The 57,671-nt window shown below is 43.4% G+C and carries 54 protein-coding genes (2 of these 54 running past the window's edge); 13 read left to right on the top strand and 41 right to left on the bottom strand.

Annotation, left to right across the window (positions count from 1 at the left end; all coding sequences use genetic code 11):
• The 9 genes from ABXS85_RS05085 to ABXS85_RS05125 form a co-directional block, all read right to left on the bottom strand.
• Positions 1–861, bottom strand: the 5' portion of a protein-coding gene (locus ABXS85_RS05085) for an FAD-dependent oxidoreductase (RefSeq protein WP_353668954.1). 351 nt of this gene lie to the left of the window's left edge; 861 of the gene's 1,212 nt are visible here — the first part of the coding sequence; its start codon is at positions 859–861; the stop codon falls past the left edge of the window.
• A gap of 17 nt (positions 862–878) precedes the next feature.
• Positions 879–1,724, bottom strand: coding sequence for an ABC transporter ATP-binding protein (locus ABXS85_RS05090; RefSeq protein ID WP_353668955.1), 846 nt, complete (start codon positions 1,722–1,724; stop codon positions 879–881).
• A gap of 10 nt (positions 1,725–1,734) precedes the next feature.
• Entirely contained in the window at positions 1,735–2,700 is a 966-nt protein-coding gene (locus ABXS85_RS05095) for an ABC transporter permease (protein WP_353668956.1), read from the bottom strand.
• 74 nt (positions 2,701–2,774) lie between these two features.
• Positions 2,775–4,184 carry a CmpA/NrtA family ABC transporter substrate-binding protein gene (locus ABXS85_RS05100; RefSeq protein WP_353668957.1) on the bottom strand — a complete coding sequence of 470 codons (1,410 nt, stop codon included), beginning with the start codon at positions 4,182–4,184 and terminating at the stop codon, positions 2,775–2,777.
• Between the two features lie 319 nt (positions 4,185–4,503).
• Positions 4,504–5,706, bottom strand: coding sequence for a CmpA/NrtA family ABC transporter substrate-binding protein (locus ABXS85_RS05105; protein ID WP_353668958.1), 1,203 nt, complete (start codon positions 5,704–5,706; stop codon positions 4,504–4,506).
• Complete coding sequence (locus tag ABXS85_RS05110; RefSeq protein ID WP_353668959.1) at positions 5,703–6,308, bottom strand: ANTAR domain-containing protein; 606 nt, start codon at positions 6,306–6,308, stop codon at positions 5,703–5,705. The genes ABXS85_RS05105 and ABXS85_RS05110 overlap by 4 nt, the downstream gene beginning before the upstream one ends.
• A gap of 218 nt (positions 6,309–6,526) precedes the next feature.
• On the bottom strand, positions 6,527–7,162 hold the full coding sequence (locus ABXS85_RS05115; RefSeq protein WP_353668960.1) for a response regulator transcription factor: 636 nt from the start codon (positions 7,160–7,162) through the stop codon (positions 6,527–6,529).
• Between the two features lie 103 nt (positions 7,163–7,265).
• Positions 7,266–8,594, bottom strand: a complete 1,329-nt coding sequence (locus ABXS85_RS05120; protein WP_353668961.1) for an HlyD family type I secretion periplasmic adaptor subunit — start codon at positions 8,592–8,594, stop codon at positions 7,266–7,268.
• Positions 8,595–8,596: 2 nt separating this feature from the next.
• Positions 8,597–10,900: a type I secretion system permease/ATPase gene (locus tag ABXS85_RS05125; protein ID WP_353668962.1), complete on the bottom strand. Its 2,304-nt coding sequence runs from the start codon at positions 10,898–10,900 to the stop codon at positions 8,597–8,599.
• 142 nt (positions 10,901–11,042) lie between these two features.
• On the opposite strand from ABXS85_RS05125, the gene ABXS85_RS05130 reads away from it, so the two are divergent.
• Entirely contained in the window at positions 11,043–11,417 is a 375-nt protein-coding gene (locus ABXS85_RS05130; RefSeq protein ID WP_353668963.1) for a hypothetical protein, read from the top strand.
• A gap of 57 nt (positions 11,418–11,474) precedes the next feature.
• Here the strand turns inward: ABXS85_RS05130 and ABXS85_RS05135 are convergent, their stop codons facing one another.
• From ABXS85_RS05135 to ABXS85_RS05155, 5 genes are all read right to left on the bottom strand, one after another.
• On the bottom strand, positions 11,475–13,424 hold the full coding sequence (locus ABXS85_RS05135; RefSeq protein ID WP_353668964.1) for an EAL domain-containing protein: 1,950 nt from the start codon (positions 13,422–13,424) through the stop codon (positions 11,475–11,477).
• A 10-nt stretch (positions 13,425–13,434) separates the two neighbouring features.
• Positions 13,435–14,064 (bottom strand): transglutaminase-like cysteine peptidase, encoded by a 630-nt coding sequence (locus ABXS85_RS05140; protein ID WP_353669753.1) that lies wholly within the window; start codon positions 14,062–14,064, stop codon positions 13,435–13,437.
• 67 nt (positions 14,065–14,131) lie between these two features.
• Positions 14,132–14,425, bottom strand: a complete 294-nt coding sequence (locus tag ABXS85_RS05145; RefSeq protein WP_353668965.1) for a DUF1244 domain-containing protein — start codon at positions 14,423–14,425, stop codon at positions 14,132–14,134.
• A gap of 24 nt (positions 14,426–14,449) precedes the next feature.
• Positions 14,450–15,031 carry a tRNA-uridine aminocarboxypropyltransferase gene (locus tag ABXS85_RS05150; protein ID WP_353668966.1) on the bottom strand — a complete coding sequence of 194 codons (582 nt, stop codon included), beginning with the start codon at positions 15,029–15,031 and terminating at the stop codon, positions 14,450–14,452.
• Between the two features lie 205 nt (positions 15,032–15,236).
• On the bottom strand, positions 15,237–15,962 hold the full coding sequence (locus ABXS85_RS05155; protein ID WP_353668967.1) for a pyridoxine 5'-phosphate synthase: 726 nt from the start codon (positions 15,960–15,962) through the stop codon (positions 15,237–15,239).
• A gap of 174 nt (positions 15,963–16,136) precedes the next feature.
• On the opposite strand from ABXS85_RS05155, the gene ABXS85_RS05160 reads away from it, so the two are divergent.
• The 3 genes from ABXS85_RS05160 (at position 16,137) to ABXS85_RS05170 (ending at position 17,854) form a co-directional block, all read left to right on the top strand.
• On the top strand, positions 16,137–16,811 hold the full coding sequence (locus ABXS85_RS05160) for a DNA-3-methyladenine glycosylase I (protein ID WP_353668968.1): 675 nt from the start codon (positions 16,137–16,139) through the stop codon (positions 16,809–16,811).
• Between the two features lie 23 nt (positions 16,812–16,834).
• The gene (locus ABXS85_RS05165) at positions 16,835–17,479 is read left to right on the top strand and encodes a DsbA family oxidoreductase (RefSeq protein WP_353668969.1); all 645 of its coding nucleotides are present in this window, start codon (positions 16,835–16,837) and stop codon (positions 17,477–17,479) included.
• 180 nt (positions 17,480–17,659) lie between these two features.
• Positions 17,660–17,854 (top strand): (2Fe-2S)-binding protein, encoded by a 195-nt coding sequence (locus ABXS85_RS05170; RefSeq protein WP_353668970.1) that lies wholly within the window; start codon positions 17,660–17,662, stop codon positions 17,852–17,854.
• Positions 17,855–17,869: 15 nt separating this feature from the next.
• Here ABXS85_RS05170 and bfr (ABXS85_RS05175) read toward each other — a convergent pair whose 3' ends face one another.
• The 3 genes from bfr (ABXS85_RS05175) to parC form a co-directional block, all read right to left on the bottom strand.
• A complete protein-coding gene (bfr, locus tag ABXS85_RS05175; protein ID WP_353668971.1) occupies positions 17,870–18,334 on the bottom strand; it encodes a bacterioferritin in 465 nt (154 codons plus the stop codon).
• Between the two features lie 9 nt (positions 18,335–18,343).
• Positions 18,344–18,817 (bottom strand): bacterioferritin, encoded by a 474-nt coding sequence (gene bfr, locus ABXS85_RS05180; RefSeq protein WP_353668972.1) that lies wholly within the window; start codon positions 18,815–18,817, stop codon positions 18,344–18,346.
• A gap of 115 nt (positions 18,818–18,932) precedes the next feature.
• A complete protein-coding gene (gene parC, locus ABXS85_RS05185) occupies positions 18,933–21,239 on the bottom strand; it encodes a DNA topoisomerase IV subunit A (RefSeq protein ID WP_353668973.1) in 2,307 nt (768 codons plus the stop codon).
• Between the two features lie 286 nt (positions 21,240–21,525).
• Between parC and ABXS85_RS05190 the strand changes: the two genes are divergently transcribed.
• Positions 21,526–22,248 (top strand): hypothetical protein, encoded by a 723-nt coding sequence (locus ABXS85_RS05190; protein WP_353668974.1) that lies wholly within the window; start codon positions 21,526–21,528, stop codon positions 22,246–22,248.
• On the opposite strand, the gene ABXS85_RS05195 is transcribed toward ABXS85_RS05190, so the two are convergent.
• The 13 genes from ABXS85_RS05195 to ABXS85_RS05255 form a co-directional block, all read right to left on the bottom strand.
• Positions 22,245–23,132 (bottom strand): GNAT family N-acetyltransferase, encoded by an 888-nt coding sequence (locus ABXS85_RS05195; RefSeq protein ID WP_353668975.1) that lies wholly within the window; start codon positions 23,130–23,132, stop codon positions 22,245–22,247. The two genes, ABXS85_RS05190 and ABXS85_RS05195, sit on opposite strands and share 4 nt — an antisense overlap.
• Positions 23,133–23,487: 355 nt before the next feature.
• Positions 23,488–24,447, bottom strand: a complete 960-nt coding sequence (gene lipA, locus ABXS85_RS05200) for a lipoyl synthase (protein WP_353668976.1) — start codon at positions 24,445–24,447, stop codon at positions 23,488–23,490.
• A 1-nt stretch (position 24,448) separates the two neighbouring features.
• A complete protein-coding gene (gene lipB, locus ABXS85_RS05205; RefSeq protein ID WP_353668977.1) occupies positions 24,449–25,093 on the bottom strand; it encodes a lipoyl(octanoyl) transferase LipB in 645 nt (214 codons plus the stop codon).
• Positions 25,094–25,399: a DUF493 domain-containing protein gene (locus ABXS85_RS05210; protein ID WP_353668978.1), complete on the bottom strand. Its 306-nt coding sequence runs from the start codon at positions 25,397–25,399 to the stop codon at positions 25,094–25,096.
• A gap of 24 nt (positions 25,400–25,423) precedes the next feature.
• Complete coding sequence (locus tag ABXS85_RS05215; protein WP_353668979.1) at positions 25,424–26,572, bottom strand: D-alanyl-D-alanine carboxypeptidase family protein; 1,149 nt, start codon at positions 26,570–26,572, stop codon at positions 25,424–25,426.
• 81 nt (positions 26,573–26,653) lie between these two features.
• Positions 26,654–27,580, bottom strand: coding sequence for a septal ring lytic transglycosylase RlpA family protein (locus tag ABXS85_RS05220; RefSeq protein ID WP_353668980.1), 927 nt, complete (start codon positions 27,578–27,580; stop codon positions 26,654–26,656).
• The gene (gene mltB / locus ABXS85_RS05225; protein WP_353668981.1) at positions 27,567–28,622 is read right to left on the bottom strand and encodes a lytic murein transglycosylase B; all 1,056 of its coding nucleotides are present in this window, start codon (positions 28,620–28,622) and stop codon (positions 27,567–27,569) included. The genes ABXS85_RS05220 and mltB overlap by 14 nt, the downstream gene beginning before the upstream one ends.
• Entirely contained in the window at positions 28,622–29,743 is a 1,122-nt protein-coding gene (gene rodA / locus ABXS85_RS05230; RefSeq protein ID WP_353668982.1) for a rod shape-determining protein RodA, read from the bottom strand. The genes mltB and rodA overlap by 1 nt, the downstream gene beginning before the upstream one ends.
• Positions 29,736–31,616, bottom strand: coding sequence for a penicillin-binding protein 2 (gene mrdA / locus ABXS85_RS05235; RefSeq protein ID WP_353668983.1), 1,881 nt, complete (start codon positions 31,614–31,616; stop codon positions 29,736–29,738). Before mrdA ends, rodA begins: the two co-directional genes overlap by 8 nt.
• Before the next feature lie 9 nt (positions 31,617–31,625).
• The gene (gene rlmH / locus ABXS85_RS05240; RefSeq protein ID WP_353668984.1) at positions 31,626–32,093 is read right to left on the bottom strand and encodes a 23S rRNA (pseudouridine(1915)-N(3))-methyltransferase RlmH; all 468 of its coding nucleotides are present in this window, start codon (positions 32,091–32,093) and stop codon (positions 31,626–31,628) included.
• An 11-nt stretch (positions 32,094–32,104) separates the two neighbouring features.
• Complete coding sequence (gene rsfS, locus ABXS85_RS05245; RefSeq protein ID WP_353668985.1) at positions 32,105–32,458, bottom strand: ribosome silencing factor; 354 nt, start codon at positions 32,456–32,458, stop codon at positions 32,105–32,107.
• A gap of 14 nt (positions 32,459–32,472) precedes the next feature.
• Positions 32,473–33,138 (bottom strand): nicotinate-nucleotide adenylyltransferase, encoded by a 666-nt coding sequence (nadD, locus tag ABXS85_RS05250; RefSeq protein WP_353668986.1) that lies wholly within the window; start codon positions 33,136–33,138, stop codon positions 32,473–32,475.
• Positions 33,128–34,387: a glutamate-5-semialdehyde dehydrogenase gene (locus tag ABXS85_RS05255; RefSeq protein ID WP_353668987.1), complete on the bottom strand. Its 1,260-nt coding sequence runs from the start codon at positions 34,385–34,387 to the stop codon at positions 33,128–33,130. Before ABXS85_RS05255 ends, nadD begins: the two co-directional genes overlap by 11 nt.
• 131 nt (positions 34,388–34,518) lie before the next feature.
• Here ABXS85_RS05255 and tsaA point away from each other — a divergent pair, with 131 nt between their 5' ends.
• Positions 34,519–35,238, top strand: coding sequence for a tRNA (N6-threonylcarbamoyladenosine(37)-N6)-methyltransferase TrmO (gene tsaA, locus ABXS85_RS05260; protein WP_353668988.1), 720 nt, complete (start codon positions 34,519–34,521; stop codon positions 35,236–35,238).
• An 8-nt stretch (positions 35,239–35,246) separates the two neighbouring features.
• Positions 35,247–35,519, top strand: a complete 273-nt coding sequence (locus ABXS85_RS05265) for a hypothetical protein (RefSeq protein ID WP_353668989.1) — start codon at positions 35,247–35,249, stop codon at positions 35,517–35,519.
• A gap of 178 nt (positions 35,520–35,697) precedes the next feature.
• Here ABXS85_RS05265 and rpsA read toward each other — a convergent pair whose 3' ends face one another.
• The 6 genes from rpsA to gyrA all read right to left on the bottom strand — a co-directional run bounded on the left by rpsA (position 35,698) and on the right by gyrA (position 45,451).
• Complete coding sequence (gene rpsA / locus ABXS85_RS05270; RefSeq protein ID WP_353668990.1) at positions 35,698–37,383, bottom strand: 30S ribosomal protein S1; 1,686 nt, start codon at positions 37,381–37,383, stop codon at positions 35,698–35,700.
• Between the two features lie 180 nt (positions 37,384–37,563).
• Positions 37,564–38,247, bottom strand: a complete 684-nt coding sequence (gene cmk, locus ABXS85_RS05275; RefSeq protein WP_353668991.1) for a (d)CMP kinase — start codon at positions 38,245–38,247, stop codon at positions 37,564–37,566.
• Between the two features lie 18 nt (positions 38,248–38,265).
• The gene (locus ABXS85_RS05280; protein ID WP_353668992.1) at positions 38,266–40,488 is read right to left on the bottom strand and encodes a prephenate dehydrogenase/arogenate dehydrogenase family protein; all 2,223 of its coding nucleotides are present in this window, start codon (positions 40,486–40,488) and stop codon (positions 38,266–38,268) included.
• 15 nt (positions 40,489–40,503) lie between these two features.
• A complete protein-coding gene (gene pheA, locus ABXS85_RS05285; RefSeq protein ID WP_353668993.1) occupies positions 40,504–41,625 on the bottom strand; it encodes a prephenate dehydratase in 1,122 nt (373 codons plus the stop codon).
• Between the two features lie 6 nt (positions 41,626–41,631).
• Positions 41,632–42,711 carry a 3-phosphoserine/phosphohydroxythreonine transaminase gene (gene serC / locus ABXS85_RS05290; protein ID WP_353668994.1) on the bottom strand — a complete coding sequence of 360 codons (1,080 nt, stop codon included), beginning with the start codon at positions 42,709–42,711 and terminating at the stop codon, positions 41,632–41,634.
• 82 nt (positions 42,712–42,793) lie between these two features.
• On the bottom strand, positions 42,794–45,451 hold the full coding sequence (gyrA, locus tag ABXS85_RS05295) for a DNA gyrase subunit A (RefSeq protein ID WP_353668995.1): 2,658 nt from the start codon (positions 45,449–45,451) through the stop codon (positions 42,794–42,796).
• A gap of 343 nt (positions 45,452–45,794) precedes the next feature.
• Here gyrA and ubiG point away from each other — a divergent pair, with 343 nt between their 5' ends.
• From ubiG to ABXS85_RS05310, 3 genes are all read left to right on the top strand, one after another.
• Complete coding sequence (ubiG, locus tag ABXS85_RS05300; protein WP_353668996.1) at positions 45,795–46,517, top strand: bifunctional 2-polyprenyl-6-hydroxyphenol methylase/3-demethylubiquinol 3-O-methyltransferase UbiG; 723 nt, start codon at positions 45,795–45,797, stop codon at positions 46,515–46,517.
• A gap of 21 nt (positions 46,518–46,538) precedes the next feature.
• Positions 46,539–47,282 (top strand): YciK family oxidoreductase, encoded by a 744-nt coding sequence (locus ABXS85_RS05305; protein ID WP_353668997.1) that lies wholly within the window; start codon positions 46,539–46,541, stop codon positions 47,280–47,282.
• 116 nt (positions 47,283–47,398) lie between these two features.
• Positions 47,399–50,353, top strand: coding sequence for an insulinase family protein (locus ABXS85_RS05310; protein WP_353668998.1), 2,955 nt, complete (start codon positions 47,399–47,401; stop codon positions 50,351–50,353).
• On the opposite strand, the gene ABXS85_RS05315 is transcribed toward ABXS85_RS05310, so the two are convergent.
• Together ABXS85_RS05315 and fabV are read right to left on the bottom strand one after the other, a co-directional pair.
• Positions 50,330–50,860, bottom strand: coding sequence for a hypothetical protein (locus tag ABXS85_RS05315; RefSeq protein ID WP_353668999.1), 531 nt, complete (start codon positions 50,858–50,860; stop codon positions 50,330–50,332). The genes ABXS85_RS05310 and ABXS85_RS05315 overlap by 24 nt on opposite strands.
• Positions 50,861–50,975: 115 nt before the next feature.
• Positions 50,976–52,178, bottom strand: coding sequence for an enoyl-ACP reductase FabV (fabV, locus tag ABXS85_RS05320; protein WP_353669000.1), 1,203 nt, complete (start codon positions 52,176–52,178; stop codon positions 50,976–50,978).
• Positions 52,179–52,346: 168 nt separating this feature from the next.
• Here fabV and ABXS85_RS05325 point away from each other — a divergent pair, with 168 nt between their 5' ends.
• On the top strand, positions 52,347–53,588 hold the full coding sequence (locus ABXS85_RS05325) for a glycosyltransferase (protein ID WP_353669001.1): 1,242 nt from the start codon (positions 52,347–52,349) through the stop codon (positions 53,586–53,588).
• 62 nt (positions 53,589–53,650) lie between these two features.
• Here the strand turns inward: ABXS85_RS05325 and ABXS85_RS05330 are convergent, their stop codons facing one another.
• From ABXS85_RS05330 to ABXS85_RS05340, 3 genes are all read right to left on the bottom strand, one after another.
• Positions 53,651–53,878 carry a DUF1289 domain-containing protein gene (locus ABXS85_RS05330; protein WP_353669002.1) on the bottom strand — a complete coding sequence of 76 codons (228 nt, stop codon included), beginning with the start codon at positions 53,876–53,878 and terminating at the stop codon, positions 53,651–53,653.
• 105 nt (positions 53,879–53,983) lie between these two features.
• Entirely contained in the window at positions 53,984–54,700 is a 717-nt protein-coding gene (locus ABXS85_RS05335) for a YebC/PmpR family DNA-binding transcriptional regulator (RefSeq protein ID WP_353669003.1), read from the bottom strand.
• A gap of 100 nt (positions 54,701–54,800) precedes the next feature.
• A complete protein-coding gene (locus ABXS85_RS05340; protein ID WP_353669004.1) occupies positions 54,801–55,694 on the bottom strand; it encodes an acyltransferase in 894 nt (297 codons plus the stop codon).
• 237 nt (positions 55,695–55,931) lie between these two features.
• Between ABXS85_RS05340 and ABXS85_RS05345 the strand changes: the two genes are divergently transcribed.
• Complete coding sequence (locus ABXS85_RS05345; RefSeq protein WP_353669005.1) at positions 55,932–57,338, top strand: ATP-binding protein; 1,407 nt, start codon at positions 55,932–55,934, stop codon at positions 57,336–57,338.
• A gap of 18 nt (positions 57,339–57,356) precedes the next feature.
• Positions 57,357–57,671: the 5' end (the start) of a response regulator gene (locus ABXS85_RS05350; protein WP_353669006.1), read on the top strand. It continues 363 nt past the right edge of the window; only the first 315 of its 678 coding nucleotides appear in the window; its start codon is at positions 57,357–57,359; its stop codon lies off the right edge, out of view.

A 57,671-nucleotide genomic window follows, 5' to 3' on the forward strand; every position in this document is an offset into this window, starting at 1 on the left:
CACTAAACCAAAGGTTTGTTGCTCAAATTCGCAACATTCTCCTAGTGCATATATATCGGCATCAGAAGTGGTCATTTGGGCATCCACCAAAATGGCTTTTTGTACGGCCAAGCCAGCTTGCTCAGCCAACTGGGTTTCAGGGACTATTCCGGCCGCCATAATCACCAAATCCACTGGTCTTTGCTGTCCATCACCATGCTGCAACTGACATACTAAGCCTGACTCATCATGAATAAATTGTGTGGGGCTGTCTGCTAGGCAGAACTCAATGCCCATACTCTCAAGGCGAGTTTGCAATAAACTGGCTGCCGCTCTGTCTAATTGTCTATTTAACAAGTGCCCACTGCGATGAAATACCGTAACTTGATGACCTCGTTTTACCAAGCCCACGGCGGCTTCTAATCCCAATAAACCACCACCAACTACGGCGACTTTTTGCATCACTGGCAATGCCATCATACGGTTAACATCTTGCCAGGTACGAAAGCCCATCACATTATCCGCCTTCGCGCCTTCAATAGGCAAAATATTCGCTCTTGAACCTGTCGCGAACACCAGTTTGTCATATTCCACCACTCGGCCAGAGGACAACACCACCTGCTTGCGCTCATTGGCGATTGCCACCACAGGGTCATCAGCAAGAATCTTGACGCCGGTTTGCTGCATCTTAACCAGATCCACCAGTGGCATGTCTTGGTCGCCAATTTCCTGTGCCAACAATGAAGACAACATAATGCGGTTATAACCCACTTTCGCTTCCTCACCAATCAAGGTGATAGTAAACTCAGCGTTTGAGTTATGAGCCAATTCCTCAGCTAATTTGCTGCCCGCCATTCCTGCACCGATTATGACTACTCGCATTTTGGCCAATTACCCTGTTACGCGTTAGCTACTTTTGCCGCAGATGGGCTAGTGGCTTTAGCTGCACCAATGATGGGTTCAACTTTACGTTGTTTTTCGTACAAGAAGGTCAGCACTTGAGCACGATAATCCACATACTTGGCGTCATTCGCCAAAGCCAAGCGATCCCTTGGTCGTGGTAAATCAACCTCTAAAATTTCGCCAATAGTAGCCGCTGGGCCATTGGTCATCATGATGATGCGATCAGACAATAACACCGCCTCATCCACATCGTGAGTAATCATGATGACAGTGTTATTTAAGTCTTTTTGGATCTCCATAAGAGAGTCTTGCAAATGGGCGCGAGTCAAGGCATCTAAGGCACCAAAAGGTTCATCCATTAAGAGCACACTTGGCTCCATGGCCAAAGCTCTTGCGATACCGACACGTTGCTTCATACCACCAGAAATTTCATCTGGACGCTTATCTGCTGCGTGTGTCATGTGCACCAAATCTAGGTTATGCATGATCCAGTCGTGCATTTCTTTTTTCGACTTGGTCTTTTTAAAAACTTGCTTCACCGCCAACTCAACATTTTGGTAAGAGGTTAACCAAGGCAGCAAAGAGTGGTTTTGAAACACCACGGCACGTTCTGGTCCAGGGCCTTTAACTTCCTTACCATCAAGTAATACGCCACCTTCTGTCGCGTCATACAAACCTGCCACTATATTCAAAACAGTGGATTTACCACAGCCAGAATGGCCAATCAGAGACACAAACTCGCCTTTAGCGATTTTTAAATTCACCCCATCCAAGGCTTTAAATGAACCTTTTGGTGTTGGGAATTCGATGGATACTTGACTGATGTCTAGATGCGTCGCCATGATCATTCTCCTATCGTAAAATCTGTGTCTTATCCCAAGACACAAAACGCTGAACCATCAACATGGCTCGGTCTAATAAAAAGCCGATGAAACCTATCATCAACACGGCCACCATAATGCGGCCAAGGGAGTTAGAACTGCCGTTTTGGAATTCATCCCAAACGAACTTACCTAAGCCAGGATTCTGCGCCAACATTTCTGCAGCAATCAGTACCATCCAAGCAATACCCAGAGACAAGCGTAAGCCTGTAAACATCAAGGGAATAGCAGAGGGAATGACGATTTTCATAACATGAGTAAACCAACCTAGTCGCAACACTTTTGATACGTTCAGCAAGTCTTTTTCCACCGCAGCCACCCCTACAGCCGTATTAATCAAGGTCGGCCACATACAACATAGGGTGACGGTGAACATGGAGGTTAAAAAGGACTTAGAGAACATGGGGTCTGCCGATACATAAGTCGCACTCACCACCATGGTCACCAAGGGCAGCCAGGCCAGAGGTGAGACAGGTTTAAACACTTGAATGATTGGGTTCAATGCACTGTAAACCGCATTGTTCAGGCCAATCAAGATACCCAATGGAATAGCAATAATACAGGCCAAACCAAAACCGGCTAACACGGTATACAAGCTGGTAAATATTTGATCAAAAAAAGTCGGTTTGCCTGTGTAACTACGAATTTTACCTACATAATTAGGGTCTTTCGCCTGACGTTTAGCAATTCGATCTTCTTGGCGTTGGTAAAATTTCTCTTCTTTTTCCCGTTCTGCTTGATGCTCAGCAATCAAATTTCCCCATTGCTGATACACCACAGTCGGGCCAGGAAACACCCCTAAAGAGGTATTCACACGGCTTGCTCCCACTTGCCACAACAAAATAAACACAAAAATGCCACACACTGGCAAAATAATGCTTTTCAGGGAAACCTGTTCCAGCTTTTCTTTAAGTGATGTGATGGAAAATTCCAACATAGCCATGTTCCTGCCCTTAATTGTAAAACACTCGCCAAAGGCAGTGAGCCAAAAGGCCCACTGCTTATCAGCTATTAGATTTGGTCATCACCTTTCAGACCAATTTTAAAGCTCTTCAGATAATCGTTTGGACGTTTACCGTCATACGTTACCCCATCGATAAATTCACTTTGTGGGGCTTTAAAGCCATCTTCCGTAGCAAAATCCGGGAAATCGGATGCTTGCATCAAGCCATCTTCAATCAAAGACTCCGCAGCTTGGGCATAGATATCAGGACGATAAACCTCTTTTGCTGTTTTCATGAACCACTCATCAGACTTAGGTTCTGCAATTTGTCCCCAACGACGCATTTGTGTTAGGTACCAAATGGCATCACTGTAGTATGGGTAAGTGGCGTTATAACGGAAGAATACGTTGAAATCTGGCACTTCACGCTTATCGCCTTTTTCGTACTCAAAAGTACCTGTCATACTATTGGCAATAACGTCATAATCGGCACCCACGTACTGACTTTGTGACAAAATTTCTACCGCTTCTGGACGGTTAGCATTGTTATTTTCATCCAGCCATTTGGCCGCACGAATCATGGCTTTCACCACTCGAATATGAGTAATTGGATACTCGTCAGCCCACTCTTTACTCACACCAAACACTTTCTCTGGGTTATTTTTCCAGATCTCGTAGTCGGTAATGACTGGTACACCAATGCCTTTGAATACCGCTTGCTGGTTCCAAGGTTCACCAACACAGTAACCATAGATAGTACCGGCTTCCATGGTGGCTGGCATTTGTGGCGGTGGTGTTACTGACAGCAAAGCGTCTGCATCAATTTGCCCACTGGTATCACCTTTCGCAGGTGCATAGTAACCTGGGTGAATACCACCAGCGGCTAACCAGTAACGTAATTCATAATTATGCGTCGACACAGGAAATACCATACCCATGTTGAATGGCTTACCTTCAGAGTTGTAACGATCAACAACCGGCTTCAACGCACTGGCACTGATTGGATGAACAGGCTTACCATCGGCTCCAGTTGGAATATTCGCTTTCATTTCATCCCAAACGTCATTGGAAACCGTAATACCGTTACCATTTAAGTCCATGCTGAAAGCGGTAATAATGTGAGCCTTAGTACCATATCCAATAGTGGCACCCAGTGGTTGACCCGCCAGCATGTGCGCACCATCCAACTGTCCATCGATTACACGATCCAAGAGAACTTTCCAATTCGCTTGCGCTTCTAAAGTAACGTAAAGACCTTCGTCTTCGAAGAAACCTTTCTCATAAGCAATCGCCAAAGGCGCCATATCCGTTAGCTTAATGAAGCCAAACTTCAATTCTTCTTTTTCAGGATAGTCCAATTCTGCATGGGCGGCTCCTGCCAATAAGAAAGAGCCCAATAGCAAAGCCGCCGTAGATTTTCTTACCGACTCAGCCACTTTTGGCAATTGCATAACCGTTTCCAAAGACCTCAAATTCATCGTCACTCTCCGCTTCAAAACACAAAAAAAAGGCGCATACCCACTACATTACTGTAATGGATAGGCGCCTTTGCCATTCTTTAACAACTCTACTTCGAGCTATCAATCATGTTCGTAACTGTGCAGCATCGTTGCTACTGTTACCTGATGTATGTTGCAAATCTATCTAATTTGACTTTGTTATCCTTGAAGCATTTATTATGCCAATAAAACCAAAGCATTGATTTTATTGGATTTTTAATAAAGAAATAATTTCCTATTGCCAGCCTAGATAATTTTATGCTCTCTTTTTAAGCATGGCGCACCATGAAAAGCACCTTTATAATGCTTTAAAACCTTTTAAAATCCCTTGTGAATGCAACACAACTCGACCTTCGGCCACATCTTCTAACCAAGTGGCTTCCTGCTGGCTTGATAAATGCCAAGCATTATCCATGGTACTGCTGATGTTCAACGCTTTTTCATAGATATCTTGACGATATACTTGAGCCGCTAATTGATTAATGTTCTGTGCTAAAGGTAGCTGTTGCCAGCGATGCATCTGCCCCATGACCCATAAAGCGTAACTTGGCAAAGGTCGATTAATTTCTTGCCCAGAGAAACGCTGATATGCCTCCATTGGCCAATCAAACTGACCTTTGGGTTTAATGGCACTGAAACCATACACCAACTGCTCTACCCGGCAATTAAGGTAGTCAGGATGGCTTAGTATGCTTAATAGTTCGGTCTGATTACTGACTTCATCTACCCACTCACACGCCAACTCTAATGCTCTTATAATAGCAATATGAGTCGCACCATTTTGCTCTGCCCAAGCCGTGTTCACACCAAATACTTTTTCTGGCGTGCTGCCCCAAATTTCATACCCAGTCACCAACATGTGGCCAACACCCTGCTCAACCGCTAGGCTATTCCAAGGCTCCCCCACACAATAACCATCGATTTCACCCGCTTTTAAACTGGCCAACATCTGTACGGGCGGTATCACTACTAATTGCACGTCGTGATCAGGATCAATATTCGCACGCGCTAGCCAATCTCTTAGCTGATAGTTATGGGAGGAATAAGGGTAAACAATAGCAAAACGTAATGGTGATGCTTGCTCTTTACGCTCATCAATATAACGTTTAAGTGCCACACCGTTGCGAATGTCTTGGGTGCTATTAGCAAAGCCCGTTAAGGCTTCATAAAGCGCGTTACCTATGGTAATACCATTGCCATTATGACTGACGGTAAATCCCGTTTGCATAGCCGTTTTGATACTGCCGACACCCAAGGTTGAAGCTATCGGCATGGAAGCAAGCATGTGAGCGCCTTGCAGAATATTAAAAGTCACTTTATCGCGAATACTCGCCCAAGAAGCTTCTTTAGACAATTCTACTGCCACTCCTTGCTGAGCAAAAAAGCCTTTCTCTTTAGCAATGACAAAAGGGGCACAATCAATCAGAGGGATAAAACCAATACGCACACTTTGCATATCCCTATTGATATCCTGTGTAACATTAGGATCAGGATACGTCATTTCGTCCCTCCCATAATCTCCATTACCGAAATAATATTTCGAGCCACTTCCGTCATTCGCTGGCTTCGATCCATCGCCAATTTTCTAAGCGCCTGATAGGCAGCAGGCTCATCACATTGTTGATGTTTCATGATCAAACCCTTCGCTTTTTCGATTAACTTGCGATCTTCAAGTTGAGTTTTTACCGTTTCCAATTCTGATCGCAAGGCTTGGAATTCTCTAAAACGCGCAATGGCAACCTGTAAAATGGCTTTCACACTACCACTATTAACACCGTCCACTACGTATGCACTGACCCCAGCACGTATGGCCGCCTCCACATGACGAGAATCATCTTCCTCGGCAAACATAACAATGGGTCTGGGATTATCTTGGGTGAGTCGTGACATGTTTTCCAACATATCGCGATCTGGAGATTCAATATCAATAATCACCATGTCAGGCTGACATTCCGTAACAGCTTGACTAAGGTGTTTGGCATTTTCTAAACGTCGAATAACACGATAACCACTGTCCAACATGGCTTGCTCAACAATAGCAGCTCGGGCAGGTTCATTATCGACCAACATCACGGTCAATTCTTGTTGTGGGGGCGCAGGCATAGTGCACTCTCTTCTTATACAAGCTCATTTAAACGCTATAAAGCAAGATATGCGCCATTAACGAACATAGATTTAAAAAACAAAGGGGTCTGTGAAATAACTTAAAAATCAAATGATTGAATATATTTAAATGTATAAAAGCAGGTTGAAATCAAAATCATACTTTGCCAAACAAGCAGAAAAGCGCTGCAAGAGTGCAAACTTGATAAAATGAAAAATTAATGCACCATTAGGTAACTTTTCGCCTTCAATGCTAAGGTCAAACGATCACCTGTATCCGTTTTCTTATAGATTGAAGTAAGATGAGCTTTAACCGTTCTTTCTGTAATGGCCATTTCATGGGCCACTTGCTTATTAGACAATCCCGAGGCCACCAAACGTACCACATCCATTTCACGTTCAGACAGTTCACTCATGTCCAAACTAGGTTCATTCAATTGTTCAGTAGATTGACTGATTAATTGCTGAATAAAGGCTTTCCCACCCCAGATTTCTCCAGAGTCAATCACAGAAATCACCAATGAAAGTTGTTCTTGACCGATATAGGGTGCACATTGACCATTCACACCTACTGAAAACATACGCAAAGCCGCTTGCTGACTGGCTTGATTGGGAAAAACAAGCAGTTTCAATGAAGCAAATTGTGATCTCAAAAGCACCACGTCTTCAACCTGCTGAGAAAAAGTGACATCCGCTAAAAATACAAAACAATAATGAAATGTCTGGTTTGAAGTGGATAAAGCTTGTTGTGCCTCCTCCAGATTCATGACTTTTACCAATTCAGCACCTTTTGGCACTACTTTTAACCAGTGCTGCCAAACCGCTTCATCTGTATTCCAACACAATATTTTCAAAACCTGACTCGTATCAATAGGTATTTATATTATTCTAACCAGCTGACAACATTTGGTTGTTAACATTTGTTATCCACTTTAATAGGCAAACAATTTTTTGTAATTAGCGTTCACGTAAGGCATTTTGCTTGGCTTTCAAAATGGGTTTTAATAGATAATTTAATAGGGTCTTTTTCCCCGTGATAATATCCACGCTAGCTTGCATACCAGGGATGATTGGCAATTGTGCATCAGCTGAACCCAAGAAATTTTTATCAGTTCTGACTCGCACCAAATAAAAGCTATTACCCTCTTCGTCTAAAATGGTATCCGCACTGATGTTTTCAACCGTACCATCCAAGCCACCAAAAATAGCAAAGTCATAAGCAGACAACTTCACCACAGCGGGCAGATTTGGTTTGATAAAGCCTATGTTCTCAGGTCGTATTTTAGCTTCGATCAATAAAGAGTCTTCAATCGGCACTATCTCCATCAGATTCATACCTGGCTTGATAACACCACCGACAGTGTTAATCTGAATCTGTTTAACAATACCCTTTACCGGCGAACGCACCTGAGTACGCGACACCTTATCCTCCAAAGACACGCTGGCTTCGCGAATTTGATCCAACTTACTGCGCACATTGGTCAATTCTTCTTGTGCATCCGCACGAAATTTAGCAACACTTTCATCTAGCTTACTTTGCGCTTCTTTAAGTGCTGCACGAGCACGTGGAATCGCTAACTGAGTTGCTTCCAAGTCTCCTTGCAGTTGGTTGACTTCGCGCTCTAATTGCAAGAGTTCAACCCGCGATACCGCCCCTTGTTCAAAAGCTGGCCGCGTTAATGCCAGTTCTTCTCTAGAAAATTCATAACTCTGTTTGAGATTGTCCAGCTTAGCTTGTAGTTCAACGATTTCTTGCTTTTTCTGTTCTATTTGCTGCTCAAAACCTGCTTGATTGGTACGCAATGACTCTAGACGGTTGTCGTATAGATCCATCTCTCGATTCACTACCGAAGGATAATTGCTGCGTAAATCCTCATCAAACACTGGCGGCATACCGTCAGACTCGCCTTGCAAGCGTGACGCTCTGGCTTGCAAGTTGATGAATTCTGCCTGCTGCTCCCGCAAAGAAGACAAGGCTTCAGTGTTTTCAATAGTCATGAGGATCTGACCTGAATTGACCACTTGACCGACCTTGACGTTAATTTCTTTTAAGATCCCGCCTTCCAAGTTTTGAATTTGCTGCACCTGACTGGAAGGAATTACTGTCCCCTCACCCACAGTCACTTCATCCAAAGCGGTAAAATAGGCCCATACTAGAGACGTCATGATGAATAAAAAAATCACCCAAAGGATAATACGTCCCCCCCGAGGGGTTCTCAGCATTAACGCAGCATTTCTATCGGATAGGTAACCAAGGTCACCTTGTGTTACTGAGCGCTTACTCATAATCAACTAACCTTAAGCTTACCTTGGCGCAGTGCTTCGTGTACTTGTTCTTTCGGACCATCAGCAATTAAACGACCATTGTCCATCACAATAATACGATCCACCATGTCCAACATGGACGCTTTGTGTGTAATCAAGATCAAGGTTTTATCGCGCAAACTTTCCATCAAGCGACGCTTCATGCGTGCTTCAGTTGTGTTGTCCATAGACGCTGTTGGCTCATCAAGAATCAGCACCGGTGGATCGAATAACATAGCACGAGCAATCGCGATACTCTGTCGCTGCCCTCCCGATAAAGAAGCACCTCGCTCACCCACCAGGCTATCCAATCCATTAGAACGTCGATTGGCAAACTCAGATACTCCCGACAATTCCGCCGCTCGAATAATGGCATCATCTTCCATGTAAGGTGCACCCATCACTATATTGTCCTTGATGGAGCCATAGAAGAGGTTTACATCCTGCGACACCGATCCTAGGTTACGACGTAAATCGGTAGGGTTAATCTGTCGAAGATCCACACCATCAACTCGAATGGCGCCACTGCTGGGAGTGTATAAGCCCGTCATCAGCTTGCCTAATGTGGATTTACCCGAACCAATACGCCCAATAATAGCGACCTTTTCCCCTTGACGAATATTGATATTAATGTCCGTAATAGCCGCTTGATCCTGATCTGGATAGGAAAAATTCACAGCATCAAACTGGAACTCTCCTTTAAAGGTTGGACGGTGCACAAACTTAGTGTCTTCTGGGTTCTCCACCGGTGAAGACATAATTTCATTGAGAGAGGTAAAGGCCGACTTAGCTTGATTATAACGGGTTGCCAAACTGGCCACTTGCGCCATTGGCCCCAATGCACGCCCCGTTAACATGACAGAGGCCACTAAAGCTCCCATACTCATCAAGCCTTCGGAAATTTGATACACACCCACTATGACGATCACAACCGTGGTTAGTTGTTGCGCCACCATAGCAAAAGAAGAGGTAGATTGTGACAACTGACGTGTTTTCACCCCCCAATCGGCAATGTTGCCCACGGCGTTTTCCCATTGCTTTTGCAATACCCCTTCAGCGTTGTTTAACTTAACACTTTCGGCGTTGTACAAACTTTCAATCAATACCGCATTTTTCTGCGATGCCGTTTTCTGACTTTCCTCGATGGATCTCTTTAATGGCACTTGCACTATCACACTATAAAGTAGGATCAATACAATGGTGACAATTGGAATGTAACCCACAGGACCACCAATTAGCCAGATCACAAAGACGATCAAAAACATGAAAGGTATATCCACCAAAGTCGTAATAGAAGCAGAGGTGATAAAATCTCGTATGCTCTCGAATTCCTGCAAGTTCTTCGCAAAAGCACCGATTGACTTCGGCCTTGAGGCCATGGTGATGTTATTGACCCGCGAAAAAATCGCTGCGGAAATCAAAATATCAGATTTTTTTCCTGCAATATCAATAAAATAGGCACGTAACATACGCAGTAAGAAATCAAACAAATACACAGCCGCAGCGCCTATCGCCAACACCCATAAGGTATCAAAGGCATTATTAGGTACCACACGGTCATACACATTCATGACAAACAAGGGACTGGCCACAGCAAACATATTAATGAGCAATGAAGCGATGAAGACATCTCGGTAAATACGCCAAGAACTCAGTACCGTCCCCCAAAACCAATGACTCTTTTTCTGCTTGGCTTCGTCAGACTTTTCCGAACGTTTATCAAACTGATAGACAGGACGAACAAAGAAGCAATAACCAGTATAACTGGCTTGTAATTCAGTAATCGGAAGGTTGATCTCACCTTCCCCCGATTCTGAACGCAAAATTTTTGCCACCCCCTTTTCATCATCAATGTCCAACAAAACACAAGCTTCTTGGTTTTCCAGTAACAAAACCGTAGGTAAAACCATATGGGGGATTTTTGCCAATTTTCGCTTAACAAATCTTGAACTGATGCCAATGCGCTTTGACGCACGATGAAAAAGTTCGGGCGTCATAAAATTATCGGTAATGGGTAAACCAGCAGCGATAGCATCAGCAGTATAAGGATTATTAAAATAGCGACTCAGTAAGACTAAACAGTCTAGTAAAGGATCTGGGTATTCCAGCAAACTGGCATTTGGTTGCCATGTTTTAGTCTTTGTTAACACACCTTCTTCTGCGACAGTCTCGCTTTCAGCTTTCACGCCAGTCTGAACAGATTCAGTTGAACCGCTGACATTCTCATCTTGATGCTCATCTTTTAATGACTCAGGATTGTCCTGCGCTGAGCGATCAGAGTCTGACATACTCTTTTTTCTCCAAGGTAAACGAAAAAAACAATTTAAAACCAAAGGCATGTGATTTCTGGTCTAGAATAGTAGTTCTCGGCTAAGATGGGAAGTTAACTAAGCGAGCCACTACAAATTGATACAAAGAGGGTAACAAACCATGCTTTACGCAAAACTCGATAATGAGGGTAACATTGTTGATATCGCGACCTCTCAATCTGAGGAATATGGACTATTAGTCGCCCCCAATGAACCCAGTGTCGCAAAAATTTTAGAACAAAAATTCGCCGATAATGACTCTCGTGATACGCAACAAATGTTAACCGACTCAGACGGCGACATGATGCGTATACTTGAAGATTTGATTGACCTGTTGACAGAAAAACGTTTAATTCAATTCACCGAACTTCCGCAAGCAGCTCAAAAGAAACTGCTCAGCCGTAAATGGGTACGTGGCGTGCACACCCATAATGATGAAAGCTTGATAGCTGACAACGACACACTGCCCTCTTCTGATGGAGACTCTTTTATTTAACCTGCTGTTTTATTTAACTTCTTTTGCGTCCTTTTATAGAAGAATCAACAGCTTAAATCACATGTCTTGCGCGCGACCAATAACAAAGCCTTGCCCACCAGACACATCAAATCTTTGAAGCGCTTCGCATTGCTGATCACTTTCAATGCCCGTGGCAATCACGTCAATATGTAAACTACCAAACATTTTGCATAAGGTATGCATGAAAAAAGATTCCGACTCTTTGCCCGCTGCCATTCGAGTGTAAGACGAATCTACTTTCACATAATCTGGCATGAGACTTTTCAAATATTGGAATGCCGAAAATTGTTTACCAACATTGTCCACACCAAATTTTACATGACATTGTTTCAGTACTTGCGACAGCTTCACCGCATTGTCTTCATCCGCTAAAACGTTTTGCTCAGAAATTTCAAACACTAATAACTGCTTCACTTTGTCATCCAGTGCGTCTAATGTTTTCACTAGCCACGTCATAAATTCAGGCTTATTGAAAGATGACGCCGACAAGTTGATTGCCAGCGGATGCTTAACGGGTTGACTCTGAATATGCTCAATCACACTTTGAATGATGACTTGGTCAATCTGGCTCCCCAAATCAAACTGCTCCGCCAAACCAATAAAGAATCCCGCGTGATAATCTTTCCCCCCATGACTCAACCCCATGAAGATTTCTTCATGGAGAATCGACTGCTCCTCGTCTAACAGAACCACTTTTTGCTTTTTCAAATTAAACGCCTGATTGGCAATCGTGGTTTCCAAGATACGCTTCCAATCCGTTCTACTTAAAGCAGTATCTTGATGGGTATTAAGCTCCATAATCTTGACCGCATTCTTCCCTACCCGTTTGGCTTCACGTAAAGCGGTGTCTACTTGTGATAAAGCACTAGCACGAGTCACAGAAGGGTCTAGGATAACAGCGCCAATATTGGCTACATGGGATGAATAACTGATATCGGCCAAATCCAAATCCTTTAGGCTCGTCATGATATTATGAGTGACTTTCTCCAAGCGATTGAGGTCAAAGTTTGGCAAGAGCACAATAAAATCCGCTCCAGACAAACGTGCTAAAGTCGCTGTAGAAGACATTTCAGCAACATGTTGTTCAATGATTTCCGCTGTTGCCTGAATAAACATATCCGCCGATTCATAACCGCGTTCGTTATTAAGTCTGCCAAGGTCCGCCAAACTAATTAAAAACAAACCATCCACACCGCGTTCTGGTTCTGCAAAATGTGCTTTGAGCTGACTTTCAAAAAAGTTTCTATTACCTAAACCACTGACAGGATCTTTAAACGCTTTGTTTTGCAACCATTGAGCAGTTTCCATTTCCGCGGCAAACAGTTTTTCAAGTTTATCCGCCATTCGGTTCATGGATAACACCACAGACTTCAACTCACGGGTTTTAGGAATATTGGTCATTTTTGTAAAACGGCGCTGCTGAATAGCATTGGCTTGTTTTTCAAGTTCTGACAGGGGATGAAACAAGAAGCGTAATGCAAAGCTACCCAATATCAAAGTAATGGCACCTATGATAAAAAATGACACCAGTAGATCACGAGACGCCTGCCATAACTGATGATAACCATAGCCAGCGCTGCCTGTTATATAGACTTGCCCCAATTCATTCCAACCATTAGAGATCACAGCCTTAGCAACAGGCACTTTAAAATCAATCAGACTGATAAACCAATTCGGCACACCTTCAATTTTGGTTTCATTGGCACGTCTTATATCGTTTTCGGTGGCATAAACATGGATCTTCACTTCTGAGAAGTAACCGCTGTCAAAGACCGCATTAATACTACTTTCTACTGCAGCGTAATCTTCCAATGCCATGTAATCGGATACAGACATACTCAAAGAAGTAGCAGTATCTTGGGTCGTGGATTCCAATTGCCCAATCAAATAGCCTTTGGTGGTATCAAAGTTTATACCCATGACAACAAACAGCATCACCGAAAAGATGGCTACTATGGTTATCAATAATTGGCGAAACAACGTCATCCAAGTTCTCCTAATTTGCCACCGTATTCAAACGGTTATTTAATTCTGTCCACAAACTTAAGCGGGAAGAGCCCCCTACCAGCACACCACGCCCCTTCTCTTTCGATAGCCATAAATTCTCTGCATTAAACGAATATATCGGCGATAAATCATTGCGTTTTGAGGCGGGTTTCAATTCTTTGTCGAGGTTGTCCAAAATCACGGGGACCGAAGTGGGCTTATGATAATAAGCCAATACCATATGATGCTGATTCAAGCGTAAGGCTTTCACATAAACCAAACGCAGTTTCTCATCCGGCACGCCTAATTCTCGCAAAGTAAAATACTTAGCAATGGTAAAATCTTCACAATCACCTGCTCTCATACCAAGAAATTCAATGGGCGTAGCCCAGTAATCTTCTTTTCCCCATAAATCAAGATCGTCCACAAAATCCATCTGATTAAAAAAATTATTTACCTTGGCTAACTTATCCGCCATTGAAAGATCTTTGGAATCATTTACTATTTCACGCCAAGCCAGTATGCGCTTCTCAGCATCAGCGCCATACACTTCAGCGGCTTGCTTGGCCAGTTTTCGGTATTTATCGGATATCTCAGCGTAGAGACATAAGGAAGGAAGCAAACAGGCGAGCAGGAACACGCCTATCAATATAGACTTATAATGGGGTACTCTCCATGACTCATTAGACCTACTTGTCGAGCCAATATTATGAGTTGTCTTTAGATTTAGCATTAAAAGCTGCTAATTGCTCAGGCGTTGCTTCTGGTTGATATTTTTTCTTCCAGCTATCATAAGGCTCACCATACACGTATTCACGAGCTTCATCGTAACTTACACTCATTCCTCGATCTTCTGCCGCGGAAACATACCATTTACTCAAACAGTTTCGGCAGAAACCTGCAAGATTCATTAAGTCAATATTTTGTACACTTTTGTTGTCGTCTAGGTGTTTTAACAAACGGCGCAACACAGCCGCTTCGATTTCAGTTTGTTTATCCATGATGTCATTCTCTTTATAGGGTTATCAGTTACCTTTATGCTCAGCAGGTTGTTGTCGCCACTGCCAGGTTTGCGCCTCTTGCATAAAGTTTCTAAGCGGTTGCATATCATCGCCCCGCAATTGCTCAATGCAATAAGAACAAGCTTCTAAGGTGGACAAGGCTTGTTCACTCGGTGCTTTACGAATCGCATAATTACTCTGTGGTGGTTGGGCAAAACTGATGCAAGTAAAATGTTGTAGTACCTTCTCTGTAAACAGCCATTTCTTAGCTTTGCGCCATGTCGCATCTAACAAGATTACCCCTTCTATGTTCGATTTTTCCTCAGCACCCAAGGTTTCGATCCAATGAGCCGATTGGCTAGGAAAAACTAGCCGCCAACGGCTCGCCATTAAGTCTGATAAGCTCGCTATTTGCGTCACACTGATGCACTTTACATTGGGCAATGCCAAACGCAACAAAGCGACGGTATTTTTCGCATGCTTGGCTTCTTTGGGATCTTGCACCACCAATATCTTAAGGTCAGTATTAAGTTGTACCAACCAAGGACAAACACATTGGCTTTGCAGAAAACCACACTTATCACAAGATTGGCGTCGCTCAGACACATCACTCCCCATTAAAGCCTTGTTACTCTTTTAGAATAGCAGCTTAAGGAAAGCTTCTTGCCAATATGCTTATATTGGACAGCGAAACTTGCCTCGAATAAAAGACAGTTATCCACACGCTGACCCCTACATGGATGTAGGGCATTAGGGCAGCGCAGGAGCACGCTGCCGTAGTCAGTGGACTTGTTCGTACCTTCCTTAACCATCAAGCCAATTTTTCTAAGTAGGCTTTGATCACTTGATCCCAGCCAAGATCCAAAGCTTCTACCGTCAACGCATGGCCAATAGAAACTTCGGTAATGTGACCTGGATCACACAAGGCCGCCACATTTTGTAAATCCAGATCGTGACCTGCATTCACTTCTAACCCTGCAGTTAAAGCAGCTTGAGCGGCTTGTTGATAATTTGCCAAAACCTCTTCTGCTTGATCCGTACCAAACGCATTAGCATAAGCCTCTGTGTACAACTCGACACGATCCGCACCAACCTCTTTCGCTAACGCCATATTTTCTGCTACAGGATCCATAAACAAGACCACACGAATGCCCTTTTGTTTCAATTTGGCAATAACAGGACGTAAGGCATCCTGATCGCGAGACAAATTCCAGCCATGGTCCGAAGTCAGCTGATTTGGATCGTCTGGCACTAAGGTACATTGATGAGGCTCTACTTCTAACACCACATTTAAAAACTGTGCATCAGGAAAGCCTTCTATGTTTAATTCGGCTTGCGGATACGCCTTAAGCAAGGCCTTTAAATCATGAGCATCTTGATAGGTAGCATGACGCTGGTCGGGTCTTGGATGAATGGTGACACCAAAGGCACCAAGTTGGAGAGTACGTTCTGCCATTTGTATCATATTAGGATAATCGCGACCGCGAGAATTTCTTAATAATCCAATTTTGTTCAAATTAACGCTTAAATGTGTCATGTCTTACTGTCTCGATTCGATCATTTTGCCGCATTATAAAACAAACTCTGCTTTGCCAATACCAAATCTGGCCATGACAGAGTAAAACTCATATGAAAGCCTAGCTTTACCCATTTCTTCTGACGCTTTGTGGTAAACTCCCTAGCCTCTCTTGACTGGTTCTTGGAGCCTTGCATGACATACGAACGCTTCGACGATATATACCAACGAGCAGCGCAGCGCCACGGTGGTGAACAAGCTTTAGAACAGAAACTGAGTAATCCCTTATCGAGTGCTCAGCTGAGTAAACTAAGTGATGATAGATGGTTAGCGGCTTTTAGCCAAAAAGTGTTTCAATCTGGCATCAGTTGGCAAGTGGTACGAAATAAATGGCCCAATTTTGAAGACGTTTTTTTCAAATTTGATATTGAAAAAATGCTGCTGATTCACGATGAAATGTGGGAAGAAAAGGCCAAAGACCCGCGTATCATTCGCCATTTTGGTAAAGTCATGACCATTCGTGATAACGCTATGATGATTCATGATTGCCAGCGTCAACACGGCTCCTTCAGCCAATTTGTTGCCAACTGGCCAAGTGACCAGATTGTTGAGCTGTGGAAGTATCTAAAAAAACATGGCGCACGCCTAGGTGGAAATACCGGCCCTTATACCCTTCGTAGCATGGGCAAAGATACCTTTTTGTTAACCAAGGATGTGGAAGGCTATTTACGTCACCACCACATTGTTACCACTGGCAAAGACACACAAGCGGCGTTACAAGCAGCACAACAGGCGTTTAACCATTGGCACCAAGAATCGGCTCGCAGTTACACGGAAATCAGCCAATGCATTGCCCTCAGCATTAATTAATTCAAACACATTTAGGAGATTTCATGGCCGATCTACGCATCGACATTATTTCGGATTTAGTCTGCCCATGGTGTTACCTTGGTTACTCAAGGCTCAAACAAGCCATCGATCAGTTAGGCGAAGATTATAAAATTGACATTCGTTGGCAACCTTTTGAGTTGCATCCAGACATTCCATTAAGTGGTGCAGATCGTGATGGGTATCTAAGTGAAAAATTCGGCAGTCAGGAAAAACTGAATGAGGTAAACCATGCCTTACAGCACGTTGGAAAGGAAGCCGGTATTGAATTTAACTTCTCTGAAAAAGATCGCGTACCAAACACTAAGTTAACTCATCAATTTATGTTAGCAGCGAGCAAAGCCTCTCTAGCGACACCTTTTGCTCTGGCACTCTTTTACGCCTACTTCACCAATGGCGAGGATATTGGCACATTAGCCGTACTGAAAAAAACCGCACTGGAAACTGGATTACAAGTAGAAGACATAGAATACGCCACCAGTGATAAAGCCAAACGTCTAACCGAGAAAAAACTTCAACACCTTCGCCAAATGGACATTCAATCTGTTCCAACTTATGTTATCAACGACAAATATATGCTTCATGGTGCTCATGATCCTGAATCCTTTTTAAAGGTATTACATGACATTGCAGCGAAAGAAATCCAGTAGTTACTGCACAACTTTCCCCTGATTTACAGAGAAAAAAATGGGAGGCAATCGGCCTCCCATTTTTTTACTTCAGAAAAACTATCAATACTCTCAGGTTAATAAAAATTTTAATGTTGATAATCATTCACATTAAAAATAGAATCGAATCATATAAACACTAATGAGAGTAATTTTCATTCCATGTACGTATGTATCTGCAACAAAGTATCTGATAAAGACATTAAAGCGTCTGTTCAGCAAGGCGTGACTACCATGCGTGATCTATACAAAGAACACAGCATTGGTAGTCAATGTGGCAAATGTTGCCAATGCGCTAAACAGGTGCTGAATCAAGAGCTAATCAAAATAGCAGAATGCCAATCAAAAGTTGCTTGATCCAATACATCCGTCTTACATCTGAGACTGTAGATAGTTTTCAATTCCTGAAGTTTTAATCAATTGTTGCTGAGTTTCCAGCCAATCAATCTGTTCTTCTTGCTCTTCCAGAATTTTTTCCAGCGTATCACGGCTCATGAAATCCAACTTTTGCTCACAAAGGTCAATAGCGGATTTAACGGCGTCAATAGTCGCTAATTCAAATTCTAGATTTGCGGAAATCATTTCTTCGCTGTTTTCACCAATACGAAGACGGCCCAAGTCTTGAAGGTTTGGTAACCCCTCCAAAAACAAGATTCGTTCAATCAAACGGTCTGCGTTTTTCATTTTCTGGATAGAGGTTTTGTAATCCGCTTTATCCAAAGCTGAAAAACCAAAATCCTTAAACATACGAGCGTGAAGGAAATATTGATTAATTCCCACCAACTCATTTGCCAACACTTTATTTAGACTGGCAACAACGTTGCGATCACCTTTCATAATCGACTCCTAGCTGCCCATCTGAGATTGGTGGTAATTCTGCATACCCACCTTATCCATGAGTCCAAGCTGCTGCTCTAACCAGTAAACATGATCTTCTTCTGTATCAAACAAAAGTTTTTCCAAGGTTTCACGAGTTTGATAATCACCCTCATCTTCACAGATTTTGATCGCATCGCGAACGCAAGCAACCACTTCTAATTCTAGAGTCAGGTCATTTTGCATCATGGATTTAACATCAGAACCTATTAGCAAATCACGACGCTTTGTCATGCAAGGTACACCTTCCAAGAACAAAATACGTTTGATTAACCAATCAGAGTGCTGAGTCTCTTCTTCCATTTCATGGTTCAGACGCTCGTAAAGCTTATTCAAGCCCCAATCGTCATACATACGAGAGTGAATGAAGTACTGATCAATTGCTGCTAACTCGTTAGCCAACAATGCATTCAGACTATCAATTACTTTCTGACTGCCTTTCATATTTCTCTCCTCATCGTTTGCTCTAACTTCAACATCAAAATAGAGCTAAGTTAACACCTATTATTAAGGGTTGTGACCTAGGTGTTATTCAGTCACAACCCTTTTTATCTACTGACTAGCGATCAAACAGATCGGCGTCGGTAGAGGAACTGCTAGCAGTGAAAGCTTTGCCTTCACCTACTTTTACTTCTAACCCGTCGACTCGCTGGAAACCTCTTGGTAATTTCAAACCACGTCGGCCACGCTCCCCCATGTATTCTTGCAAGTCTTTTTCGGCAAAGTTAACAAATCGTTTACCAGACAAGGCCACCAATAGATCATCAGGTTGAACACATGCCATTGCCACCACCAGCTCTTCTCGTTGTGCTGCACGAGCACTCGGAATACTGATCATCTTATTGCCTTTACCCTTCGCCATTTGCGGTAACGAAGCGACATCGAATACTAACATACGACCCTCGTTAGATATTGCAACAACGCGTCCCGTTTCCGTGTTAGCCACAGCAACCGGTGACAATACTTTGGCTCCAGCAGGCAAGGTTAAAGTGACTTTACCCGCTTTATTTTTAGCATATAAATCCTTTAATTGCGCAATAAAACCATAACCGGCATCACTGGCAACCAGATAATGCGCTTCTTCTTTATCCAGAACCGCTGCGACAATCGTAGTGCCCTTTTCTAAACTGATACGGCCAGTAATAGGCTCACCTTGGCCACGCGCCGATGGTAGTGAGTGGGCTTTAATCGAATAGGTGCGGCCATTAGAGGCAAATAGCACCAGGGTTTGATTTGAACGACCTTTGGTGCTGATAAGGTATTCATCACCCGATTTATAACTCAAACCTTGCACGTCGATATCATGACCTTTCGCCGCACGAATCCAGCCTTGCTTCGAAATCACCACTGTAATTGGGTCATTCGACATCAAGTCTTCTTCACTGAATGCCTGCGCTTCTTTGCGAGCCACAATAGGAGTACGACGCTCATCACCATAAAGATCAATGGCTTCTTGAATCTCATCACTGATCAATTTTTTCAATTTACGATCGGAAGACAATAAACCTTCAAGGGTTTTTCGCTCTTTTTCAAGCTCGTCCTGCTCTCCCTTAATGCGCATCTCTTCCAATTTCGCCAAGTGACGTAATTTCAATTCCAAAATGGCTTCAGCCTGAACATCACTTAAGCCAAAACGTGCCATCAACTCCACTTTTGGTTTGTCTTCATTACGAATGATTTCGATCACTTCATCTATGTTTAGATAAGCAATTAACAAACCTTCCAAGATATGCAGACGATTTAGCACCTTATCCAAACGGAATTGCAAACGCTTACGCACCACATCAATGCGGAAGCGCAACCATTCAGACAAGAAACTTTTTAATGGCTTGACCTGTGGCAAACCATCTAAGCCAATGACATTCATGTTTACACGATAGGATTTTTCCAAATCCGTTGTGGCAAACAAATGTGTCATAACGGCGTCCACATCGACTCGATTGGACTTAGGAACAATGACCAAGCGAGTTGGATTTTCATGATCGGATTCATCACGTAGATCCACCACCATAGGCAGTTTCTTAGCCTGCATTTGCGCCGCGATTTGTTCTAATACCTTGCTACCAGATACTTGATGAGGAAGTTCAGTGACAACAATTTCACCCTCTTCCATATCGAAACGAGCACGGGCTTTGATTTGCCCTTTTCCGGTTTCGTACAATTTCACAATGTCACTACGGGATGTGATGATCTCTCCACCGGTTGGAAAATCTGGGCCTTGTACGAAGTTCAAAAGGTCATCCAACTCAGCATTAGGATTATTCAATAAATGAATACACGCTTGACCGACTTCTGTGAGGTTATGAGGTGGGATGTCGGTTGCCATACCCACCGCAATACCCGTTGTACCATTCAATAACAGATTAGGCAGACGCGCTGGCAAAACAGCAGGCTCTTGCAGGGTACCATCAAAATTGGGCACCCAATCGACTGTTCCTTGTGAGACTTCTTTGAGTAAAACATCGGCGTATTTAGACAGACGAGATTCCGTATAACGCATGGCGGCGAAGGATTTTGGATCGTCTGGAGCGCCCCAGTTACCTTGACCATCAACCAGCGGATAACGATAGGAAAAAGGCTGGGCCATCAATACCATGGCTTCATAACAAGCACTATCACCGTGAGGGTGAAATTTACCTAACACGTCCCCGACAGTACGAGCCGATTTTTTGTATTTAGCTGTCGCCTTCAATCCGAGCTCACTCATAGCATAGATGATGCGACGCTGAACAGGTTTTAAACCATCACCTATATGAGGCAGAGCACGATCTAGAATGACGTACATGGAATAGTTCAAATAGGCTTTTTCTGTGTAGTCTTTTAATGAAAGGGTTTCATTCGACTCGAAATTTGACAACTCACTCAAGCAAGCATTCCTTCTTCTATCATTGATTTCTTTTCGCTAAGCTAGCAAAGGCTTTAAATCTCTTGGCACAACTATAAAGAAACACCCTGAGGTACTGCAACACTCAAAACAAGAATATAATGCAAGGGATATTGTCTCATGCTTTAATTAAAGAAGGTGAGAATAAGTATTCTTAACATGAGTCTTATCAGAGAAACGGTCGAATCACAGCAAGAGTGAGCAGGAATGTGAATACCTTCCTTAACATAACTTATCCTTCCTTAATAACATAAATACAAGGCAAAAGATGGCGAGTCAGGCAAACCAAGATACACTCCCTGTTATTCAGTATCCTCTATATGGTGACAGCGAACGTATTATCATACATCAGCAAGACGATGTCATGATCCTTCATGAAAGACTCAGCCAAGAAGCCACGCCTACCCGCTTATATCAACCTGCACAAGCAAGCTTTTTATTCTTGCTAACAGGTGAAGTTCACGTACAAAGTCAACAGCACGCAGTGAATATAAAAGCTCAGCAAGGCGTTTGGTTTCCCATTAACCAAACCAGCGTCTTAACCTTACTCACACCTAGCGCCAGCCTTTGCGTGATCCGTTTTAACAAAATGAAAGCAAATTCTATACTGCCTGACACGCTACAAAAAGTGTCTAGCGGTGCAGTAGACAGTCAGATTGAAAAGAAACAGGTACAGGTTTGGCCCTTATGGGAAACGAAAGAAACACGCATTAGCATTGAAAAATACCCAGCAAAATACAGCGAAGCAATTTATTATCAGAAAAACGCGATGCATTACATTTTGCCATTACAAGGACAAGCCTATTTAGCCAATAAGCAAGCGGCGGCTTCCCTTTGTTCTGAATGGGGTCAAGTTATCCCAGCGAAACGAGCCAGTGCCGTTCTCAATCCCAATGAAGAAGTCGTCATCCTACTCTCATTGGTAATATCAAAAAAAGCACAATTAAAAGGACGGGTGATAGTGCTAAATCGCCCCAATTCATTGTCTTAACGCAAAATTAACGCCGTCAAAATGTGATCTTCCCAGCGACCATTGATCTTAAGATAATCCCTCGCTGTACCCTCTTTTTCAAAACCAAGACGGCTGAGTACAGCCGCACTTCGTTCATTTCTCGGCATATAGCCGGCCTGAATGCGCTCGATGTGCTGTTCCTTACTCATATATTGGATACCTGCCTTGAGCATTTCCGTCATTAAACCTTTACCTTGCTCTTGTTGTCGCAAACTGTAACCCAAATTACAGGCTTGAAACACACCTCGAACGATATTGGAATAGTTACTGTAAGCCAGCATCTTGCTTTCATCTGCATTCAGTAAGCAGAGTACACATGATTTATCTTCTAGAAACTCCCGTCGCATTTCCCGAACCCTTAGCTGACAAGTTTCCATTGAGTAATAAGCCTCATTTCTCAATGGCTCCCACGGTGCCAAAAAATCCCTCTCGTCATTCACATAATCAAACAGCAGATGCGCTTGAGATTGCCCTAACAAGCGCAAGATTCCACGTGGCGTTTTCATGTAGGGAAAACGCAAGTTTTGCTGACCAGCATTTGAACTTTTAAACGACATATCCTGATTCACGGTACAGAGTTTCATTGAATACTCTTGATACCAAAAATGCTCCCCCAAAGACAACACCCGTCGCAACATTTCATCATCCTGCCAAGCCTTTGCTTGTGAGGCTTCTCGCCAATAGGTAATCAGACTGTAGATCTCCCCATAGCAGGATTCTTCCCCCATATAGCCTGGTTTGTCTTTGGCCATCATTAAAAGCTTTTCAATCATGATGCGCTGAGTTAAATCATCCAGCATTAATTTGATAGAAATCACAACGGCAAAATATTTTTCTTCCTGTGTGGAACTAAATACTGTCATGAAACCTCTAAGTAAGTAATTTTGATGCGTTTGTATGTGTCTTTATTAAGGGTAAGGTCAGTCATTCATCGCTTTTACGACATTCACGCAACTGACTTAAGTATTTACTCTTTTTCATCTATGGCATTCGTATAGACATCTTACAATGCCAAGAAAGGAATGCCATTGCTGTCTTAATCGCTGCTTTGTCATTCACCATACTTTATTAATTGTCCCCTTTATTAATAAAGTTAAGGATAGCTTGATGCCCGCCTTGTGCGGGCTTTTTTTTGCGATCTTCTGTTGCCATAAAAAAAGCGAAGTTGAATCACCTTCAAACTTCGCTTTTTAAAGTCATTATAGATCAAGCTTACCTTTAAGAGACTCTCTCACCATGAGCTTGTTTGTCTGCATGATAAGATGAACGGACCAAAGGCCCACAAGCAGCATGGGTAAACCCAAGCTCTTTGGCGACTTCCTCATAACGAGCAAACTCTTCTGGTGGCACAAAGCGCGCCATTGGAAAATGGTGTTTAGAAGGTTGCAAGTACTGACCTATGGTCAGCATATCAACATTATGAGCACGAAGGTCTTTCATCACCTCAACGATCTCTTCAAAGGTTTCTCCCATACCGACCATCAAACCTGATTTGGTAGGTACATCTGGACAACGGTCTTTGAAATTCTTCAATAAGTCTAATGACCACTGATAATCCGAACCTGGGCGAACTTGGCGATAAAGACGCGGAATCGACTCCAAGTTATGGTTAAACACATCGGGTGGTGCCTGCACCAAGGTTTCCACCGCAACCTCCATACGACCACGGAAATCTGGAACCAAAGTTTCAATTTCAATGTTTGGACTGGCCGCACGGGTTTCACGAATACAATCCACAAAGTGCTGTGCCCCACCATCACGCAGATCATCACGGTCAACAGAAGTGATAACAACGTACTTCAATTTCATGTCACGAATGGCAGCCGCTAACTCTTTTGGCTCATCTGGACTTAATGGATTTGGACGACCATGCGCTACATCACAGAAAGGGCAGCGACGAGTACAAATCTCACCCATGATCATGAAGGTTGCTGTACCATTACTGAAACATTCACCTAAGTTCGGACAATTTGCTTCCTCACACACAGACGCCAATTTGTGCTCACGTAACGTACTCTTGATACGTGCTATCTCTGGAGAAGCTGGCATACGAACTCGCAACCATTCAGGCTTACGAGGAATCTCTTCTGTCGGTACTATTTTAATCGGGATACGTGCCATCTTATCGGCGCCACGTAGCTTTTCCCCTTGAACAACGCGTTTGCGTTCTGCTGTCATTCTAGTTCCACCCTTGTTGGATAGTCGGACTGGTGTATCCGAGGTGTTCAGCCAGCTGATTGGCCAACTGAGTCTTTATATCAGACATGCTTACATCTGCTTTCAGACGCTGCATATCAATCATCTGTAACCCTTGATAACCACAAGGGTTAATGCGATTAAATGGTGTCAGGTCCATATCGACATTTAACGCTAAACCATGAAACGAACAACCACGACGCACCCTCAAACCCAAGGATGAAATCTTCTGTTCATCCACATACACTCCCGGTGCATCTGGTTTGGCATAAGCGTCAATGGCATTTTGCGCCAACACTTTGACGATAGATTGCTCCAGCACAGTTACCAAATCTCGCACACCAATACCGAGACGCTTCAAGTCAATCAACACATAGGCAATTAATTGTCCTGGACCATGATAGGTGACTTGCCCACCGCGATCAGCTTGATAAACTGGAATATCTCCGGGCGCTAACAGGTGTTCTTCTTTTCCGGCTTGTCCTTGAGTAAACACAGCTGGATGCTCAAGTAACCATATTTCATCTGCATCTTGCTTGGTTCGCTCTTGGGTAAACAGCTTCATACGCTCCCAAGAATCTTGGTACTCCACTAAACCAAGATCACGGCATATCAAGTCTAATGTCATTTATAAAACCATCTTAACTGCGTTCACTGCCATTAGATCAGCATGTAATGCAGACAATTGTGCCTCACTTTGGGCAACAATACGGAAACTGAAACTAACAAATCGCCCTTTACTAGAACGGTTTGTGGTGACAGCATTTGGATCCATTTCCGGAGCATGCGTCTTAAAACACGCTACTATGTCAGCATGAGCCCCTTCAGTATCCATAGACACGACTTTGACAACATAGTTATCGCATGGAAACTCTATCTTTGGAGCATCAGTTTGTTTACCAACCTGATTACCCTCTTTTGTGATTAACGCCATTTATTTACCACTGGCCTCTCGGGCTTAAAATAAGTTCGCAAAGAAAAGACGAATGTTATCAAATAAGCGTTTGAAGAAACCACCCTCTTCTACCGCTTCTAATGCAACCACTGGGTGCTCAAGCAAAACGTTATCTGGTGTACCTACAATCACAGTACCCAATACATCACCGACTGCAACCGGAGCGGTAATTTCTTTTTTCATATTCAGTGTCGCTGGCAAAGAATCCCCTTGCTGACGAGGAATGGTCACCAACACATCTTCAGCAAATCCTACTTTTACGGAATTTTCACTGCCACCCCATACCCGTGCATTATTAACAACTTGACCACGGCTATATAACTTACGAGTTTCGTAGTAACGGAATCCGTAATCTAATAATTTCTGTGAATCTGCTGCACGCGCTTGATCGGATTTTGTGCCCATTACCACACTGATTAAACGGGTACCATTACGCACAGCAGAAGCGGCTAAACAATAACCCGCTTCTTCCGTGTGACCTGTTTTCAAACCATCCACGGTTTTATCACGCCACAATAACTTATTACGGTTAGGTTGATTTATATTGTTGTATTTAAACTCTTTTTCAGCATACATCTTATAGTTTTCTGGAAACTGCAAAATAGTAGCGCGAGACAACTTAGCCATATCAAGAGCACTTGAATAGTGCCCTTCAGCTGGAAACCCAGTTGAATTCACAAAATTGGTATTATTCATACCCAATAACTGCGCATGTTGGTTCATTAAATCGGCAAATGCCGATTCATTTCCGGCAATGTATTCCGCAGCAGCCACACTAGCATCGTTACCAGATTGAATAATAATGCCACGCATTAGATCTTCCAAAGATACCTTGGTACCTTCACGAATAAACATTCGTGATCCTTTCATACGCCATGCTTTCTCACTAACCTTAATCTGATCAGATAAAGACAGGTTACCTCGCGCCAACTCATATTCAATGATATAAGCCGTCATCAGCTTAGTTAAACTGGCTGGCGGGTATTCGTTCTCTGCGTTATGAGAAACCAAAACATCTCCTGTGTAGGCGTCCATCAGGATATAACTTGTTGCTGACAATTGTGGTGGTGTTGGAATTAATGCTGGAGAGGCCGAAACAGATGTACATACAAGGCCAAATACAAGTGAGAATGTCGCGAAAAGTTTTTTCATACCCAAAAAAGTCGTCTTCCAAAAAATGATTGTGAATAATACTAGAGCACAACTGGAATCTCTAGCCCAAGCCCATGCGCCTTACGGAAGTAAAGCTACTCTTACGGAATCTCCAAATCCGCTTTCAAGTAGCTTTCCTTGCCACTTTTGTAACTCATTAGCCTCTTTATAAGGGCCAACTAGCACTTTATAAAGCCCATCGCCTTGCTGATTTACTTCAACGCGAATATCTGTATCAAAAGCTTCAAACAAACGATGCTTTAATTTCTCAGCCGATTCTTGAGAATTAAAGGCCCCCAATTGCAAATGGGTAAAGACCACTTCAGGCGCCTTTTCATCAGCCCCTTGCGATACGGCTGAAGCCTTATCTGGCAAGGCTTGCGGTGTCTCGTCTAGAACTTCATCTGGCTGGTAAGACTGACCTTTTTCTGGGGTGATCGCCTCGACTCGCACTCTTGCCAACCCTTTTTTATGGTAATCCAACCGCACCGCTGCCGCATACGAAAGGTCAATTAAGCGATTACCATGAAACGGCCCTCTATCGTTCACTCGAACAATCACTGAGCGACCATTATCCAAATTGGTTACTTTCAAATAAGTTGGTAACGGCAAGGATTTATGGGCGGCAGAAAATGCATACATGTCATATATTTCCCCATTTGAGGTTTTATGACCATGAAACTTCTTGCCATACCAAGAAGCCGTTCCTTCTGCACTGTATCCTTTAGCTGAATCCATTACCCAATATTTTTTACCCCACACTTCATAAGGGCTTTTATTTCCGCCACGGCTTTTCGGCTCCCATTTTGGAATCAGATCAGGTAGATGATCCACTTTCACATCACCACTAGGCCCATGATCTTGCAAAATGCTATAACGACCACCGCCAGAGGCTTTATCATAATCTATGTCTTTATCGTCATACCCCAAAACGTGGCGAGTACTCATACAACCAGTCAACATCATGCCAAATACCATTATGACAAGCAGTAGTTTAATGCGTTTCATAGGCCTCTATACTTTTCGCCAATTCCAATACTGACATGGCATAACGTCGACTCGGATTATAGTCCATCACAGTAAAGAAATTTTCATAAGCCAACCAGTAAGACATTTCCTCTGGTGCAGTGCGCAAACCAATTAAACCCGTTTTATCAGAAGAAAATTGCTGCGTCGGCATCACATTTACAGCAGACCACTCTTCAATTTCCTTGCTAGGTCTTCGACCTTTATTAATTTCTTCTTCCACCACCAAAGGATCCGACACCTTAGCAGTAACAAACCAAGGTTGATTTTGTCGCCAACCGTGGTGTTTTAAATAGTTTGCAACACTGCCAATGGCATCTGCTTCTGAACGCCATAAATCGATTTGTCCATCTTGATCATAATCGATGGCTAATTTCTGATAATTACTTGGCATGAATTGCACCATGCCCATCGCACCACTATATGACCCTTTTGTTTCGCCAATGTTCCATCCTTTAGAGCGAGCGAGTAACAAATACGCTTCTAATTCACTTTGAAAATAGTCTTTACGTCTAGGGTAATCAAATGCCAAGGTCGTCAATGATGTAAATACATCTTTGGAGCCAGTAATACGGCCATAGTAAGTCTCGACACCAATCAAGGCGACAATAACATGGGAATCGACACCAAACTCTTGTTGCGCTTTAGTCAGCCACTTGGCATTACGCTGGGCAAATTTTTGACCCGCTTTCATGCGATCTTTATTCACGAAGCGCGTTTTATATTGATAGTAAGGAATGAGTACTTCAGGTTGGTTATCCGATTTTTCAATCACTTTAGGACGCACTTTGATATGCGAGAAGGCCAATTGCAGCCTCTCTTTATCGTAACCATGCTGATTAACCATTTTATTGATAAAAACTTGTACTTCTGGATAACCAGCATAAGAATCTGCCCAAGCCTTTGGCATATCCTCCAGCAAAGCGTTACTCACACCTGAGTTGGCAGGCATATCCTTTTGCTCAACAGCGCTGCATGCGGTTAACCCTATCGCAATAAAAACCGAAGCTGCTAGCTTAAACATTATCTCGCTCTTTTATGTGTTTGAATCGACATTAAAATTCCAAAGGTCGCCATAATGGTAATGATTGATGTACCACCATAGCTGACTAAAGGTAAGGGTACCCCAACTACGGGCAAAATTCCTGAAACCATACCAATATTTACAAACATATAAACAAAAAATGTCAGAGTAAGACTACCTGCTAACAAACGCGCGTAGTTATCCTCTGCCATGGCTGAAATGTAAAGACCGCGCGCAATAACAAGAAGATATGCAAGAATCAGTAAACCGCACCCCAGCATACCAAATTCTTCCGCTAACACGGCAATGATAAAATCTGTGTGGCTTTCTGGTAGGAAATCCAGTTGCGCTTGAGTACCTTCTAACCAACCTTTGCCATAAATACCACCAGAGCCTATGGCGGTTTTTGATTGAATAATATTCCACCCAGAACCTAAAGGATCACTTTCTGGGTTAAGGAAGGTTAATACCCTTTGCTTCTGATAATCGTGCATCACCTGCCACAGACTAAAACCTGCAATGGGAGCGAGCGCCGCAGCACCAAGAATATAGCGCCAACCAAGGCCAGCTAGAAATAAGGCAAAAATACCGGATACCGCTACCAATAATGACGTACCAAGATCAGGCTGTTTGGCAATTAATAACACTGGAGCCACAATCAAAATAAGCACAGTCACTATTTGTTTAAAACTCGGCGGTAACGCTCTATCAGAAAAATACCAAGCCACCATCATAGGCATCACAATTTTCATGATTTCAGAAGGCTGGAAACGCAATCCACCGGGTAGTGGCAACCAGCGCTGAGCACCTTTTGCTCCAACACCAAACAGCAAAACCCCAATGAGTAGCAAGGAAATAAAAATATATAAAGCGGGCGACGCTCGTCGCATGTATTTAGGCGGCAGTTGCGCCAGCACTAAACACACCATTAAACCTGCCGTGAAACGAAAAATTTGACGTTCAATCATAGCCGCATTCTGTCCAGAGGCAGAATAAAGCACAAATAATCCACCACCAATCAACAAGAACAAGGAGCCAATCAATAAAATATCAATGTGCACCAACTGCCAAAGTCTGGCATTGGCAAAGACCAGCACGCGACGATATAAGTTCTCACTCATTATCATTCCCTTTTAAGTAGTCATAGTGGGCTGGATATTTATCATAAAGATACGCATCAAATAACTTTTTCGTTAAATCCGCCGGTTTCGAACTGCTACCACCGTTTTCAAAGATGGCAAATACCGAAATTTTAGGATCTTCAGCAGGCGCAAAGCCGATGAATAAGGCATGATCATGTAAACGCTTATCCAGTTTTTCAGAGTCATACTCTTCGTCTTCCTGCAAACTAAATACCTGCCCAGTACCCGTTTTACCAGCAATAACATATTCAGTTCCTTGTAAACGTCGCGCCGTTCCTAGTGAATCGGTAATCACCTTACGCATGGCTTTAACCATTTTTTCCCAATTACGCTGATCCTTTAGAATAATATCGTGCTCACCACCTAAATCGTCTTCGAATTCAACTGGCTGATCACCCAAAGTTTCAGCCATACGTGGATAGAAATAACGTCCTCGGCTCGCCAATGCAGATGTAGCTGAGGCAATTTGCATAGGTGTTGCCACCATAAAGCCCTGACCGATACCCACATTTACCGAGTCTCCTGGGTACCAAGGCTCTTTGTATTTGGCTTTTTTCCACTCATTGGATGGCAATAGGCCTGTACTATCACCGTTTAAGTCCAAAATGGTACTGCGACCAAAGCCAAATAAAGATAAAAAACTATGAATAGGCGTAATGCCCATCTTATTCGCCAGCTGATAATAATAGGTATCCACTGATTCGATAATAGAGCGCTCTAGGTCAATCCAGCCATGACCACTACGTTTCCAGTCACGATAACGACGCCCATCTGGGTTGATTTGATAATAGCCTTTGGCAAAATAACGTTCTGTCCATGAAGCAAAACCGTAATCCAGTCCCGCCAGCGCCATAAAGGGTTTAATGGTTGAGGCTGGTGGATAACCACCACGTAAGGCTCGGTTAAACAAAGGTAGCTTTTTCGACTGTCTTAATTCTGAATAATCCGCTACAGAAATACCACGAACAAACAAGTTAGGATCAAAACCCGGCTTCGACACTAAAGCCAATACCCCACCATTTTTTGGATCAATGGCAACCACAGCCCCTTTATAATCACCCAGTAAATCATAAGCGTATTGCTGTAATCTGGCGTCTAAATACAAATGCAGATCTTTTCCAGGAATGGGTGACTGTTGCTCTAATTGAGACATGATGCGACCACGCGCATTCACTTCCACCTTACGAAAGCCCGCTTCACCAAACAAGGCTTTCTCGTAATAGCCTTCTATACCTGTTTTACCGATAAACAAGGCACCTTGATAAGCTTGCTTATCAACCTTTTCTAGATCACTTGCAGTAATACGGCCCACATAGCCCACCGCATGGGCAAAGGCTTCACCATAAGGATAATAGCGAGTTAATTGAGCTTCGACTTGCACCCCATCTAAGCGATACAAATCAACAGAAACGCGAGCCCATTCTTCATCGGTTAGTTGAGATTTTAATGTAATAGACTGATAAGGACGGCGGTATTCTTTAAGGCGATCCTCAAAGTTTTCCCATTCATTGTCTGAAATGTCGATGATTTTAGACAACTCTTCTTTTAGATCGACAAAATTGTCCACCCGCTCAGGTGTAACGGTCAAACTGTGAATAGGACGATTGTCTGCTAACACTAAACCATGACGGTCATATATCAGTCCCCGCGGCGGTGGTTCGGTGACCAGCATTACGCGGTTATCATCCGCTTTGGTTTGATATAGCTCGTATTCTATGACCTGAAGGTAAAAGAGACGAGCCATCAAAGTAGAGGCCAACAAGAGCACGAAAATGGCAGCCGCAATGACTCGATTCTGAGTTAAACGCTGCTCCTGACGGTAATTACGAAATTGCTGATGTTGACGGCTCACCTACTACACCTACCTGTGATATGGATGATTGTTCATAAGGGTCCAAGCGCGATAAATCTGCTCGGCTAAAATGACTCTCACCATAGGGTGAGGTAAAGTTAAGCGTGATAGTGACCATGCTTGATCAGCTCGGGCAGTACATCTTGGATCCAAACCATCCGGCCCCCCGACTAACAGACAAACATTGTAGCCATCCATACGCCATTGTTCTGCCTGATCAGCTAATTGTTCAGTCGACCACTCTTTGCCAAGCACTTCCATTGCAATGACCTTATCACCCGCGGGAATCGCATCAAGCATGGCGTCCCCTTCCTTACGAACGGCTTTAGCAATATCCAAGTTTTTTCCACGCGGAGACATTGGAATCTCTACAGTTTCTAGAGCAAAATCTTTCGGAAGCCGTTTTACGTAGTCCTCATACCCCTGAACTACCCATTTAGGCATTTTATTTCCAACCGCTATCAATCGCACACGCATCTAACGAAGCCTTACATCTTTTCTGGCTTAATATCCCACAACTTCTCAAGATCATAAAAAGCACGAGCTTCTTCTGTCATGACATGCACAACCACATCATGCAAGTCTACCAAGACCCAATCATTACCCATATCCCGTCCCTCAGAACCTAAGGGCTGTAAACCTTGCTGCTTTAAATGCTCAAATACATTTTGTCCTAAAGCATGCACGTGCCTTTTTGATGTACCAGTACAAATCACCATGTAATCCATCATGTCGGTATGGTCGGACACATTCAACACAGTGATCTTGTCACCTTTGACATCTTCTAATGCTTCGACAGCAAAAGCTAAGATTTGATCCGCTGTGAGATTAATTTGACTCATAAATTTACACTATCCTATCGATATAATTGATTTTTTTCTATGTAGTTTTGCACAGGCTCTGGTAACAAATAAGCGATTGACTTACCTTGACGCGCCAAAGTTCGAATCATACTCGACGAAATTCCTAATGGCGTTAAGGTTTCAAACCACACCAGACCTGAAGGCGTGCATTGTAACTCATGCGGCGAGGCGGCACGATAGTTTTCACAAAAGCGGCTTAACTCAGAAATGAGATCCGGCTCCCAACCTGGACGAGAAACAACAAAAAGATGGGCGTATTTAATGAGGTCTTGCCAATTATGCCAAGTCGGTAGAGACAAAAAACTGTCCATTCCCAACACCATAACCAGAGGTTCATCTGCACCAACTTCAGCACGAATATCTCGCAAGGTGTCCGCGGTATAACTGGGGCCTTCACGAACAATCTCCCTAGCGTCTACTGACAAACCGGGATGACTGCTGATGGCCAAGTTCACCATATCCAAACGCTGTTGCGGAGTGACACTAGGCTGTCTTTTGTGGACTGGCTGAAAACAAGGAATTAACTTGAGGTTGGCATAATGATAGCCATCAAGAATATCCACTGCGGTGCGGAGATGACCATTATGGATAGGATCGAAGGTCCCCCCCATAATGGCTACCCCTTTACGAGCTGACGGATTAGGCAAATCAATTGTCACGGGTATGACCATCACCCAGTACTATGTACTTCTGGCTGGTCAGCCCCAATAAGCCAACTGGCCCACGGGCATGAATTTTATCTGTCGAAATACCTATCTCTGCACCAAGGCCATATTCAAAACCATCAGCAAATTGAGTCGATGCGTTAACCATCACTGATGATGAGTCCACTTCGGCCATAAAAATACGAGTTTTTGAATAATTTTGAGAAACAATTGCGTCCGTATGATGTGAACCATACTGATTAATATGAGCAATCGCTTCATCCAAACTCCCTATCACTTTGATCGATAATTTAGGAGCCAGATATTCCGTATACCAATCTTCTTCCGTCGCTTTGACAACTGATGAGATAATAGCTGCGGTTTGATCACAACCAACCAATTCAACACCTTTTGCAGCAAGCATTTCCCCTATACGAGGCAATAATTGCGATGCAATCTCTTGATGTACCAACAAAGATTCCATAGCACCACACACACCATAACGACGTGTTTTAGCATTGATGACGATTTTATAAGCTTTATCAAGATCTGCTTCATTATCCACATACACATGACAATTACCGTCAAGGTGCTTGATCACAGGCACACGAGCATCGGCGCTGATGCGTTCAATCAAGCCTTTACCACCACGCGGAACAATTACATCCACAAATTCTGGCATAGTAATCAGTTTTCCAACCGCCTCACGATCTGTGGTATTAATAACCTGTACCGCATCAGCAGGTAAACCTACTTTTTCAAGCCCCTCAGAAATCGCTTGCGCAATGCATTGGTTTGAGTAAAAAGCTTCTGATCCGCCACGCAAAATGGTCGCATTGCCTGACTTTAGACATAAGCTCGCCGCGTCAATAGTCACGTTTGGACGCGACTCGTAAATAATACCTATTACTCCCAGTGGAACGCGCATCTGACCACGCTGAATACCCGATGGCAAATACGCCATATTGGAAATTTCTCCTACTGGGTCCGGCAAAGAAGCCACCTGCTTAAGACCTGCTATCATGCCATCAATGCGCGCATCGGTTAATTGCAAACGATCCAGCATAGCGTCATCAAGACCTTTCTCTTGACCATTTATCATGTCTTTGGCATTTTCTTCGATCAATCTGGGGCGAGCTGTTTCCAACGCATCAGCCATAGCAAACAAAGCCATGTTCTTTTGTTCTGTTGATGCTTTTGCAAGCAATCGAGACGCCGCTCGCGCCTGCTCCCCTATTTGATTCATGTAAGCTTCTAAAGACATTGTTTATCTCTAATTAAAAGGTAAAAACACACACTTGATCACAAAAGCGATCAAATATTTTTTCTTAAAACAGTATACTATCACAATAATTTTATTCGTTTTGTGCCGTTTTACTTGAAAAGGAAGCCACCTTGTCTTCAACTGACCCCTTTGTACTTTCTAGCATAGGCATTATACATTCTTGCTATAAAGAAAAATTTGGCATTCCCAGACAACCGGGGTTGGTCAGCATGGCGACGGCTCAGCTTGAACTGCTTCCACCTTACAATAGGCTCGACGCATTAGAAGGCCTATCTGATTACTCCCATATTTGGATTCAGTTCATATTTCATGCCTGTATGCAAGAAGGTTGGAAAGCCAAAGTACGCCCTCCAAGATTAGGTGGAAAAGAAAAAGTAGGGGTATTTGCCACGCGCTCAACCCATAGACCTAACCCGATCGGTTTATCTGTGGTGAAACTTGGCAAGATACACCATCAAGGCAAACGCATCCTGATTGATTTGCACGGTGCCGACTTATTAGACGGCACCCCTGTTTTGGATATTAAGCCTTATTTACCCTATGCGGATTGTGTCAATGAGGCGACCAGTGAATTTATCCCTAGCGAGCCCCGTAATCAATTAAAAGCCGTTCGTTTTAGCGACAAAGCCAATAGCCAATGCCAAGCTTTCTCAGCAAGCATGGAAAAAGACCTTTATACTTTAATTGAACAAATTCTCGCGCAAGACCCTCGGCCATCGTATCTCTCGGATCAAACTGGTCGCGAACATGGCACTCGTTTATGGAACCTCAACATTAAGTGGCAAGCGCAGAAAGATTACTTTGAAGTAATCAGTATTGAAAATACATAGGTGAGAACATGATTAAAAAAAACTTTCTCAATACTTATAAAAAAATCAATCAGCTCAATCCACAAGCAAACACAGAGAGTAAGGCGTTAGAAGACACTAGCGCCGACAAGCCGAACATTTATCGCTCAAAAGAAGATGAACGCCTGATCAAGGAATTTCATTTTGCCAAATTTCAGAAAAACTTAGATAACACTAAGAAAAACAATAAGTTAAAAGAACTTCTAGAAAAAGAAGAATGGAATGAAGAAGACGTGAAGACCCTATTAGACTCGCTTAACTAATAATAGACTGGCTATACCCATGGTTATCCACATGTTCTGTGTATAGTTTTATTGTCAAGAAAATAGCACAAAAAAACACCTCCAGTTTATAATTATTTGATGTAAAGCACCTTTCAATGGTCATAAAAAAAGCGAGCCCTAGGGCTCGCTTTTTTAGTTAGACAATAGAGCAAGTATATTACTCTTGGCCTTCTAGTTGAGCTTTGATCAAATCACCGATAGTGGTAGGACCATTAGCTTCAACTTGCTGTTGCTTCTCAGAGTGAGATTTCAACGCTGCTTTCTCTTCGCTAGCATCTTTCTGCTTGATAGAGATAGCGATTGTACGAGCTTTACGATCAACATTGATGATCGCTGCTTCTACAGAATCACCCTCTTTAAGAGCAGTGGTTGCATCTTCAACACGCTCACGGCTGATTTCTGATACTTTAAGTGTTGCTTCAACACCTTCAGCAAGAGTCACAACCGCTGCTTTCGCATCAACTTCAGAGACAGTACCTGTTACGATAGCGCCTTTGTCGTTTTCAGCAACATAAGCTAGGAAAGGATCTTCTTCTAGCTGTTTAACACCTAGAGAGATACGCTCACGTTCAGCGTCGATAGACAATACAACTGTTTCTAGCATATCGCCTTTCTTGTATTGACGAACTGCTTCTTCACCCGCTTCGTCCCAAGATAGGTCAGATAGGTGAACCAAACCGTCGATGCCACCGTCAAGACCGATGAATACACCAAAGTCAGTGATAGACTTGATGGCACCAGAGATCTTGTCGCCTTTGTTGAAAGATGTTGCAAATTCTTCCCATGGGTTCATTGTACATTGCTTGATACCCAAAGAGATACGACGACGTTCTTCGTCGATATCAAGAACCATCACTTCAACTTCGTCACCGATTTGAACAACTTTAGATGGGTGAATGTTCTTGTTTGTCCAATCCATTTCAGAAACGTGAACAAGACCTTCAACACCTTCTTCTAGCTCAGCAAAGCAACCGTAGTCAGTTAGGTTAGTGACCTTAGCAGTAACTTTGGTGTTCTCTGGGTAACGTGCTTTGATAGCAACCCATGGATCTTCACCCAATTGCTTAAGACCTAGTGATACACGGTTACGCTCACGGTCGAACTTAAGTACTTTAACATCGATTTCATCGCCAACTGCAATGATTTCGCTTGGGTGCTTAATGCGTTTCCAAGCCATGTCAGTGATGTGAAGAAGACCATCAACACCACCAAGATCAACGAATGCACCGTAGTCAGTAAGGTTCTTAACGATACCTTTAACTTCTTGACCTTCTTCAAGAGAAGCAAGCAATGTTTCACGCTCAGCGCTGTTAGTCGCTTCCATAACGGCACGACGAGAAACAACAACGTTGTTACGTTTTTGATCAAGCTTGATAAGTTTGAACTCTAGATCCACACCTTCCAAATGAGATGTGTCGCGGATTGGGCGAACATCTACCAAAGAGCCTGGTAGGAAAGCACGGATGTTAGCGATATCAACAGTGAAGCCACCTTTAACTTTACCGTTAATCACACCGTGAACGATGGCATTTTCTTCGTAAGCTTTTTCAAGCACAGACCAAGTCTCTGCACGCTTAGCTTTTTCACGAGACAGTTTAGTCTCACCGAAACCATCTTCAACAGCGTCAAGTGCAACTTTTACTTCATCACCGATGTTTAAGTTGAACTCACCACTTTCCGTTAGGAACTGAGAACGAGGAATTACGCCTTCAGATTTAAGACCTGCATGAACAGTTACCCATTCATTGTCAATATCAACAATAATACCAGTAACAATTGAGCCAGGCGCCATTTCAACGCTTTGTAGGCTTTCTTCAAACAGTTCTGCGAAGCTTTGAGTCATTGTATTTCCTATATAATCGGCTTAGAGAACTAAGCCTTAACCACACTGCCAGCAAGATGTGGGTCAGTTTTTATAAAATTTGCGATGCAGGCATACTGGCCCCCACATCGACTTGTTTAATATTTGATCTATTTTAGCACACTTAATAGGTAAAAAAGAATACACGCAAAAAAGAACAAGCTATACAAAACCCGCCTTGGCTGTTTCAGCAAGGAGAATCTCGACAACTTGTTCTATGCTTAAGTCAGTGCTATCAATTACCAAGGCACCTGCAGCCGGTACCAGAGGTGCGATCGGACGATTCGCGTCACGTTCATCACGCTCTTTAATGGCGCTTACTAATTCGTCTAGATTAACAGTTTCACCCTTTTGCTGCAATTGCAGAAGACGTCTTTGTGCACGTTCTTCCGCGGAAGCCGTTAGAAAAATCTTAATTTGTGCCATTGGGAAAACAACTGTCCCCATATCGCGGCCATCTGCAACTAAACCGGGCATCTGAGCAAAAGCACGCTGACGCAGTAAAAGTCCCTCACGCACTTCCGGTATGGCCGCTAACTTTGATGCAGCATTACCAACCTCTTCTGTACGTATTGCTTGAGTAACCACTTCACCTTCAAGGATGATTTCCACCTTTCCTTCTGATGACTGCTGAAACTGAATATCCAAATGTTCAGCCAATACCTTCAGAGTTTCTACATCATTTTCAGACATACCGTGGTGTGACACTGCTAAAGCTAAAAGTCGATACAAAGCACCACTGTCTAATAAATGCCATCCCAGTTTTTCCGCAACTAATTGACTCACGGTGCCTTTACCTGCACCGCTTGGACCATCAATGGTAATGACTGGGCTTTGGTTAATCATAACTCTTCCTCTTAATCACTATGGCGCAACAGAACAATGTAAACCCAATTGTCTAGCCAACGCCTCTAACTCATTAAATTCTTGTAATAAGGTTTGGCAATCCTTTACCTGTGTTAATTGTTGACTACGAACACCTAAAGCCAACATAGCTAGCGCTAAATATTGATCGCCCGCACTGTCTATTTCACCTCCTTGTGGAACACTGCCTGATATCAATAAATCCGCATCCTTTATCTCGACTTTCACCTGCATCTGCTGTAGTGCATCTGCTAATGCCAATATTCTGTCTTCATGATAATAGGGCAGAAACTTAATACCCTGTATATGAGACTGTCCTTTGGCATACACTGCCGCTACACACAATAAAGGTAACAAACTTCTCACTCGATACGCTTGCTCAGCCAACAAGTGAACCGCTGACAATTCAGCAAAACGCACCACCATGCTACCTTCAAACACACCAGAAGCATTTTTTTCGGGCAATTCCAAATCTGCCCCCATACGCTTGAGCAGCTGAAAATACTGAAATGCCTGATCATCTAAACTCAGGTTTTTTATTTCCAGCTCGGAGCCAGGCAATAAGCTTGCCAACAAGGTCATCCACGCAACAGCATACACATCTGCACAAATATCCAGTTGTACCGAATGCAATAACAGACTTTCCACTTTGACCGCGTTTGCAGAGCGCGACATTCTAACACCGAAACGGTGCAACATAACCTCTATCTGGCCAATCTCTTCACCAACACCAGCAATGACCGTCTTCTCTCCCATCATTAGAGAGGCCATGAAGGCTGCCATCGTTTGTTTATGAGATGCTTTCGTTAAGGCAATGGTCAATTCTGAGCCATTTATTGGCTTCACATGTGCTGGCAAACAGTCTTCTCGTTCAAAGGTCAATTCACAGCCCATTTGCCTTAGCAAACCAAATAAATCGGTCCAAGCCCGATCCAGCAAGGCTTCATCAGCCGTAACTGCAACAGCAAAACCCTGTCCAGCCAAAACCGGCAACAAAGTATGCAAACTTAACTCAGAATGGTGGAAATTAATCGGGGCAATGGGGGCTTTTAAACCCCTTAATCCTACACCATGCACTCGTAATCGATTTGTCGACAGAGCTTCGATCACCACCCCCATATCTCGCAATGCTTGAATGGTGACTTGCACTTCACCGTCTAAACTGACATTTCGCAAATCACTGATATCTTCACAAAGCGCCGCTATAGTAATCGCGATATGTGACAAAGATTTGTCACCCGGCAAAGAAATATCACCTTGCAGTACAGAAGCCGGAAAAACTTGCATAGCAACCGAACTGATATCCTTTTGCACATCACTGGTACGTTGCTCTAACAGTCGTAAAAAGTGATCACGAGCCGATTTGGCGCGGGTAAATACACCAAACATACTGGCGCCATCGCCCTGCTCAATCGCCTGACGCATATCCGCTAAACGCTCAGTAAATTGATCAAGGGTTGCCAAGGTTGCCTCTTTATTCGCCAAGAAAACATCGCGCCACATCACAGGATCACTGGAAGCGATACGAGTAAAATCCCGAAAACCACCGGCGGCAAATTTAAAGATATCCTGACTGCGATCACTATTTGCTAAAGCATCTACCAAGGTGTAAGCCAACAAATGTGGTAAATGACTGGATGACGCCAAGACATGATCGTGATGTGTCACATCCATACTCACCACATCAGCCCCTATGGCTCGCCATAAACGATGCAATCGATCCACCAACACAGGATCACTGTTCAAGACAGGCGTGACGATCGCCATGTGTTTTTCAAACAATTGAGAATTGGCTGCCAGCACGCCACTTTTTTCGGCACCAGCAATAGGATGCCCTGGAATGAAGTTGGGCGGCATAACACCGAACACTCGTTCAGCGGCAGACACCACACTACCTTTGGTAGATCCTACATCCGTGATTAGGGTTTGTTCATTAAGAAAGGGTTTGATTTCACTCAGTACTGACGCCATGGCACGCACTGGTGTGGCCAGAACGATCACATCCATTTTCGCTACATAATCGGCTGTCAATTGCGCAGGATAATCAATCACCCCAGTAGACACACCTAATGCCAACTCCCCTTCACGACGATCTACTGCATATAAGGTAGCCAAGCCACGCTCTTTCAATGCTTTTGCGAAAGAGCCGCCAATCATACCCAAACCGACAATCATGACATTGCCAAAGTGATTCTGCTCTTGTTTAGTCGTATTCTCTATCAATCTCGCATCACCTGTTTATAGCACTGCCACTGGATAAGAACCCAAAACCTTCACTTCAGAGGCCCGCTCACGTAACTCTTCGATGACCGCCTGACACTCAGGGTCTTGATAATGACCAACGAAATCTATGTAGAAAATATAGCCCCAGCGACTCATTAAAGATGGCCGCGTTTCCAAACGTGTCATATCCACCTTATGACGTTCAAAAGCTTCCAATAAGCGATACAAAGCACCTGGCTCATTCTTCGCACTGATCAGTAAAGACGTCTTATCCTTTCCACTGGCTGGCACATCCTGAGTTCCCACTATTAAAAAACGTGTTGTGTTATCAGGATGATCTTCAACATTCGCAGACACCTTATCAAGGCCATAAAGTTCACAAGCAACTTCTCCAGCAATCGCAGCAATGATACGACCATCCTGAGGATCTTGCGCCGCCAAACGCGCAGCTTCTGCATTTGAACTTACTGCAACACGCTCAACATGCGGCCAATAGCGATCTAACCATGCACGACACTGGGCAAGTGATTGCTGATGGGAGTAAATATGCGTCACTTCATCCGCATTCACATTCGGACTTAACAACAGATGATGATGAATACGCTCTTCCACTTCGCCACAGATTTTTAAACGAGAATCGCGGAAGCTGTCTAAAGTATGATTCACCACCCCTTCAGTCGAGTTTTCCACTGGCACCACACCATAATTAGCGGCCCCAGATTCCACTTCGCGAAACACTTCATCAATGGCAGCCATCGGCGCACTAATAATAGATTTACCAAAATGCTTAAGTGCTGCTTGCTGAGTAAAAGTACCCTCAGGCCCTAAGAAAGCAATGCGCATTGGCTTCTCTAACGCCAAGCAAGAAGACATGATTTGACGAAATATTTTCGCCATTTCTTCATTATCCAATGGCCCTTCATTTCGCGCCATGACACGGCGTAAAACTTGCGCCTCTCGCTCAGGACGATAAAAAACAACGGCTTCGTTACCTTGCTCTGCCAACTTCACTTCAGCTACTTTTTCAGCGCATCTGGCACGTTCATTAATTAAAGACTGGATTTGCGAATCGATACTGTCGATTCTGTCGCGTAGCAGCGGCAGCGTATCCGGTACGGCCGATTTTAAATTAGACATAACCACTTACCCATAACGTTTCTCAAAAGCTTTCATGAAATCAATCAAGGCTTGAACGCCTTCCATTGGCATGGCGTTATAAATACTAGCGCGCATACCACCAACAGAACGATGGCCTGCTAAAGTACGTAAACCAGCTGCTTCCGATTCTTCTAGAAAAGCGGCTTCTAACGACTCGTCAGCTAAAGTAAAAGGCACATTCATACGTGAACGATAAGCTGGTGCAATAGGGTTAGCATAAAACGCACTTTGATCAATAAAATCATACAAAGCCTTAGCTTTTGCTTGGTTCACTACCTCTATTGCCGATACACCACCCTGCGCTTCCAACCATTCAAATACCAAGTCAGCCAAATAAATGGCAAAGGTCGGTGGCGTATTTACCATAGAATCGTGCTTAGCCAAATTAGCAAAATTCCAAATAGTCGGTAATGAATCATCACAACGTGCTAACAAATCTTTGCGGATGATGCAGATTACAATACCCGCTGGCCCCACGTTTTTCTGTGCGCCTGCGTAAATCACACCGTACTGACTGACATCTATTTTGCGTGACAAAATAGTAGAAGATAAATCGGCAACAATAGGCAGGCTCGTTTGCGGAAGATCGGCAAACTCTAAGCCACCAATAGTCTCATTAGGACAAATATGTAAATAAGCCGCCTTTTCATCCAATTCCATATCGGACCAATTTGGCACATAGGTGTAATTATCTGCCTTAGATGAAGCAACCACATTCACTCGAGTATATTTTTTCGCTTCTTTGATGGCTTTGCTTGACCAAGCACCTGTATCCAAATAACACGCAGACTCATAACCTTTTGCTAGGTTTGCTGGAATCTGCGCAAACAAAGTCGATGCACCACCTTGAACAAACAATATTTCGTAATCGTCATTGATGTCTAGCAAGCGCTTTAGACGCGCCTTTGCCGAGGCCAAAATAGACATAAATTCCGTACTGCGATGGCTCATCTCCATCACTGATACACCTGCGCCATGCCAATCCAACAGTTCGGCTTGTGCCTTCTTTAAAACCGCTTCAGGAAGCGCTGCTGGACCAGAACAAAAATTGTACTTTCGACTCATCCCGTTTTTTACCTCTAAACATCAGGAGCCAATCTAAACAAAAGCGACGCATCAAGTGCGCCGCTGTTATTACATATTTATCTTATTCATCTGTCGCATCGGGTTGCTCTGCTTCGCCGAGTGCTTGATTCTCTGTATCTGGCTCATCGCCATCTAACATATCGTCTTCATCGTCTTCATCGACGCGAACCACACCCACTAGATGTTCATCATTGGTCAGACGAATCAAGGTGACACCTTGCGTATTACGACCTTGACAAGACACCTCTTCAACGCGCGTACGCACCAAGGTGCCTTGATCAGTAATCAGCATGATCTCGTCAGCATCATTCACCTGAGTCGCGCCCACCACCGGACCATTGCGCTCAGATACCTGAATACCTATCACCCCTTGACCGCCACGACCATAAACAGGGAAGTCTTCTACTAATGTACGTTTCCCATAGCCATTTTCACAAGCCATCAAAACAGCAGAACCTTCTTGCGGCACAATCAAGGATACGACCTTAGAACCTTCCGCTAAACGGATACCACGTACGCCCGCTGCGGTACGACCCATTGGGCGCACATCACCTTCGTTGAAACGAATTGTCTTACCTGAGCTAGACACCAACATAATGTCATTGTCACCAGAGGTCTGAGCAACGCCCACCAAGGTATCAGATTCATCCAAATTCAATGCAATCAAACCGGTCGAACGAGGACGAGCGAAGTGTTCCATTGCCGTTTTCTTAACAGTACCCTTGGCTGTTGCCATAAAGATGTAACTACTTGCCTCTTGGTTTTGGCTTTCATCTTCTTCATCAACGTCCGTTTTCTCAGCAGCGGTCAAAGGCAACAGAGCTGAAATTTGTTCGCCCTCTGCCAATGGCAATAAGTTGACAATAGGACGACCTTTGGAAGAACGGCTCGCGACAGGAATCTCAAACACACGCAACCAATACACTTTACCGAAGTTGGTAAACAGCATCACAGTATCATGACTACTGGTCACCAGCAGATGGCTGATATGATCTTCTTCTTTCATAGCAGAAGCCGACTTACCTCGACCGCCACGACGTTGTGCTTTGTATTCTTCAAGCGGTTGTGATTTGGCGTATCCGGTATCAGAAATGGTCACCACCATTGGCGCTTCATCAATCAAATCGGCAATGGTCAAATCTTGGCGAGAAGTTAAGATTTCCGTACGACGAGTATCACCAAACATTTCACGCACTTCTTCTAACTCTTCACGAATCACTTCCATCAAACGTGTTGGGTTAGACAAAATCTCCAACAGTTCTCCGATCAGATCAATCAATGCACGATATTCGTCCATTAATTTTTCGTGTTCTAGCCCCGTCAAGCGGTGCAGACGCAAGTCCAAAATCGCTTGCGCTTGATCGGGTGACAAATGGTAAGCACCATCAACAAAACCGTACGCGGCATCAAGATCGTCCGGGCGACACGCATCAGAACCAGCGCGCTCCAACATTGCCATCACATCACCTGGCTGCCAGGACTCAGAAACCAGTTTTTCTTTCGCTTCTGCGGAGGTTGGCGAGGTACGAATCAATTCGATCACACGATCAATATTGGCCAAAGCCACCGCTAGACCTTCGAGAATATGACCTCGCTCTCGCGCTTTACGCAATTCAAAGATGGTTCTTCGAGTCACCACTTCACGACGATGCTTAACAAAACACTCAAGGATTTGTTTCAAGTTAAGCAGCTGTGGACGACCATCAACCAAGGCCACCATATTCATACCGAATACAGACTGTAATTGAGTTTGCGAGAAAATATTATTAACCACTACGTCTGGGTTCTCACCACGACGCAATTCCACCACGATACGCATACCATCTTTATCAGACTCGTCACGTAATTCGCTGATGCCTTCAATTTTCTTCTCTTTTACCAACTCAGCGATTTTCTCAATCACTTTTGCTTTGTTTAGTTGATAAGGAATTTCGGTGAAGACAATGGCTTGGCGATTACCCTTGTCCATGTCTTCAATATGATGACGAGCACGCATATAAATGCGCCCACGACCCGTTTTGTAAGCCTCAATAATGCCAGCACGGCCATTGATAAAAGCCCCTGTTGGAAAATCTGGGCCCGGGATACGTTCAATCAGCTCATCAATGGAAATGTCATTATTATCAATCACGGCCAAGCAACCATCGATTACTTCGCCCAAATTATGAGGAGGGATATTGGTTGCCATGCCCACCGCGATACCGGCAGAACCATTCACCAACAAGCCTGGGACACGAGCCGGCAAGACTTCAGGCATAAACTCTGTACCATCATAGTTTGGTACAAAATCGACCGTTTCTTTTTCCAAATCCATTAGAAGATGATGAGAAATCTTCTCCATACGGATTTCGGTATAACGCATGGCTGCGGCACTATCACCGTCTACTGAACCAAAGTTACCTTGTCCATCGATCAAGGTATAACGCATGGAAAAAGGTTGCGCCATACGAACAATCGTATCGTAAACCGCTGAGTCACCATGAGGGTGATATTTACCTATTACGTCACCAACGATACGCGCTGATTTTTTGTACGGTTTATTCCAATCATTTTTCAGTTCGTTCATCGCAAAAAGAACACGACGGTGAACAGGTTTCAGCCCGTCTCGAACATCCGGTAACGCACGACCAACGATAACACTCATCGCATAGTCTAGATAGGAACCTTTCAGTTCATTTTCGATACTGACGGGAATAATTTCTTTGGCTAATTCACCCATAGATACAATCGATCCTTATGCCTCGTAAGCCCAAAGGCTTCCTAATATCTTTTTTTATAAGCGCCGTATTGTACCACAAGGAAAAAAATAACACCCCTTCCCAATTGATGTTTTGTTGCCTATTCGTGCAAATATGATCCCATCTCCACCTTACTTCGTAAAAATCATTGTCAAACATCAAATAAGTATTTATCAATAAGGCAATCTAAGAATTGTTATTGGTCTCGTGAAAGTGTTAACGCTATACTTATTTAATCATCGGCCAGCACTTTCACCGCCGCATTAAAATTCAGGTCCACAGCAGCGGACGACACCCAGATTCAACTACAAATAAGGCATATCTATGACAACCAACCCTCAACAACCCAATGTAGATCTTGATGAAGTTGCCAAATTTGAAGCACTAGCCAGCCGCTGGTGGGATACAGAAAATGAGTTCAAACCATTACACGACATCAATCCACTACGCACTAACTACATCAAAGAGCGCGCCGGTCTGGATGGTAAAAAAGTCATCGACATTGGCTGTGGTGGTGGCATTTTATCCGAAGCCATGGCCAAAGAAGGCGCACAGGTAAAAGGCATCGATATGGGCGAAGCGCCTTTAGCGGTGGCAAAATTGCATTTAGAAGAATCTAAGCTAGACATTGACTATGAACGCATCACAGCCGAAGACATAGCTGCTCGTGAAGCGGGCCAATACGATGTGGTGACTTGCCTAGAAATGCTTGAACACGTTCCAGATCCTGCGTCCGTCATCCGCGCCTGCATGACATTGGTGAAACCCGGCGGACACGTGTTCTTCTCAACCATTAATCGCAACCCTAAAGCCTACCTATTTGCCATCATTGGTGCCGAATACGTGCTTAATATGTTACCAAAAGGCACGCATGACTACGCGAAATTCATTCAACCAGCCGAGCTGAATGCCTTTGCCCGTGAAGCAAATCTTGAAGTTCAACATATGACTGGCCTAACCTACAACCCTTTCACTAAAGTCTATAAGCTCAACGACAGAGATGTGTCGGTCAACTATATGATGCATACCCAAAAGCCGACCGCCTAAATTAAGGCATCAGGAGGAGATATGTTTGATTATCAAGCCCCAAGCCAATTGCTCAAAGGCAAAACCATTATGGTCACAGGCGCAGGAGACGGCATAGGCAAAGCCGCCGCCCTTACTTATGCCGAACATGGTGCGACCGTTATTTTACTCGGTCGTACTACCAAAAAATTAGAGGCCGTTTACGACGCTATTGAAGCCAAAGGCTATCCACAAGCCGCCATCGTACCTCTGAATCTTGATGGCGCCTCTGAGCACGAATATAGAGAACTGGCCAACACCTTAACATCGGAGTTTGATCAACTTGACGGGGTATTACACAATGCTAGCCTGCTTGGTGAACGTTGTGACCTTCAGCATTACGACATCAGACTTTTCGAACAAGTGATGCGCGTCAATGTCACCAGCCAACTGGCACTTACCCAAGCCTTGATGCCGTTACTGAAAAAATCCCCTGCAGCTTCCATTATTTTTACCTCTTCGGGTGTTGGACGAACAGCGAAAGCCAAATGGGGAGCTTACGCAATCTCCAAATTTGCCACAGAAGCCATGATGCAGCTTTTTGCTAATGAGCTGGCCGAAAGCCAGCCAAACATTCGCGCTAACGCCATCAATCCTGGCGCAACCAAAACTGCCATGCGCGCTGCAGCTTACCCAAATGAAGATCCAAATAGCCTTCCAAGCGCCACTGACATCATGCCTCTTTATCTGTATCTAATGGGTAAAGACAGCCTGACAATCAACGGACAATCCCTCAACGCACAATAAAAATTACGTAATTTATGCAATGGGTAAACTCACTCCCATTGCATATTCTTAGTGGCATCAGTTAATCTCATAACATGATTAAAGCCGTATTAACACTTCATATTCTGATTTACCTTATGTTCAGCAACGCTCTTTTTGCTGAACAAAGCACGGCTATAGACAAAGCATTAGCTCAACAAAATAAAGTGAGTGCTTCAGAGCCAATCAATAAATCAAACAAGACATCAGATACTCTCACAGCAAACACAAACACCTTGCTGGGACATATGGTCGAGATTCCACATAAGAGTCGTACCGACCAAAATCAATACCACTTTGTAATATTAGAAAACCAACTTAAGGTGCTCCTGGTTAGCGACCCTCAAGCAGAGAAATTCTCAGCATCCTTATCAGTGAATGTGGGTAACTTTGCAGACCCTGAAACACAACCAGGTTTGGCCCATCTACTTGAACACATGTTATTTCTAGGCACTCAAAAATACCCAAAATCTGGTGATTATCAATACTACATTCACAACAATGCTGGTACCCATAATGCCTACACCAGCACAAACACCACCAACTACTTTTTTGATGTCAAACCTTCTGCCTATGAAGGCGCATTAGATCGATTTTCACAATTCTTTATTCATCCTTTGTTTAGCGAAGCACTTACTCAGAGAGAAAAAAACGCAGTAGACGCTGAATACAAGGCCAAAATCAAGACCGACAGCCGTCGTAATAATCAAGCCTTAAAAACCTTGATCAATCCTCAACACCCATACAGCCGATTCTCAGTTGGCAATTTAAAAACTCTTAAAGACCAACCCGGCAAACCTTTAAGGCAACAGCTTCTTAAGCTTTATCAACAAGAATATTATGCTAACAATATGGCCTTGGTCCTGGTCGCCAATCTTAATCCAGAAACACTTGCCAAATTAGCACAACACTATTTTTCAGACATTCCTACCAGTGCATCGGCTCAACTGGAAAAAAAACAGTACCCTGACTTAATTCAACCTGATCAAGCACAACTGCAATTCGTTCGCTCACTCTCAGACCACAATAGCATTAGCTTTAACTACCAAATCCCTGCACAAAATTCATACTATAAAACTCAACCAACACGCTATTTGTCTTATATTTTGGGCAACGAAAATCAACACTCTTTGTACGCCAATCTAAAGGCGCAAGACCTCATTACAGGCATCTCAGCAACCACCAGTAAGGATTATGGACACAATGCCTTTTTTACCGTCAAAATTCATTTAACCAACAAAGGTATGTCGCAGATTGATGAAGTTGCCAAGCAGTTTTTTGCGACCATTAGCTTACTCAAATCTTCTCCAGTCAATTCTTTGTACTTAGAGGAAGGGCTAAAACTCAGTCGCCTCATGTTCAACAATCAAGGCTACATACAGCCCATCCAACTGGCTCGCGCCTTATCATCTCGTTTGTTAAGGATTCCCGCAATGGACTTGCTGGGTAGCTTTAGAGTGGAGCACACCGCTTCTGCTGAGGAAGTACATACCTTGTTGGATCAACTGACGCCACAACACTTATTAATTCAAATTGCCAGTCAACAAGACTTCCCACAACACTGGGCTGCTGAGGTCAGTAAATGGCAAAAAGAAACGTATTACGATACCCAGTATAGCAATCACTTTTTTAGCCAAGACCTAATAGAAGAGATGAACTCTGCCGTCAAAAGCACCTTAGTCAGCCTGCCACAAAAAAATGTATTCATTCCCGACAGCTTGGCATTAATTAAACAAAAAGACGACTTACCAGAAGTCGTTTATAAACAAACTGGTTTTCAGTTTTGGAATAAATCCGACCCCAGCTTCAACAAACCCACTGCCATGCATTTTCTAGCCTTTCGCTTTGACCATGCTGCAGATACCCCCAAACACATGCTCGCCAATCGTTTATGGACCAGACTTTTCAATAACAGCATTAGTGAAGCCACCTACTCTCCCTATGTTGCTGGCTTAGGTTATAGTTTTTATCCGCACGCCAATGGCGTCACTTTGCGCACTAATGGCTATTCAGATAAACAAGGAAATTATTTGGTTTGGTTAGTGGATCAACTGTTTCTCTACCGACCTGATGCTGAACGCTTTAAGGCCGCTAAACTTCAGCTGGCAAAAGACCTACTAAATCAAGCTAATCGACAAGCATTTCGCAATGCCAATACAGCCTTTAATACACTGATTACCAAAAACAGCTTTACAAAAGAAGCATTAACCAATGCACTAAAAACACTTACCTTTGAAGACTTTGTTAACTTCATCAAGCACGCTAGAGAAAGCTTCAACCTACTTGGATACAGTACAGGTAATATCACCTCTGACGATACCAAACAGCTAGCAAACAAGCTCTATGAACGCTTTACCGGTCGACTCATTGAGCGTGCGCCCATAAAAATAGAAACCAAAACCATCACGCCATTAGAAAAGCTGCATTATCGTTTTCAATCCAACAGTGATGACAAGGTCATTTTGTATACCCTGATCGACACCAGTCATCAACAAGAAACTGAACGCAAAAGCATTCAACAAAAATGTTACTTCACCCTACTGAATAAATTGATTAAAAGCGCTTTTTATCAAGAATTACGTACCGACAAACAACTTGGTTACATTGTAGGCACGCAGGACTTAAGTGTGCGTAATACTCCTATTCTTGGGCTGCTAGTACAATCCCCCAATAAGAGCAACCAGACCATTATCAAGGCCATTGAAGACTTCCTAAATGAACAGAAAGTAAAGCTTAAAAACCTCTCTGATGAAGACTTTCATCGTGTAAAAGAAGGCATGTTGTTAGACGTCACGCGCAAAGCAAAAAATTTAGCTGAGAACGCCTTAAAAGAGTGGCACCAGATCGCCAAGTCCACACCAAACTTCAAAACACAAGAAGAATGGATAAACTCCATTAACAGGATAAAGAAAGACGATTTTATGGCATTTTTAAAGGAAAAGATCGAATCAAATCAAACAACGCGAATTCTAGTACACAACCAACCAATGGATAACACTTGGCTCACACAACATGGCTGGCAAGAAACCTCAGCCACCAATCAAAGCCTCTAATTTTCTCTCTTTGGCCTTCAAGCTTTCACCACCACCAGAAGGAAGCGGAATAGCGCCTTGACCGATTGGCGCAAAATCCCCCACATCGGGTTGTATCTCTTCGGTTATGTTTTCACCACTTTCATTTAACAAGCCGATTTCAGGCATCATACGCAAGCGCCTTTCCTCAATTTCTTCAGGCACATTTCCGGTAAACAATACGGTGAAAGGTGCTTCTTTGGTTCGCTTATTCACTTCATCGTATATGGCTTGTTCTCGCTCAGAGATGGCATTTTCTTCGAGATAAGTGAGACCTGACGCATCTGGAGAAATGACGAGATTAGGCTTATATTCTTCGCGAGCAGAATCGACAGGTATGACGGCAACTTCTTCTTTGGAACTCAACACCACTTGATGTTCAGCGCGAATCACCTGATTACCATAAATAATCTCCACAGGCTGACGCTCAACCGTTTGCGCCAAGCACAGTGAGGAAAAAAAACATAATGCTAAATTAACAGGTTTCATAGCGTCACCAAAACAGTCCCTTACTCCACTATAGAAGATTAAGGAACAATAAAAAAGGAATTCAGATCTCTCTGAACTCCTTTTATCGGAATGTATTTGCCGAGCTTGAATGTCTTTACAGACTAATCACATCAAACGTCACGTCTGGATTAACATCCGCTTCGTAATCCACGCCATCTACGCCAAAGCCAAACAACTTCAAGAACTCATCTTTGTAAAGCTGATAATCTGTCTCTGCAAACAAGTTTCCATCATTAATTTGCGGCCACAAATCACGACAAGCTTGTTGTACGTCTTCACGCAATTCCCAGTCATCCAAACGCAGACGATTCATATCATCTGTTAATTCTGCTGGATTATGATTGTTGAACAAGCGCTCAGCAAACATGCGATAAATTTGATCCATACAACCTTCGTGCAGACCTTTTTCACGCATTACCTTAAACACCATTGCCAAGTACAAAGGCATCACAGGAATCGCCGAAGACGCTTGCGTCACAACCGACTTCAATACCGCAACATTCGCGCCACCATTGAGTGCTGACAATTGCGTGTTAATGGCTGAAGACGCGCGATCTAAATCTTCTTTCGCCTTACCCAAAGCACCGTGCCAGTAGATAGGCCAAGTGATGTCAGAACCAATGTATGAATAAGCAACCGTACGCACACCTTCAGCAAGCACACCAGCGTCTTGTAGGGCTGACATCCATAATTCCCAATCTTGACCGCCCATTACGGTGGTCGTAGCAGCGACTTCTTCTTCTGTTGCTGGCTCAATCTCAGCGTCAATAATAACGTCTTTGTTAGTGTCGATGGCGGTTGAGCGATATGGCTGACCAATCGGCTTCAATACAGAACGTACGACTTCCCCCGTATCTGGCAATTTACGAACCGGAGACGCCAAGGAGTAAACTACCATATCAACTTGACCAAGATCCGCTTTGATCAATTCGATAACCTTGTCACGCGCTTCATTTGAAAACGCATCACCATTAATACTTTTCGCGTACAAGCCTTCTTCTTTCGCCGCTTTATCAAACGCGGCCGCATTGTACCAGCCAGCTGTACCTGGCTTTTTCTCCGTCCCTGGTTTTTCAAAAAACACACCAATGGTTGCAGCACCAGAACCGAATGCAGCGGCAATGCGGGAAGAAAGACCATAACCACTAGAAGAACCAATCACGAGTACTTTTTTGGGGCCGTTTTCGATGGCACCATTTTTCTTAGTAAGAGCAATTTGTTCTCTCACATTTTGCTCACAGCCCACAGGGTGAGTCGTTGTACAAATAAATCCACGAATTTTTGGTTTAATGATCATAGTATTTTCTCAACATCATGTTTCGATTACGTCTTGCCTGGCAATCCCTTCAAATGAGACAGGCAACACAAATGAGATCGCCATGATACAATAGCCGGATCCATATGTCCTGATTCTCTTTGAATACAGAATCAAATTCTTTATCCCGCGCCCTATAATGAGATCACAGTGCAAATATTAGTAATTGGCTATGTTTGGCCCGAACCCAACTCCTCTGCCGCCGGCAGCCGTATGATGCAATTACTGCACAGTTTTCATCAACAAAACTGGCCAATCACCTTCGCCAGCCCAGCACAACTTAGCGACCACATGGCCGATCTCAGTGAGTACAACATCAATGTGACGCAAATCGAGCTAAACAACGACAGCTTTGACCGTTTTATCGATGATTTACAACCTAACATCGTTATCTTTGATCGTTTTATGATGGAAGAACAATTCGCTTGGCGGGTTGAAAAATGCTGTCCGGACGCCTTACGTGTTCTCAACACAGAAGATTTGCATTCGCTTCGTCATGGACGTCATCAGGCGGTAAAAACCGAACGCCCTTTTCAGTTGAAGGATATGTATTCTGACTTAGGAGTGCGTGAAATCGCCGCCATACACCGCAGCGATCTTACCTTGATGATTTCAGAATACGAAACACAATTACTAAAAGACGAGTTCCAAGTACCAGAAAGCCATCTGATGTACTTACCCTTCATGCTTGAAGAAGCGCCACAAAGCACAGCTCTTCCCCTCTTTGAGGAAAGGCAGCATTTCGTCACCATAGGTAACTTTCGTCACGCCCCAAACTGGGATGCGGTACGACAGCTAAAAACACACATTTGGCCAAAAATACGTCAAGCTTTACCAACAACAGAACTGCACATTTACGGTGCTTATCCACCTCCCAAAGCCAGCCAACTACACAACCCCAAACAAGGTTTTCATATTAAGGGTTGGGCAGAAGATGCAAAACAAGTCATATCGCAAGCCCGAATTTGTTTAGCTCCAATACGTTTTGGCGCTGGTATCAAGGGCAAGTTAGTAGAAGCCATGCAAGTTGGCACACCCAGCATTACCACCAAGATAGGCGCGGAGGCCATGGCGGGACCTTGGCCCTGGAATGGCGTTATCACAGATGATGTGGATGAATTTGTTGCTGCTGCTGTGTCTCTTTATCAAGACCAAGCAAGTTGGCAACTGATGCAGAATAACGGTTTTTCCATTCTCAACGCACGCTTTCAAAGAAACGAGTGGCAAAACAAACTGATTCAACGTCTACTAAGACAAGTTCAACTCAAAGATGTGCTGAGAGATCATCACTTTTGGGGCAAAATGCTGCGACATCACAGCCTGAAAAGTACTCAATATATGTCTCAGTGGATCGCCTTAAAAAATCAGCAAGAAACCTCTGCTGAGAAATGACCTTAAGCCGTTAGCAATTACTTGGGTTGTAAATTTGAAATAAAACTCATTTGGCAGGAAGGTTAAGACTGGCTCACAAATTGACTAGCCGCTTCACGTTCTCTCACCTTTTGCATAATGGCGCGCTGCCCCTCTATCGCCAAACTGCCCCATTGACTGATTTCATAACCAGTACGATAACAACCAACACAGACATCATTATCGTCTAGATAACATACATTTACGCAAGGCGAAGGCAGCCTTTCTTGTTGAGTTGAGTTTACTTTGTGTGATTCTTTTGATGAGCTCATTAGTTTGCCTTGATAAAGATAACTCTTTAGCTTCACTTTTTTACTATCAGGCGCCCTTTACAACAGAGCGCCTTGATCACATCCGCTTTTCACGAACATATGATCTTAGTATTCAGCGTTATGGTAAACACGCTGAACGTCATCTAATTCATTTAGCAAATCCAGAAAACGCTCAAACTGCTCAACGTCTTCACCTTGGATTTGTGTCATGTTTTGTGCCACGAATTGAATCTCATCCATATCAAATTCCATGTCACCAAAAGCGTCTGTTAGGGCTGTTTTCGCTTTTGCATATTCGGTGTTTGGTGCAAAAACCGTCACTTTCCCGTCTTCCAGTTCAATGTCGGTCACGTCCACATCTGCCATCATCAAAGCTTCCAATACCGCTTCTTCATCATCGCCATTGAAGACAAAAATAGCACTGTGATCAAACATATGACTTACACTGCCTTGGCCACCAATCTTACATTTCACCTTATTAAAGCAAGTGCGCACATCGCCAAAGGTACGGTTTGGGTTGTCAGACAAACAATCCACAATCACCATAGTGTTACCTGGTCCAAATCCTTCGTAACGGGCTGTATCAAAATCTTCGCCGCCACCGCCTTTCGCCTTATCAATTGCTTTGTCGATAACGTGAGTTGGCACTTGATCTTTCTTCGCACGGTCAATCAGTGAACGCAACGCTAGGTTGCCATTTGGATCAATACCACCGGACTTTGCACAAACATAAATTTCGCGACCATATTTACTGTAAACCTTAGCTTTTTGATCTGAGGTTTTTGCCATGGACTCTTTGCGATTTTGATAGGCTCTGCCCATTACGTATTCCTATTCATTACAGATTAAAAAAAAGTGATTTTAACGCTTCACTTTACCAGTGTGAACTCTTGCTAAGCAAAAGCTGCTAATCAGCGTACAATTAGTCAGCCTGATTGTTCAACATAGTTGCAAATCTTTGGTCTTTATCTTGCCAGAGTTGATTGACCCATTGTTGAAATCTTTGTCGATACTCAGCATCGTTTTGATAGTCACCCAATAAGTTCATATCAATTGGCATGGTACGAATGTGTACCTTGATTTCAGCAACTTTCCCGGATAAGTATTGAAAGAAACTGGGAATGCCTTTTGGATACACTATGGTCACGTCAATCAGCTGATGTAATTTTCCATCCATCGCATTCAATGCAAACGACAGACCACCCGCTTTGGGCATCAATAAATGCTGAAAAAGGCTGGATTGTTGGTCATGCTTAGCTTGAGTGAAACGAGTACCTTCCAAGAAATTCATGATAGACACAGGAAAATGCTGAAACTTCTCACACGCCTTTTTGGTGACCTCAATGTCTTTACCTTTCAGCTCAGGGTGTTTTTTCAGCAAAGCTGGGCTGTAACGCTTCATAAAAGGAAATTCCAATGCCCACCAAGCCAAACCAATAAAAGGAACCCAAATGAGCTCTTTCTTCAAAAAGAATTTAATAAAAGGAATACGGCGATTGAAAATCCGCTGCAGTACTAGAATATCTACCCAAGATTGATGGTTCGCCACCAGCATGTACCAATCCTTTGCCAACAAGTCTTGTTGTCCGCTAAGAGCAATCTTGGTACGCCCGAAGTAACGCTGATTGAGATTATTCATCCCTATCCAAAAGGTCGCAATATGATCCAACCAAAGATTCAAATGCGCTCTTACAATAGCAAATGGCAAACAGCTTTTCAGTAAGGCTAAAAGCATAACAGGCAAGAAACAAAGTAAGGTATTTAATACGATCAAAGAAAAGGAAAAGACTGCTCTAATAGCAGGTAACTTGGGCATTATGGAGACTCTTTAGCATAATTTTTTTGCGCATAATACTAAAGCTGATAGAAGAATGGAAATCCTCATTATTTACACCTCTAGCGAGTAGCCAAGTTTCCACAAGAAACTGTATAGTAAACATACGATTAGCATATTTTTATTCGAATTAGCTTGATATTTGACGCCAATCTTATATCGAAACGACTCATTTCTGGCCGTACAAGCTGGATAAAATACAGGAATTTAAGCTCGACCATGACCGCTCTTAAAGGCTTAAAGATTCGACATAAGCTCTTTGCCGTTTTCGTTCTCAGTAACATCTTATTAATTGTTTCCATGTGGCAAGTCTTTCAATGGAGCTTTGACCGTGGCTTTGTTTCCTACGCCACCGAACGTGATCGTGATTTTCTTGAGCAAATGGCCAACCGCACCGCTAATTTGTATATCTACTATGATGACTGGTACTTCTTAGTTCAAGAAAGCCGTATGGAAAAAGAGTGGTACAAGGCCAAATTGGAAAACCTACGCGATTTGGTACCACCGCCAAGCACACCTAATTTGGATCTCATTTACCCATCACAATATTATCGTCAGCGATTTCTTCTGTACGATCAACAACAGCATTCTATTATTGGTTCTGTTCCTTTCGCCAGTGCCGAGACACATGCCGTTAAAGTCAATGATAGGATTGTAGGTTACGTTGGCTTGCGCTCCATTCGTGAACTGGTACAAGACCAAACTCTCCGTTTTGTAAAACAACAAGGTGAGGCCTTCCTGCTGATCTCCGCCTTTATGCTCGCCATTGCAGCCTTGCTAACATGGCCTTTGGCACAGTGGCTGAGTCGTCCATTGAGTTCAATGCGCATGGCCACCAAGAAGCTGGCAATGGGCCAATTTGATACTCGCATTGAAGTAAAAGGTAGCGACGAATTAGCCGATTTGAGTGGTGATTTTAATCACCTTGCTTACACCTTAGAAAATACCCGCGAAGCGCGTAAACGATGGGTTGCAGATACCGCGCATGAGCTGCGTACTCCGGTAGCAATTTTACGTGGCGAAATTGAAGCCATGCAAGATGGTATTATTAAGATCACACCAGAAAGTTTGGCGTCATTGCAGCATGAAGCCATACATATTGCGCGCTTAATTGATGACCTAAACCAACTTTCCATGCATGATATGGGCAGTTTGAACTACGATATGGAAGAATTGGAATTGCAGGATATCGTCGAGCAATCTGTGCAAGCAATGACGCTTCCCTACAGCGAGGCGGGACTTGAAATTGAATTTGAAGATCAGGAAAACGCCCCCATTATCATGACAGGCGATGCCGACAGGTTACATCAACTGTTCTCAAATTTAATAAATAATTCATTAAAGTACACAAACGCACCTGGCAAACTAAAAGTCAGTTTATCAAAACAGGGGAAAAATGCCGTTATTCTATTTGAAGACAGTGCACCTGGCGTAAGTGATGAAGACAAAGACCGAATTTTTGAGCAGTTCTATCGCATCGAAAATTCTCGTAACAGAGCGACTGGCGGCCGTGGATTGGGTCTGGCCATTTGTACCAACATAGTGGACGGTCATCAAGGTAACATCAGTGCCTACCATTCTCCTATTGGCGGGTTAGGCATAAAAATAGAACTCCCTTTAAACTGATAAGGAAAGAGTAACGATATGAGTAAGATACTAATAATCGAAGATGAACCAAAATTGGCTGAATTGATGGGCGCTTATCTAGAACAAGCGGGGTACGAACATCATCACCTTGATCGTGGTGACATTGCTGTTAACTACATTAAAAACAACCAAGTTGATACTATCTTGCTCGATCTTATGTTGCCTGGTCTAGATGGTGTGGAAATTTGCAAACAGGTTCGCCAATTCAGCAGTGTGCCTATCATAATGGTAACGGCCAAAGCAGAAGAAATCGATCGTCTTATCGGCCTTGAGATGGGCGCTGATGATTATGTCTGTAAACCTTTCAGCCCG

This window comes from Marinomonas sp. THO17 (genome assembly GCF_040436405.1).
Lineage (GTDB): Bacteria > Pseudomonadota > Gammaproteobacteria > Pseudomonadales > Marinomonadaceae > Marinomonas.

Coding starts and splice junctions, on each gene's coding strand:
- ABXS85_RS05170 (WP_353668970.1), top strand. CDS start 17,660: ATGTACGTATGTATCTGCAACAAAGTATCTGATAAAGACATTAAAGCG.
- lipA (WP_353668976.1), bottom strand. CDS start 24,447: ATGACAGCAGAACGCAAACGCGTTGTTCAAGGGGAAAAGCTACGTGGC.
- ABXS85_RS05215 (WP_353668979.1), bottom strand. CDS start 26,572: ATGAAAAAACTTTTCGCGACATTCTCACTTGTATTTGGCCTTGTATGT.
- ABXS85_RS05130 (WP_353668963.1), top strand. CDS start 11,043: ATGCTTTACGCAAAACTCGATAATGAGGGTAACATTGTTGATATCGCG.
- ABXS85_RS05210 (WP_353668978.1), bottom strand. CDS start 25,399: ATGGCGTTAATCACAAAAGAGGGTAATCAGGTTGGTAAACAAACTGAT.
- ABXS85_RS05190 (WP_353668974.1), top strand. CDS start 21,526: ATGGCGAGTCAGGCAAACCAAGATACACTCCCTGTTATTCAGTATCCT.
- ABXS85_RS05305 (WP_353668997.1), top strand. CDS start 46,539: ATGTTTGATTATCAAGCCCCAAGCCAATTGCTCAAAGGCAAAACCATT.
- ABXS85_RS05330 (WP_353669002.1), bottom strand. CDS start 53,878: ATGAGCTCATCAAAAGAATCACACAAAGTAAACTCAACTCAACAAGAA.
- rpsA (WP_353668990.1), bottom strand. CDS start 37,383: ATGACTCAAAGCTTCGCAGAACTGTTTGAAGAAAGCCTACAAAGCGTT.
- ABXS85_RS05105 (WP_353668958.1), bottom strand. CDS start 5,706: ATGACGTATCCTGATCCTAATGTTACACAGGATATCAATAGGGATATG.
- serC (WP_353668994.1), bottom strand. CDS start 42,711: ATGAGTCGAAAGTACAATTTTTGTTCTGGTCCAGCAGCGCTTCCTGAA.
- rsfS (WP_353668985.1), bottom strand. CDS start 32,458: ATGAGTCAAATTAATCTCACAGCGGATCAAATCTTAGCTTTTGCTGTC.
- ABXS85_RS05195 (WP_353668975.1), bottom strand. CDS start 23,132: ATGACAGTATTTAGTTCCACACAGGAAGAAAAATATTTTGCCGTTGTG.
- ubiG (WP_353668996.1), top strand. CDS start 45,795: ATGACAACCAACCCTCAACAACCCAATGTAGATCTTGATGAAGTTGCC.
- ABXS85_RS05095 (WP_353668956.1), bottom strand. CDS start 2,700: ATGTTGGAATTTTCCATCACATCACTTAAAGAAAAGCTGGAACAGGTT.
- ABXS85_RS05135 (WP_353668964.1), bottom strand. CDS start 13,424: ATGACGTTGTTTCGCCAATTATTGATAACCATAGTAGCCATCTTTTCG.
- cmk (WP_353668991.1), bottom strand. CDS start 38,247: ATGATTAACCAAAGCCCAGTCATTACCATTGATGGTCCAAGCGGTGCA.
- ABXS85_RS05335 (WP_353669003.1), bottom strand. CDS start 54,700: ATGGGCAGAGCCTATCAAAATCGCAAAGAGTCCATGGCAAAAACCTCA.
- ABXS85_RS05120 (WP_353668961.1), bottom strand. CDS start 8,594: ATGAGTAAGCGCTCAGTAACACAAGGTGACCTTGGTTACCTATCCGAT.
- ABXS85_RS05265 (WP_353668989.1), top strand. CDS start 35,247: ATGATTAAAAAAAACTTTCTCAATACTTATAAAAAAATCAATCAGCTC.
- ABXS85_RS05345 (WP_353669005.1), top strand. CDS start 55,932: ATGACCGCTCTTAAAGGCTTAAAGATTCGACATAAGCTCTTTGCCGTT.
- ABXS85_RS05145 (WP_353668965.1), bottom strand. CDS start 14,425: ATGGATAAACAAACTGAAATCGAAGCGGCTGTGTTGCGCCGTTTGTTA.
- ABXS85_RS05255 (WP_353668987.1), bottom strand. CDS start 34,387: ATGTCTTTAGAAGCTTACATGAATCAAATAGGGGAGCAGGCGCGAGCG.
- ABXS85_RS05220 (WP_353668980.1), bottom strand. CDS start 27,580: ATGAAACGCATTAAACTACTGCTTGTCATAATGGTATTTGGCATGATG.
- ABXS85_RS05100 (WP_353668957.1), bottom strand. CDS start 4,184: ATGAATTTGAGGTCTTTGGAAACGGTTATGCAATTGCCAAAAGTGGCT.
- bfr (WP_353668972.1), bottom strand. CDS start 18,817: ATGAAAGGCAGTCAGAAAGTAATTGATAGTCTGAATGCATTGTTGGCT.
- rodA (WP_353668982.1), bottom strand. CDS start 29,743: ATGAGTGAGAACTTATATCGTCGCGTGCTGGTCTTTGCCAATGCCAGA.
- fabV (WP_353669000.1), bottom strand. CDS start 52,178: ATGATCATTAAACCAAAAATTCGTGGATTTATTTGTACAACGACTCAC.
- ABXS85_RS05340 (WP_353669004.1), bottom strand. CDS start 55,694: ATGCCCAAGTTACCTGCTATTAGAGCAGTCTTTTCCTTTTCTTTGATC.
- rlmH (WP_353668984.1), bottom strand. CDS start 32,093: ATGCGTGTGCGATTGATAGCGGTTGGAAATAAAATGCCTAAATGGGTA.
- pheA (WP_353668993.1), bottom strand. CDS start 41,625: ATGTCTAATTTAAAATCGGCCGTACCGGATACGCTGCCGCTGCTACGC.
- ABXS85_RS05315 (WP_353668999.1), bottom strand. CDS start 50,860: ATGAAACCTGTTAATTTAGCATTATGTTTTTTTTCCTCACTGTGCTTG.
- ABXS85_RS05110 (WP_353668959.1), bottom strand. CDS start 6,308: ATGCCTGCGCCCCCACAACAAGAATTGACCGTGATGTTGGTCGATAAT.
- ABXS85_RS05310 (WP_353668998.1), top strand. CDS start 47,399: ATGTTCAGCAACGCTCTTTTTGCTGAACAAAGCACGGCTATAGACAAA.
- ABXS85_RS05090 (WP_353668955.1), bottom strand. CDS start 1,724: ATGGCGACGCATCTAGACATCAGTCAAGTATCCATCGAATTCCCAACA.
- ABXS85_RS05155 (WP_353668967.1), bottom strand. CDS start 15,962: ATGACACATTTAAGCGTTAATTTGAACAAAATTGGATTATTAAGAAAT.
- ABXS85_RS05165 (WP_353668969.1), top strand. CDS start 16,835: ATGGCCGATCTACGCATCGACATTATTTCGGATTTAGTCTGCCCATGG.
- ABXS85_RS05125 (WP_353668962.1), bottom strand. CDS start 10,900: ATGTCAGACTCTGATCGCTCAGCGCAGGACAATCCTGAGTCATTAAAA.
- lipB (WP_353668977.1), bottom strand. CDS start 25,093: ATGACATTAGACTTGATATGCCGTGATCTTGGTTTAGTGGAGTACCAA.
- bfr (WP_353668971.1), bottom strand. CDS start 18,334: ATGAAAGGTGATCGCAACGTTGTTGCCAGTCTAAATAAAGTGTTGGCA.
- gyrA (WP_353668995.1), bottom strand. CDS start 45,451: ATGGGTGAATTAGCCAAAGAAATTATTCCCGTCAGTATCGAAAATGAA.
- mltB (WP_353668981.1), bottom strand. CDS start 28,622: ATGTTTAAGCTAGCAGCTTCGGTTTTTATTGCGATAGGGTTAACCGCA.
- ABXS85_RS05160 (WP_353668968.1), top strand. CDS start 16,137: ATGACATACGAACGCTTCGACGATATATACCAACGAGCAGCGCAGCGC.